The following is a 57,671-nucleotide window of genomic DNA, read 5'->3' on the forward strand; positions in this document are numbered from 1 at the left end:
CGCCCGGTTACATTCCGAACCCGGAAGCTAAGCCTTACAGCGCCGATGGTACTGCAGGGGGGACCCTGTGGGAGAGTAGGACGCCGCCGAACAATAATTGATGGAGCTGGTCCCCGAATTTCGGTTCGGGGACCAGCTCTTTTTTGTTGCGCTTTACTTGGAGTTCACGTTGCGCGACCAGGATCCGCACCATGGGTACCGTTGGAATGCTCAGGGCCGCGGGTGTCGGCGCAGGTGACGAGGTCGTCGTGCCAGCGTTCGGGAACCCGGAGGTCGCCCAGGCGGTGAGCCTGGCGGGGGCCGTGCCGGTGTTCGCCGACATAGATCCGGTCACGTACTGCCTGGACGCCTCGGCTGTCGAGGCCATGGTGACGTCGCGGACGGTGGCCGCCGTCGTCGTGCACCGCTTCGGCCGGGCCGCCGACATCGCGGCGCTTCGTCAAGTCGGCCGGCGCCATGGGCTGTTGGTGCTGGAACAGGGTGAGTCGGAGACGCCGTACAGCGAACTCGGAGAACGTCGGCGGCGGGCCGCGTATCTCAACGCCAAGTTGAAGGGCGTACGGACTCCCGAGGGCTGCGACGGGCACACCTTCCAGCAGTACGTCGTGCGCGTGCCCGGGAACGGGCGGCCGGACCGGGACGCCTTCGCGCGGGCCGTGCGGGCCAAGGGAGTCGAGTGCAGTGTGCCGGTGAAGACGCCGGTGCACCGGATGCCCGGGTTCAGGCGTGACGTCTGTCTGCCGGAGACCGAGCGGGCCGCCGACGAGACACTGGCACTGTCCATCGGCGGCGAGATGTCCCAGCGGCAGCTGCAGCGGCTGGTGTCGGCCTGCAATGCGCTCGGCGGGCTGCTGCAACCGGCCTTCTAGTTCCGGCGCTTGGAGCACTCGGGGGCACTTGTGCCCGGCCGGTGCGCTGCGGGTTCGAAGCATCCGCCGAATCGGGGTATGATCTATCTCGTTGCCGCGAGGGAAACCTCGAACAGGTGACAGGCCCCTATAGCTCAGTCGGCAGAGCGTCTCCATGGTAAGGAGAAGGTCAACGGTTCGATTCCGTTTGGGGGCTCGGAAAGAAAGGCCCCGCCCATTGGGCGGGGCCTTTTTCGTGCTCGCTCAGTCCCGCTGGAGACCCGGGACGCGCATCGCCAGAATCGCCATGTCGTCGGAGGGCGCGTCGGAGGCGAAGCGCTCGACCGCGCGCATCACTCGGGCCGCGACCGCGCCGGCCGTGAGGCCCGTGCAGGTGGTGAGGACCTCGGTGAGACCGTCGTCGCCCAACATGCGGGTGCCCTCGCGGCGTTCGGTGACGCCGTCCGTGACACAGAGCAGGACGTCCCCGGGGTCGAGGGTGACGGTCTGCTCGTACAGCTCCAGGTCCTCCATGACGCCGAGCAGGGCCTGCGGTTCGGCGGCCGGTTCCACCGTGCCGTCCTGGCGCAGGCGCAGCGGCAGCGGGTGGCCGGCGCAGACGACCTTCAGGACCGCGCTGCCGTCCTCCTGGGGCCACAACTCGCCGTACAGGAGCGTGAGGAAGCGGCTGCGGGCTCCCTCGTCGATGATCGCGGAGTTGAGGCGCTCCAGGACCGCCGGGCCGGCGTAGCCCTCGCGGGCGAGCAGACGCAGGGCGTGGCGGGCGAGGCCGGTGACCGCGGCGGCCTCCGGGCCCGTACCGCAGACGTCGCCGATGGCGAAGCCGTACGCGCCGTCACGGATGGGGAAGAGGTCGTAGAAGTCGCCGCCGACCTCGTTGCCCTCGCCGGCCGCGCGGTAGATGACCTCGACCTCGACGCCGTCGATCTGCGGGAGCTCGGGCGGCAGGAGGCTGCGCTGGAGGGACTGGCTGATGGCCACGCGCTCCGAGTACAGACGGGCGTTGTCCAGGGCGAGGGCGGCCCGGCGGGAGAGGTCCTCCGCCAGCTCCAGGATCTCCTGGCGGAAGTGCTCGTCGGTGGGTTTGCCGAGGGTCAGCATGCCGATCACGCGGTTGCGGGCCACGAGCGGGAGGACGACGGTCTCGCCGCCCACCGCAGAGGCCGTCGCCAGGGTGGTGCCGATGCCGGAGCTGACCGTGGCGGGTTCGCCCAGGCCGAGGCTGCGCATGGAGGTGCGCAGGGCCGCCTGGTGGGCCGCCTCGGCGGGGGCCGTCCAGACACGGGCGCCCGGGGTGGGGATCGGCTCCGGCGGGCGGATCTTGACGAGGAGGGCCTTGAGGCCGTCGATGAGGTCCTCGTCCTCGTGCAGGACGTAGCTGAGGTAGGGCTCCGAGGCCTGGTCGGCGATCGTGTAGACGGCGCACCACGTCGCGAGGGTCGGGATGGTCATCTGGGCCATGAGGGCCAGGGTCTGGTCGCGGTCCAGGGTGCCCGCGAGGAGGTCGGAGGCCTCCACCAGGAAGCTCAACGAGCCGCGGCGCAGGCGTTCCAGCTCGCCCAGGCGGGCCGACTCGACGGCCAGTGCGATGCGGTCGGCGGCGAACTGAAGGCGCAGGGCCTCCTCGTTGGAGTACCGGCCCTGGGCCTCGGCGGCGACACCCAGCGAGCCCGTGAGGCGGCCCTCGACCTTGAGGGGGACCGTGACGACCGAGCGCATGCCCGTGCCGTTGAGGAGGGGGACGGCGCCGGGGACGGCCGTGAGGTCGTCATGGACGGCCGGCATACGGGCCGAGCTGTAGCGGCCCGGGCCGGCCTCCACGGGGACGCGGGCGAAGCGCTGGCGGGCCGAGGGCAGGCCCGTGGAGGCACGTACCTCCAGCTCCGTCTCGTCGTCGGTGGCCAGCAGCAGGAAGGCGGAGTCGCCGTCGAGCATGTCGCGGGCGCGTTCGACCGTGCGCTGGAGGAGGCCGTCGAGGTCGTCCGGGGCGGGGGAGCCGATGAAGACCTCGAAGGGGTCCGTCGCCTGGCCCTCGCCGGAACCGGAGCTGTCGCCGGACGGCATGCGGATCGGGGTCTGGAGGACGGCGCGCTCGTGGTCGCGCACCAGGAGGCAGACGGTGGAGGGGTCGCCGGCCGTGTCGCGGACCCGGAGGTGGGAGGCGTAGACCGGAATCACGCGGCCGTTGGCGTCGCGGATGCCGTAGCTGCCCTCCCAGCGGGAGAGTTGGAGGGCCTCGGCGACGCCGGTGCTGGTGCCCGGTGTGTGCGGCCAGGCGGCGAGGTCGGTGAGGGGCTTGCCGACGACCTGGTCGGGGGCGTAGCCGAAGAGTTCCTCGGCGTCCTCGTTCCAGGCGCCGATGGCGCCCGTGCGGTCGATCTGGACGACCGCGACGCGGACCCGGCCGTCGGCGAGCGGGAGCAGGTCGGCGGGCAGGGACGGGCCGGCCGAGCGGGTGCCCACGGGGCGGTCGGGGAGGTCGAGTTGGAACCAGACCTGCTTGTGCGTGGACGTGTACTCGACGCCCCAGCGGGTGGCCATCGCCGCGCACAGCTGGAGGCCGCGGCCGCCCTCGCGGTCCGGGCTGCCCATGTTGATGTGGCTGCCCTGGAGGGGGATCTCACGTTCGGGGTATCTGTCGGCGACCTCAATGCGTACGCCGTCGTCGGCGCGCAGACAGAGGACGTCGGCGGAGGTGCCGGCGTGGATGACCGCGTTGGTGACGAGTTCGCTGGTGAGGACCACCGCGTCGTCGACGATGTCGGCGAAGCCCCAGCCCTGGAGGGTGTCGCGGACGAACGAGCGGGCGGTCGCGACGGATCGTGAGACGGCAGCGAAGCTGGCGGCCGCGCGCGCGGTGATCACAGAACTCCTTGTCCGGTTCTCTACGTGCGGGGGTGCGTGGACGGCCTCCTGCCGGGGCAGAGGCTGGTTCTCCGTCGGCCTGGGGTCCTGGGGGGTCTCCCCGGGATGCAGTCCGGTGGTCATGGTGAGGCCGCCCCTCCGATGCCTGCCCGCTCGTGCTCGTGCGCCACCGCCCAGGCCGGGTCGGAACCGGCGTGGCTGGACAGCCGCATGCAAGGTTACTTACCTTCGCCGTCCATGCGGATGCCGGTCGTCTGTGTTTCCGTCCGGAGGTGTGCGGACCGTGTGCGAAGCTGCCGAACTGTTATGGCCTGGTTCAGCCATGGTGAAACACTGGGCAGGCTTCCAGGAGAAGGTCGGGCGACTCCGAGTACGAAGCGGCACGAGTGGTACGAGCAGTGTGAGTAGTGCAAAGCGTCCGAATGTGGCGAAGTACGCCCAGCAGGAACGGTCGACCCTTGCGGGAGGGACACAGTGGAGTCTGGCGCAGCGACGCGGGGCACTAAAGCGCGCGCGAAAGGCGGACAGTCCCTGAGCGACCAGCGCAAGGCGCGCAAACCGCGCAATGGAACCACGACCGTGGACACGGCCGCCCTGACCCGGCTGCTCACGGCTCTGGAGGCGATGCGGGACGGCAACTTCCGAAAGCGGCTGACCGTCTCGGGTGACGGTGTCATGGCCGAGATCGCCGCGGTCTTCAACGAGGTGGCGGACCGGAATCTGCATCTGACCGGCGAGTTGTCGCGGGTGCGGCGGGTCGTCGGGCGTGAGGGCAAGCTCACCGAGCGGCTGGAGACGGGGGCCACCGAGGGGTCGTGGGCGGCGGCGATCGACGCGTCGAACGCGCTGGTCGACGATCTCGTGCGACCGGTCTCCGAGGTCAGCCGGGTGCTGTCGGCCGTCGCGGACGGTGATCTGTCGCCGCGCATGGAGCTGCGGACGCAGGCGCCGGACGGGACCGGGCATCCGTTGCGCGGGGAGTTCCTGAAGGTCGGGCGCACGGTCAACAACTTGGTCGACCAGCTGTCGACGTTCACCGACGAGGTCACCCGGGTGGCCAGCGAGGTGGGCACCGAGGGCAAGCTGGGCGGTCAGGCCAAGGTGCGCGGCATGTCCGGTTCGTGGAAGGACCTGACGGAGTCCGTCAACACCATGGCGTACCGGCTCACCGCCCAGGTGAGGGACATCGCGCTGGTGACGACCGCGGTCGCTAAGGGTGATCTGTCCCGGAAGGTCACGGTTCACGTGGCCGGCGAGATGCTGGAGCTGAAGGAGACCGTCAACACGATGGTCGACCAGCTCTCCGCGTTCTCCTCCGAGGTGACGCGGGTCGCCCGTGAGGTGGGCACCGACGGGCAGCTCGGCGGTCAGGCAGAGGTGCCGGGTGTGGCGGGCGTGTGGAAGGAGCTCACCGATTCGGTGAACACCATGGCCGGCAATCTCACCGCGCAGGTGCGGGGGATCGCCCAGGTCACCACAGCGGTCGCCAACGGCGACCTGTCGCAGAAGGTGACCGTGCCCACACGGGGTGAGGTGGCCAAGCTCGCCGAGACCATCAACCAGATGACCGAGACGCTGAGGATCTTCGCCGACGAGGTCACGCGGGTGGCCAACGAGGTGGGGGCCGAGGGCCGGCTGGGCGGTCAGGCGCAGGTGCCGGGCGCGGCGGGAACGTGGAAGGACCTCACCGATTCGGTGAACACGGTGTTCCGGAACCTCACCATCCAGGTGCGGGACATCGCGGCGGTGACCACGGCGGTGGCCGACGGTGACCTCTCGCAGAAGGTCACGGTGGACGTGGCCGGCGAGATGCTGGAGCTGAAGAACACCGTCAACGGCATGGTCGACCAGCTCTCGTACTTCGGTGACGAGGTCACGCGGGTGGCCAACGAGGTGGGGGCCGAGGGCCGGCTGGGCGGTCAGGCGCAGGTGCCGGGCGCGGCCGGTACGTGGAAGGACCTGACGGACTCCGTCAACACGGCGTTCCGGAATCTCACCGGACAGGTGAGGAACATCGCGGCCGTGACGACGGCCGTGGCCAACGGCGATCTCTCGCAGAAGGTCACCGTCGATGTCGCGGGCGAGATGCTCGAACTGAAGAACACCGTCAACACGATGGTGGACCAGCTGTCGAGCTTCGCCGATCAGGTGACGCGGATGGCCCGGGACGTGGGCACCGAGGGCCGTCTCGGCGGTCAGGCCCGCGTCGACGGTGTGTCCGGCACCTGGAAGGAACTCACCGATTCCGTCAACTCGATGGCCGGCAACCTCACCTCGCAGGTGCGCAACATCGCGCAGGTGACGACGGCCGTGGCGCGCGGCGACCTGTCGCAGAAGATCGACGTGGACGCGCGCGGGGAGATCCTGGAGCTGAAGAACACCATCAACACGATGGTCGACCAGCTGTCGTCCTTCGCCGACCAGGTGACCCGGGTCGCCCGGGACGTGGGTACGGAGGGCCGTCTCGGCGGTCAGGCGCAGGTGCCCGGGGTGGCCGGTGTGTGGCGCGACCTCACCGAGTCCGTGAACGGCATGGCGGGCAACCTCACCGGTCAGGTGCGCAACATCGCCCAGGTCGCCACGGCGGTGGCCCGGGGCGACCTGTCCCAGAAGATCACCGTGGACGCGCGCGGGGAGATCCTGGAGCTGAAGAACACGCTGAACACGATGGTGGACCAGCTGTCGTCGTTCGCGGAGGAGGTCACCAGGGTCGCCCGCGAGGTGGGTACCGAGGGCCAGCTCGGCGGTCAGGCCGAGGTGCAGGGTGTCTCCGGCACCTGGAAGGACCTCACGCAGTCGGTGAACTTCATGGCGAACAACCTGACCATCCAGGTGCGCCAGATCGCCGAGGTCACGACCGCGGTCGCCAAGGGCGACCTGTCGAAGAAGATCACCGTGGACGCGAAGGGCGAGATCCTCGAACTCGTCACCACCGTCAACACGATGGTCGACCAGCTGTCGTCGTTCGCCGAGCAGGTGACCCGGGTGGCCCGCGAGGTGGGCACCGAGGGCATCCTCGGCGGCCAGGCGCACGTGCCGGGCGTCACCGGGATCTGGAAGGACCTCAGCGGCAATGTGAACCTGATGGCCAAGAACCTGACCATGCAGGTGCGGAACATCTCCCAGGTCGCGGCGGCCGTGGCCAACGGCGATCTGACCCGGACGGTGACGATCGAGGCGGCCGGTGAGGTCGCGCAGCTCGCCGACACCTTCAACAGCATGGTGAAGACGCTGAGTTCGTTCGCCGACCAGGTCACCAAGGTGGCCCGTGAGGTGGGCACGGACGGCATCCTGGGCGGCCAGGCGCACGTGCCGGGTGTGGCGGGTACCTGGAAGGACCTCACCGAGTCGGTGAACTCGATGGCGTCCAACCTCACCGGACAGGTGCGCAACATCGCGATGGTGACGACCGCCATCGCCAAGGGCGACCTGACCAAGAAGATCGACATCGACGCGCGCGGCGAGATCCTGGAGCTGAAGACCACCATCAACACGATGGTCGACCAGCTGTCGTCGTTCGCGGAGGAGGTCACCCGGGTGGCCCGCGAGGTGGGCACCGAGGGGCAGCTGGGCGGTCTCGCGCGCGTGCGCGACGTCGACGGCACCTGGCGGGACCTCACCGAGTCGGTGAACGAGATGGCCGGGAACCTGACCCGGCAGGTCCGCGCCATCGCGCGCGTGGCCACCGCGGTGACCCGGGGCGACCTGAACCTCAAGATCGACGTCGACGCGTCCGGCGAGATCAAGGAGCTGCAGGACTACATCAACAAGATGATCGCCAACCTGCGGGACACCACGATCGCGAACCAGGAGCAGGACTGGCTCAAGGGCAACCTGGCCCGGATCTCCGCCCTGATGCAGGGCCGGCGGGACCTCGACGACGTGGCCTCGCTGATCATGAGCGAGCTGACGCCGGTGGTGTCCGCGCAGCACGGCGCGTTCTTCCTGGCGCTGCCGTTCCTCGACGGCAAGGACCTGGCACCGGACAACGACGACCAGTACGAGCTGCGCATGCTCGGTTCGTACGGCTATTCGATGGGCTCCATGCCGACGTCGTTCCGGCCCGGTGAGGCGCTGGTCGGGACGGCGGCCAAGGAGAAGCGCACGATCCTGGTGGAGAACGCGCCCAGTGGTTATCTGAAGATCTCCTCCGGTCTCGGCGAGGCGCCCCCGGCGCAGGTCATCGTGTTGCCGGTGCTCTTCGAGGGGACCGTGCTCGGGGTGATCGAGCTGGCGTCGTTCACGCCGTTCACCCAGATCCAGAAGGACTTCCTGAGCCAGATCGCGGAGATGATCGCGACCAGCGTGAACACCATCTCCGTCAACACCAAGACCGAGGTGCTGCTGAAGCAGTCGCAGGAGCTGACCGAGCAACTGCGTGAGCGGTCCGACGAGTTGGAGAACCGGCAGAAGGCCCTCCAGGCGTCCAACGCCGAACTGGAGGAGAAGGCCGAGCTGCTGGCCCGGCAGAACCGCGACATCGAGGTGAAGAACACCGAGATCGAGGAGGCGCGGCAGGTCCTGGAGGAGCGTGCCGAGCAGCTCGCGGTGTCCATGCGCTACAAGAGCGAGTTCCTCGCGAACATGTCGCACGAGCTGCGCACGCCGCTGAACTCGCTGCTGATCCTCGCCAAGCTGCTCGCCGACAACGCCGAGTCGAACCTGACGCCCAAGCAGGTCGAGTTCGCCGAGACGATCCACGGGGCGGGCTCGGACCTGCTCCAGCTCATCAACGACATCCTGGACCTGTCCAAGGTCGAGGCGGGCAAGATGGACGTCTCACCGACCCGGATCGCCCTCGTCCAGCTCGTCGACTACGTGGAGGCCACCTTCCGGCCGCTGACCGCCGAGAAGGGCCTCGACTTCTCCGTACGGGTCTCGCCGGAGCTGCCCGCCACGCTGCACACGGACGAACAGCGGCTGTTGCAGGTGCTGCGGAACCTGCTGTCCAACGCGGTGAAGTTCACCGACTCGGGGGCCGTGGAGCTGGTCATCCGGCCGGCGGGCGCGGATGTGCCGGTGGCCATCCGGGAGCAGCTGCTGGAGGCGGGCTCGCTGCGGGACGCCGACGCGGACATGATCGCGTTCTCGGTGACGGACACGGGCATCGGCATCGCGGCCAGCAAGATGCGGGTCATCTTCGAGGCGTTCAAGCAGGCGGACGGCACCACGAGCCGCAAGTACGGCGGTACGGGTCTGGGGCTGTCCATCTCGCGGGAGATCGCCCGGCTGCTGGGCGGCGAGATCCACGCGCAGAGCGAGCCCGGACGCGGTTCCACCTTCACCCTGTATCTGCCGCTGCACCCCAGCGAACTGCCCCCGCAGGGCTACGCGCACAACACGCCGGCCGCGCTGGAGGCGGGCGAGCTGCTGGCGTCCGAGGAGGAGCTGGCGCGGCGCGCCGAGACGCCGGCCGAGGTGAAGTCGTACCGCGAGACCCAGAACGGGGCCGCCGCGCTCTTCAGGCGGCGGCGTCGGTCCGTGACGGCGGGCTCCCCGTCCGCCTCGCACGCGCAGGGCAACGGGCAGGCGCAGGAGCACTGGGCGCAGCAGGCGGCTCAGGAGGCGGCCTCGCAGGCGCGCCGGACGGCGGCCCGGTTCGACGGTGAGAAGGTGCTCATCGTCGACGACGACATCCGTAACGTCTTCGCGCTCACCAGCGTGCTGGAGCAGCACGGTCTGTCCGTGCTGTACGCCGAGAACGGCCGTGAGGGCATCGAGGTCCTGGAACAGCACGACGATGTGACGGTCGTACTGATGGACATCATGATGCCCGAGATGGACGGATACGCGACGACGACGGCGATCCGGCGGATGCCCCAGTTCGCGGGGCTGCCGATCATCGCGCTGACGGCCAAGGCGATGAAGGGCGACCGGGAGAAGGCGATCGACTCGGGCGCTTCCGACTATGTGACGAAGCCGGTCGATCCGGATCATCTGTTGGCGGTCATGGAGCAGTGGATGCGGAGTGAGTGACCGGAGGTGCGGCCCGTGGTCACAACGCGTTGGGGGGCGCGCGAAGTTGTTGACTCAGTGTGGCCGAGGCCGTGTAGAAACGCGGGATTCGGGGAACCTTCTGGTCCCCGCTTGCGTTTCTGCTACGAGCACAGTGACATCACGGTGACAGGGTGTGGCGACGGGCGGGGTGCGGCTACGATGACCGGCACAAGGACGGGTGGCGCGAGGGAGTCGTCCCCTGGGGTGACGCCGACCGGTGTCACGTCGAGTCCTGCGGACAGGGGAGGCCCCAAGCCGGGGCGAGGAGGGCGGGCCATGGTGCAGAAGGCCAAGATCCTCCTGGTCGATGACCGGCCGGAGAATCTGTTGGCGCTGGAGGCCATCCTCTCCGCGCTCGATCAGACACTGGTGCGGGCATCGTCCGGGGAGGAAGCGCTCAAGGCGCTGTTGACGGACGACTTCGCGGTCATTCTGCTGGACGTCCAGATGCCAGGAATGGACGGTTTCGAGACGGCCGCGCACATCAAGCGGCGCGAACGGACCCGGGACATCCCGATCATTTTTCTCACCGCCATCAACCACGGACCGCACCACACGTTCCGTGGGTACGCGGCGGGGGCGGTCGACTACATCTCGAAGCCGTTCGACCCCTGGGTGCTGCGCGCCAAGGTCTCGGTCTTCGTCGAGCTGTACATGAAGAACTGCCAGCTCAGGGAGCAGGCGGCGCTGCTGCGGCTCCAGTTGGAGGGCGGCGGCAAGGGCACGGCGGGCGGTTCCAAGGAGCCCTCCGGCGGCATCCTCGCCGAGCTCTCCGCGCGGCTCGCGGCCGTGGAGGAGCAGGCGGAGGCGCTCTCCAAACAGCTCGACGACGACTCCGCGGACGCCGCGGCGGTGGCCACCGCGGCCCATCTCGAACGCAAACTCACGGGCCTGCGCAGGGCGCTGGACGCGTTGGAGCCGGGCACGGGCGGACCCTCGCCGATGCCGTCGCAGAACTGAGCGCATGTCGGGAAGCGGGCCCGGTCACACAAGTGACCCGGGCCCGCGTCTCGTTGCGGGTGGCTCCGGCACGGTTGACGGGCTGTCAGCCGTGTCAGCTTCGGGGCGGCCCGGACGCGACACGAACGGGTGAAGCAGTAGGCACACGTGTCGGCTGTGGCCTCCACCGGTAACCTCACACTCATGGCCTCACGTCAGTCCGCAGCGAAGAAGCCGCCCGCGAAGAAGGCGGCCGCTCCGACGAAGGCTCCGGCGAAGAAGGCCCCCGCGAAGAAAGCCGCCGCCAAGAAGGCACCTGCCAAGAAGGCGACGGCGAAGAAGACGGCCCCTCCGAAGCCGGCGCCCAGTCCGACCGGAGGCGTGTACCGACTCGTACGCGCCGTCTGGCTCGGTGTCGCGCACGCCGTCGGCGCGGTCTTCCGCGGCATAGGGCAGGGCGCGAGGAATCTCGATCCGGCGCACCGTAAGGACGGGGTCGCGCTGCTGCTGCTCGCGCTCGCCCTGATCGTCGCCGCCGGCACCTGGTCGAACCTGCGCGGCCCGGTCGGCGATCTCGTCGAGATGCTGGTCACCGGTGCCTTCGGCCGACTGGACCTGCTGGTGCCGATACTGCTGGGGGTCATCGCCGTGCGGTTCATCCGGCACCCCGAGAAGCCCGAGGCCAACGGTCGGATCGTCATCGGCCTGTCCGCGCTCGTCATCGGCATCCTCGGCCAGGTCCACATCGCCTGCGGCTCGCCCGCGCGCAGCGTCGGCATGCAGGCGATAAGGGACGCCGGAGGACTCATCGGCTGGGGCACGGCCACCCCGCTGACGTACACCATGGGCGAGGCCCTCGCCGTGGCGATGCTCGTGCTGCTCACCGTCTTCGGGCTGCTCGTCGTCACCGCGACGCCGGTCAACGCGATCCCGCAACGACTGCGGCTGCTCGGCCAGAAGCTCGGCATCATCGCGGACGACGAGGACGACGACGAGTTCGCCGAGGACGACGCGCGCTACGAGGAGCAGTGGCGCGACGCCCTGCCCGCGCGCTCCCGCCGGCGCGGCTCCGCGCCCGAGCCGTACGACCCGGACGGCGCCGAGCAGGAGGCCCTCACCCGGCGCCGCCCGAGGCGCTCCGCGGTGCGGCAGCCCGACCCGGACCGGCCGATGGACGCCGTGGACGTCGCGGCGGCGGCCGCCGCCGCGCTCGACGGGGCCGTGCTGCACGGCATGCCCCCCTCGCCGGTGGTCGCCGACCTCACCCAGGGCGTCACCGCGGGGGACCGGGAGGAGACCACTCCCGTACCGGCCGCGCGCAGCAGGCCGACCCAGCAGGAGCCGCCGGCCGCCAAGCCGCCCAAGGGGGCCAGGCAGGACGCCCTGGTGCCGGACCTGACCAAGAAGGCCCCGGACACACCCCGCGAGCTGCCGGCGCGTGCCGAGCAGCTCCAGCTCTCCGGCGACATCACCTACGCGCTCCCCTCGCTCGACCTGCTGGTGCGGGGCGGCCCGGGCAAGACGCGCAGTGCCGCCAACGACGCCATAGTGGCCTCCCTGTCGAACGTGTTCTCCGAGTTCAAGGTCGACGCCTCGGTCACCGGCTTCACCCGTGGGCCGACGGTCACCCGCTACGAGGTCGAGCTGGGCCCCGCGGTCAAGGTCGAGCGGATCACCGCGCTCACCAAGAACATCGCCTATGCCGTCGCCAGCCCGGACGTGCGGATCATCAGCCCGATCCCCGGCAAGTCGGCCGTCGGCATCGAGATCCCCAACACCGACCGCGAGATGGTCAACCTCGGCGACGTCCTGCGCCTCGCGGACGCGGCGGAGGACGACCACCCGATGCTGGTCGCGCTCGGCAAGGACGTCGAGGGCGGCTATGTGATGGCCAATCTGGCGAAGATGCCGCATGTGCTCGTCGCGGGTGCGACCGGTTCGGGCAAGTCGTCGTGCATCAACTGCCTGATCACGTCGATCATGGTCCGCGCGACCCCCGAGGACGTCCGCATGGTCCTCGTCGACCCCAAGCGCGTGGAGCTGACGGCCTACGAGGGCATCCCGCACCTCATCACGCCGATCATCACCAACCCCAAGCGGGCCGCCGAGGCGCTCCAGTGGGTCGTGCGCGAGATGGACCTGCGCTACGACGACCTCGCCGCCTTCGGCTACCGGCACATCGACGACTTCAACGAGGCCATCAGGAACGGCAAGGTGAAGCTGCCGGAGGGCAGCGAGCGCGAGCTCCAGCCGTACCCGTACCTGCTGGTCATCGTGGACGAGCTGGCCGACCTGATGATGGTGGCGCCGAGGGACGTCGAGGACGCCATCGTGCGCATCACCCAGCTGGCGCGGGCGGCAGGCATCCATCTGGTGCTCGCCACCCAGCGGCCGTCCGTGGACGTGGTCACGGGTCTGATCAAGGCGAACGTGCCCTCGCGGCTCGCCTTCGCGACCTCCTCGCTCGCCGACTCGCGTGTCATCCTCGACCAGCCCGGCGCCGAGAAGCTGATCGGCAAGGGCGACGGACTGTTCCTGCCGATGGGGGCGAACAAACCGACCCGTATGCAGGGCGCGTTCGTGACCGAGGACGAGGTCGCGGCGATCGTCCAGCACTGCAAGGACCAGATGGCGCCCGTCTTCCGGGACGACGTCACCGTGGGTACCAAGCAGAAGAAGGAGATCGACGAGGAGATCGGCGACGACCTCGACCTGCTGTGCCAGGCGGCCGAACTGGTCGTCTCCACGCAGTTCGGCTCGACCTCCATGCTCCAGCGCAAGCTGCGCGTCGGCTTCGCCAAGGCCGGGCGGCTGATGGACCTCATGGAGTCCCGGGGGGTCGTCGGGCCGAGCGAGGGCTCGAAGGCTCGTGACGTTCTTGTGAAACCCGATGAGCTGGACGGCGTGCTCGCGGTGATCCGGGGGGAGACTGAGGCGTAAGGGCCGCAGCGGTATCGCGGAGGGGCGCGTCAGGGGCGCACAGCAGGAGAAAAGCGGTTGTCCGGCGGGCGGAACACGGATGGGATTACGTCATCCGGGTATTCGAACGTGACTCACCCGTAAGGAAATGGTGAGCAACCGTTTCCCTTCGTCGTACGTCAAGTTGGACGAGGGGACGGCCCCGCGCCCCACCCTCACCACCAGCAGGATGACCGGCCATTCTGATGGCGTACAAACTCGTACCGCCCGGTTGCCCCACCCTTTCGCACCCCCCCTAGACTGAACCTCCAGCACAGGTGGCTACACGCTCGAAAGGCGCCCCCGTGTCCATCGGCAACTCCCCTGACGGCAACTTCCCCGAAGACGAGCGTCCGTTCGAAGACGACCGTGACGAACGCTCGGCGGAACGCCCCTCGATCGGTCGTGCCCTCCAGCAGGCGCGCATCGCGGCCGGGCTGACCGTCGACGACGTCAGCAACGCCACCCGGGTCCGCATCGCCATCGTGCACGCGATCGAGCAGGACGACTTCGCCCCCTGCGGTGGCGACGTCTACGCGCGCGGTCACATCCGCTCCCTCGCGCGCGCGGTGCGCATCGACCCCGCCCCGCTCCTCGAACAGTTCGCGGAGGCGCACGGCGGGCGGCCCGCGCCCACCCCCGCGGCCCCGCTGTTCGAGGCGGAGCGGATCCGTCCCGAACGACGCGGCCCGAACTGGACCGCCGCCATGGTCGCCGCGATCGTCGCGGTGATCGGTTTCGTCGGCTTCACCGCGTTCAGCGGCGGGGACGACGACGGCGACACCACACAGGTCGCCGAGGGCTCCACGCCGACCACCGGCAAGTCCCCCTCGCCGACGCCCAAGGCCGACAAGCCCGACGCCGACCCGAAGCCCGACCCGACCGACAGCGCCATCGCCGCCGCGCCCCGCGACAAGGTGACCGTGCAGGTCAGCGCCTCCGACGGCCGTAGCTGGATCTCCGCCAAGGACCACAACGGCCGCTTCCTGTGGGACGGCCTCCTCAAGCAGGGCCAGTCCAAGACCTTCCAGGACAGCTCCAGGATCGACCTCGTCCTCGGGGACGCCGGAGCCGTCCAGCTCTACGTCAACGGCAAGAAGATCAAGGACGACTTCCAGCCCGGCCAGGTCGAACGTCTGACGTACACGAAGGGCGACCCCGAGGTCGGCTGAGCAGTCCGCGCGTCCGGGGCGGACGCACGGACGAGTCAGAGGGAAACGCGAGTACGGGGTTGGCCGTGATCGGCCAACCCCGTCGACGTGGGCTGTCACTGGGACGAAGTAGTCTTGAGCCCATGCCTGAACGCCGTACCGTCGCACTCGTCACTCTTGGCTGCGCCCGTAACGAGGTGGACTCGGAGGAGCTCGCAGGCCGCTTGGAGGCGGACGGCTGGGAGCTCGTCGAGGACGCCGAGGAAGCGGACGTCGCGGTCGTCAACACCTGTGGCTTCGTCGAGGCCGCCAAGAAGGACTCCGTCGACGCCCTGCTGGAGGCCAACGATCTCAAGGGGCACGGCAGAACCCAGGCCGTCGTGGCGGTCGGCTGCATGGCCGAGCGGTACGGCAAGGAACTGGCCGAGGCGCTGCCCGAGGCCGACGGCGTGCTCGGCTTCGACGACTACGCCGACATCTCCGACCGCCTCCAGACCATCCTGAACGGCGGCATCCACGCCTCGCACACCCCGCGCGACCGGCGCAAGCTGCTGCCCATCAGCCCGGCCCAGCGCCAGGAGTCCGCGGCCGAGGTCGCGCTTCCCGGACACGCCCCCGTCGATCTTCCGGAGGGTCTCGCTCCGGCTTCGGGGCCACGGTCCCCGCTGCGCCGCCGGCTGGACGGCTCACCTGTCGCCTCCGTGAAGCTCGCCTCCGGCTGTGACCGCCGCTGCTCCTTCTGCGCCATCCCCTCCTTCCGCGGCTCCTTCATCTCACGCCGCCCGTCGGACGTGCTGAACGAGACGCGCTGGCTGGCCGAGCAGGGCGTCAAGGAGGTCATGCTGGTCTCCGAGAACAACACCTCGTACGGCAAGGACCTGGGCGACATCCGGCTGCTGGAGTCCCTGCTGCCCGAGCTGGCCGAGGTCGACGGCATCGAGCGGGTGCGCGTCAGCTACCTCCAGCCCGCCGAGATGCGGCCCGGCCTCATCGACGTGCTCACCTCCACGCCCAAGGTCGTGCCCTACTTCGACCTCTCCTTCCAGCACTCCGCCCCGGCGGTGCTGCGGTCGATGCGCCGCTTCGGCGACACCGACCGGTTCCTGGAGCTGCTGGACACCATCCGCGGCAAGGCCCCCGAGGCCGGCGTCCGGTCCAACTTCATCGTGGGCTTCCCCGGCGAGACCGAGGACGACCTCGCGGAGCTGGAGCGGTTCCTCAACGGCGCGAGACTGGACGCCATCGGTGTCTTCGGCTACTCCGACGAGGAGGGCACCGAAGCGGCGACGTACGAGAACAAGCTGGCCGAGGACGTCGTCGCCGAGCGGCTCGCGCGGGTCTCGCGGCTGGCCGAGGAACTGGTCTCGCAGCGCGCCGAGGAGCGCGTCGGACAGACCGTGCGGGTGCTGGTCGAGTCGGTCGACGGCGACGAGGGCGCGTACGGCCGAGCCGCGCACCAGGCGCCCGAGACCGACGGCCAGGTGCTGTTCACGAACGGCGAGGAACTGAGCGTCGGCCTTATGGTCGAGGCGAAGGTGGTCGGCACGGAAGGCGTCGACCTGGTGGCCGAGGTGCTTCCGGGCTCGCTCGCCTCCCTCGCGTGTACTGAGGAGGCGGCCAGATGACGGGAGTCCCGGCATCCGCGGCGGGCGGCACCTCCGGCGCCAAGAGCGCGGCGAGCGCCTCCGGCGTTCCCGGCGCCCCGAGCGCCGCCGCCCCCAGCGATGCCGGGGAGGCACGGCCCGTCCGCGGCGGGAAGCTGGGAGCCGCCGCCGTCGACCAGGCCAGCCTCTGGAACATCGCGAACATCCTGACCATGGTCCGCCTGGTCCTCGTCCCGGGTTTCGTCGTGCTGATGCTCGTGGACGGCGGGTACGACCCGGTCTGGCGGGCCTGGGCCTGGGCCGCCTTCGCCGTCGCCATGATCACCGATGTCTTCGACGGCCATCTGGCCCGGACGTACGACCTCGTCACCGACTTCGGGAAGATCGCCGACCCGATCGCGGACAAGGCGATCATGGGCGCGGCCCTGATCTGTCTGTCCTACCTCGGCGATCTGCCGTGGTGGGTGACCGGCGTCATCCTGGGCCGTGAGCTCGGCATCACCCTCCTGCGCTTCGTCGTCATCCGGTACGGAGTCATCCCGGCGAGCCGCGGCGGCAAGCTGAAGACCCTGACGCAGGGCATCGCCGTCGGGATGTACGTGCTGGCACTGGAGGGTCCCCTGGCCACCCTGAGGTGGTGGGTGATGGCCGCGGCGGTCATTCTGACCGTGGTGACCGGACTCGACTATGTGAGACAGGCCATTGTGCTGCGCCGACGCGGAACCGCCGAGCGCGAAGCCGCGGCGGAGGGAGCGGAACGGTGACTTCCACGGCCGCCGAAGTGCTGCGACTACTGACCGTGAGGGGCGAGACGCTCGCCGTCGCGGAGTCGCTGACCGGTGGTCTGGTCGCGGCCGCGCTCACCGCGGCCCCCGGGTCCTCCCAGGCCTTCCGGGGCTCGGTCACCGCGTACGCCACCGAGCTGAAGCACCAGTTGCTCGATGTCGACGCCGCCCTGCTGGACCAGCGGGGAGCGGTGGATCCGCAGGTCGCGGTGGAGATGGCGCAGGGCGTGCGCTCGGCGCTCGGCGCCGACTGGGGGATTTCGACCACCGGCGTCGCGGGCCCGGAACCACAGGACGGCCGGCCCGTCGGCACGGTCTATGTGGCCGTCGCCGGACCGTCCGCAGCCGAATCCGGCGTATCAGGTGGCGGGAAAGTGTCGTCGTTGCGGTTGAACGGCGGCCGGACGGAAATCCGTATGGAGAGTGTACGGAGCGTACTCGCACTGCTCCTCGAGGAGCTTGCGGGCGAACAGACCGGGAATGAGCGGACACAGGATACGGAACAGAACGGGGGGACTTGATGTTTGCAGCCCTGAGTGAACACAACAGCGCTCCCCGCACGGCCGCAGCGCAAGGCGGTACGGTGGGGCGTGAAGGATGCGGCTACGCGGTCCGAGGAGGGAGCCACCGATGATTCTGCTCCGTCGCCTGCTGGGTGACGTGCTGCGTCGGCAGCGCCAGCGCCAGGGCCGTACTCTGCGCGAAGTCTCCTCGTCCGCCCGAGTCTCACTCGGCTATCTCTCCGAGGTGGAGCGGGGGCAGAAGGAGGCTTCCTCCGAGCTGCTCTCCGCCATTTGCGACGCGCTGGACGTACGGATGTCCGAGCTCATGCGGGAAGTGAGCGACGAGCTCGCCCTTGCCGAGCTGGCCCAGTCCGCAGCGGCCACCGAGCCGGTGCCAGCGCCAGTGCGTCGACCGATGCTCAACTCCGTCTCGGTGGCCGGTGTGCCGCCGGAGCGGGTCACGATCAAGGCGCCCGCCGAAGCGGTGGACGTCGTCGCGGCGTGACCTGCCGCGACCGAGTGCATGAGCACCGGCGCGCGCCGGTGAAGCGGTAGAACGAAGCGGAAGCCCCGGTCGGGGGCCGCCAGGGAGACCTGGGGGTGCCGGCCGGGGCTTTTGTGTTGCCTGGGGCTCCCGTTTGCCGGGGTGGCGGTGTGCGGTCATGGTGGTCGTACGGTCGTCTCAAGAATCCGGAGCGTGCTGATGTACGTGGTGAAGAGCCCGCTGTCCGAGGCCGATCTCAAGACCGTCTCCGAGGCGCTGCAAGGCGCCCTCGTCGATCTGGTCGACCTCTCCCTGGTGGCCAAGCAGATCCACTGGAACGTCGTCGGACCGCGATTCCGCTCGGTCCACCTCCAGCTCGACGAGGTCGTGGACACCGCCCGACTGCACTCCGACACCGTCGCCGAACGCGCCTCCACTCTTGGGGTCTCGCCGGACGGGCGGGCCGGGACGGTCGCCGAGAGCAGCGGTATCGGCCGGGTGCCGGACGGCTGGGTCAAGGACGCGGACGCGGTCGGGACCCTGGTGGACGCGCTCGGCGCGGTGATCACCCGGATGCGGGCGCGGGTCGAGAGCACCGCGGAGGCGGATCCGGTGAGCCAGGACATCTTCATCGGGATCACGGCGGATCTCGAGAAGCACCACTGGATGTTCCAGGCGGAGAACGGGTAGCGCGGCGCGGGCGGCCGGTGGGGGCGTGAGGACGGCGGTGAGGTGCTACGGGGCGCATCGGGTGTCGTGGGGGCGCGGTCCCCGTGAGGGGGCCGTGCGTCCCTGTGCCGGTGGTGCGCCCTCTCCGGCCGTGACGAGGGCCGTCTAGCGTCGTTCTGGGGGCCCGAAGGCCTTGGAGGTGGCGGCCATGCGAATAGCTCGCTGGGGGGCGTCTCTGGGGCTCGGTGCGCTGTGGTGGTGGGGTGTGCTGCGACTCGCGCTGGTGCCGGACGCCGGCGCGGTGGAGGGGGCGGTCGCGGCCGGGGGGTGGGGGCTGAGTCTCCTCCCTGTCCACTGTGCGCCGAAGGGTCGGGCAAGGGAACGGTCGGGGGGCGCGTCAGGGGGCGCGAGGGGTGGTCCTGTTCTGGGGGGCGCGGTGGGGGCCGCGGTCACCAGGGCATGGCCACCCCGCCGTTCGGGCGGAGGATCTGGCCCGTCGTGAACGCCGAGGCGTCGGAGGCGAGGTGCAGCACGGCGTGGGCGATGTCGCCGGGCTCGCCGACCCGGCTCAGCGGTGACAGCCGGGCCATGAGGGACTCGGTCCGTGCCTGGGCCTCGCGGTCGTGGCGGTCGGTCATGGGGGTGCGGATCCACCCCGGCGCCACGGCGTTGACGCGGATGCCGTGGGGGCCGACCTCGGTCGCCAGGGTCTTCGTCAGCTGGACCACCGCCGCCTTGGCCACGCCGTAGCAGAGGAGTCCGGGACCGCCGGTGTCGACGGCGCCGGAGGCCATGGTGACGATGCTGCCCCGCGTCTCGTCGGCGATCATCCGGCGGGCCGCTTCCTGGCAGGCGTACAACACCCCCTTGAAGTTGACGCTCCACACCCGCTCCAGATCCTCGTCACGGGTCTCCAGGACCGGGCTGCTGTGCATGATCCCGGCGATCGCCGCCATCACATCGAGCCGCTCGCAGGCGGCCACCGCCCGCGCGAGCCCGCCGCGGTCGGTGACGTCGAGCCGGTGGACGTGGGCGGTGCCGTTCCCGGCCTTGATCAGGGTCGCCGTCTCGTGCAGGCCCTGCGCGTCCCGGTCCGCGCAGTGCACGGCGGCGCCCGCCTCGGCGAGCAGGACCGCCGACGCGCGGCCGATACCGCTGCCGGCGCCGGTGACGAACGCGGTGCGGCCGGTGAGGTCGTACGCCGGGATGGGCATGAAGCGACGGTACGAGCGTTTCTGACGGTCCGTCAATTAGTACGTCAATCAGTCGTACGGCCTCGGGTTCCGCCGGAGATGCGGGGGCTCGGGCGGCGTGCTCCGGTGTCGCGGGCGGGCGGCACGGGGCCGGTCTGGCAGGTGGGGCACCAGTAGGTGGGGCGCTCCCGGGAACCGTCGCCCTGGTCGGCCACGCGGACGGGGGTCTGGCAGCGCAGGCACGGGCGGGGGGCCCGGCCGTACACGAACAGGTCGGGCCGGCGGAGGCCCGTCGTGCTGCGGATCGGACGCTCGCGGTTGGCTTCGAGGAGCTTCTTGGCGAGGCCCGGCAACCGGGCGGCGAGGTCCTCCGGGAGGGCGCCCACGGGGAGCCAGGGGGTGACCCGGAGCAGGAAGCACAGCTCGCTCTTGTAGACGTTGCCGATGCCGGCGAGATTGCGCTGGTCGAGCAAGGCCTCGCCGAGGGGGCGCGCGGGGTCGCTCAGAAGGTTGGTGAGGGCCAGATCGGGGTCCCAGTCCGGGCCGAGCAGGTCGGGGCCGAGGTGGCCGACGGCGCGGGATTCCTCGACGGTGCGGATCAGCTCCAGCACGGGGAGGCGGTAGCCGACGGCCGTGCGGTCCAGGGTGCCCAGGATGGCGCGGATCTGGTGCGCCGGGCCGCCGCGCCAGCGCTCGTCGTGGGCGTACACCTTCCAGGAGCCGTCCATCCGCAGATGGGAGTGGAGGGTGAGGCCGCCTTCGATACGGGTGAGGAGGTGCTTGCCCCGGGGGGTGACGTCCAGGACGGTACGGCCGGTGAGATCGGCCGTGGCGAACCTCGGGACCCGCAGGTCGGAGCGGGACAGGACCTTGCCGGCGAGGGCGGTGTGCAGCCGTCTCGCCGTCTGCCAGACGGTGTCACCTTCGGGCATGGGTCAAGAGTGGCATGTCGGGGAGAGCGGGTGCTCGGTGGCTGGACGGTCCTTCTCGTGACAGGGAGGCGCATGGCGGACCGGGTTCGTCCCTTTGACGGGGGTGCTCTTCGTGCACGGTGGACGCTCTTCGTTCACGCTCGGATGCGCAGGCCCCGGGGGGTCGCGATGAAGCCCGCTCCTTCCAGGAGGGGGCCGTGGGGGGAGGTGAGGGCGGAGGTGCCGTTCACGCGTTCCACCGTGACCGTGCCCAGGGAGCCCGCGCGTGCCGCCGCGGAGAGGGCTTCGGCGGCCGGACGCAGACGGGGGTCGTCCACGGGTCTGGCGTCGGGGTCGGCGGGCCAGGCCAGGAGGGTCTTGCCGCCCCGCTCCATGTAGAGGGTCAGCTCGCCGTCGACCAGGACGACCAGGGAGCCCGCCTTGCGGCCCGGCTTGTGTCCGGCCTCGGTGGGTGGCTCGGGCCAGGGGAGGGCGGCGCCGTAGGCGTTCGCGGGGTCGGCGGCGGCCAGGACGACGGCGCGCGGGGAAGGCGTGGTGCGGGGGTGGTGCGGGGGGCGGCCGGAGCGGTTGTACGGGCCGGTCCGGGTGGGCGTGTGGTGTCCGTCCGGGTTCGGGGTGCCGTCCGGGGCGTACGGGGAGTCGACGCCGGGGTGGAGGTCGGGGGAGCCGGAGTCGACAGAGGGGAACGGGGTGCCGGAGGTGTCGGAGAAGGTGTCCCACGGGGGCTCGGTCGTGGCTGCCGTGGGGTGGGCGTCGGCGGCGGCCGTGTACGGGGCGGGGCCCGGGACGGGCTCGTTCCGTTCGCGGGCGTTGGACACGGCGCGGAGGCGGTCCACGGCGCCGTCCATCGCGAACTGGGCGGCGCCCAGACCCTCGACGACGTAACCGCGGCGGGCCTGGCCGCTCTCCTCGAAGACGGAGAGGACGCGGTAGACCGCGGAGAAGCCGCCCTCGACCCCCTCGGCGCCGACCGCGCCCCGGGTCACGACGCCGTGGCGGTCGAGGAGGGTACGGGCCAGGGCGTGGGCGCGGACGGTGGTGTCGGGCTCATGGGCGGGGAGGAGGGACCAGCGGCCGGCGACCGTGGGCGGGCCCGTACGGGACTGGGGGCGCGCTGCGGCCGTCAGGGAGCCGTACCGGCCGCGCGGGACCGTGCGCTTGGCGCGGTGGGCGGTGGAGCCCGCGGTGCGGCCCGAGCCCAGGAGAGAGCGCATGGGGGCGAGCGTGTCGTTGGTGAGGCGGCCGGACCAGGCCAGGTCCCAGACGGCGTCCGCCAGTTGGGGATCGGTGGCGTCGGGGTGGGTGGTCGCGCGGACCTGGTCGGCGATCTGACGGAAGAAGAGACCGTAGCCGCCGGAGAGGGCGCTCAGGATCGACTCGTGGAGAGCGGTCGGCTCCAGGGGGTGGGGTGGTGGGAGGAGGAGCGGCGCCGCGTCCGCCAGGTACAGCGAGACCCAGCCGTCCTTGCCGGGGAGGGCTCCGGCCCCGGCCCAGACGACTTCTCCGGCCGCGGTGAGTTCGTCGAGCATCGCCGGGTTGTAGTTGGCCACCCGGGAGGGCAGGACCAGCTTCTCCAGGGCCGAGGCGGGCACGGAGGCGCCCTGCAACTGTTCGATCGCGCGGACCAGGCCGTCGACGCCGCGCAGGCCGTGGCCGCCGCCCACATGCTGCCACTGGGGCAGGAACTGGGCGAGCGCGGCGGGCGGCACGGGCTCCAGCTCATGGCGCAGGGCCGCCAGCGAGCGGCGGCGCAGGCGGCGCAGCACGGCCGCGTCGCACCACTCCTGGCCGATGCCCGCCGGGTGGAACTCGCCCTGTACGACACGGCCGTTCGCCGCCAGACGGTGCAGCGCGCCGTCCGTGACGGCCACACCCAGGCCGAAGCGGGCCGCTGCCATGGCCGAGGTGAACGGGCCGTGTGTGCGCGCGTACCGGGCGAGGAGGTCGCCGAGGGGGTCCTTGACCGGCTCGGTGAAGGCTTCCGGGACACCGACCGGCAGGGCTGTGCCGAGTGCGTCCCGCAGGCGGCCCGCGTCCTCGATCGCCGCCCAGTGGTCGGTGCCGGCGACACGGACCCGGATGGCGCGGCGGGATCCGGCCAGCTCCTGAGCCCACTGCGGCTCGGCGCCGCGCTCGGCCAGCTCGGCGTCGGTGAGGGGGCCGAGGAGGCGCAGCAGGTCCGCGACGCCCTCGGCGTCCTTGACCCGTCGGTCCTCGGTGAGCCACCGCAGCTCCCGCTCCAGCTCGGTCAGCACCTCGGCGTCGAGCAGCTCCCGCAGCTCCGCCTGGCCCAACAGCTCGGCGAGCAGCCGGGAGTCCAGCGACAGGGCGGCCGCGCGGCGCTCGGCGAGCGGGGAGTCGCCCTCGTACAGGAACTGGGCGACGTAGCCGAAGAGGAGGGAGCGGGCGAAGGGGGAGGGCTCCGGGGTGGTGACCTCGACGAGGCGGACCTTGCGGGACTCGATGTCGCCCATCAGCTCGGTGAGGCCGGGGACGTCGAAGACGTCCTGGAGGCATTCGCGGACCGCCTCCAGGACGATCGGGAACGAACCGAACTCGCTCGCCACCTGGAGCAGTTGGGCCGCGCGCTGGCGCTGCTGCCACAGGGGTGTGCGCCGGCCGGGATTGCGGCGGGGCAACAGGAGCGCGCGGGCGGCGCACTCCCGGAAGCGGGACGCGAACAGGGCCGAACCGCCGACCTGGTCGGTGACGATCTGGTCGACCTCGCCCTTGTCGAAGGCGACGTCCGCCGCGCCGAGCGGGGCCTGCTCCGCGTCGTACTCGGTGCCCGCCCTCGTCGGCTCCATGTCGAGCAGGTCCAGGCCCATGAGGTCGGCGTCGGGCAGGCGCAGCACGATGCCGTCGTCGGCGTGCATCACCTGGGCGTCCATGCCGTACCGCTCGGAGAGCTTGGCGCCCAGGGCGAGGGCCCAGGGGGCGTGGACCTGGGCGCCGAAGGGGGAGTGGACGACGACCCGCCAGTCGCCCAGCTCGTCGCGGAAGCGTTCGACGACGATGGTGCGGTCGTCCGGTACGTGGCCGCAGGCCTCGCGCTGCTCGGCCAGGTAGGAGAGCACGTTGTCCGCGGCCCAGGCGTCGAGACCGGCGGTCAGCAGACGCAGCCGGGCGTCCTCCTCGGACAGGGACCCCACCTCGCGCAGGAACGCGCCGACCGCGCGGCCCAGTTCGAGCGGACGGCCGAGCTGGTCGCCCTTCCAGAACGGCAGACGGCCCGGGACGCCCGGCGCGGGGGAGACCAGCACCCGGTCGCGCGTGATGTCCTCGATCCGCCAGGAACTGGTGCCGAGGGTGAAGACGTCCCCGACCCGGGACTCGTACACCATCTCCTCGTCCAGCTCACCGACCCGGCCGCCGCCCTTCTTGGGGTCGGAGCCCGCGAGGAAGACCCCGAAGAGGCCCCGGTCCGGGATCGTGCCCCCGGAGGTGACGGCGAGCCGCTGGGCGCCAGGGCGGCCCGTGATGGTGCCGGCGACCCGGTCCCACACCACACGCGGGCGCAACTCGGCGAAGGCGTCGGACGGATAGCGGCCCGCGAGCATGTCGAGGACGGCCGTGAACGCGGATTCCGGGAGCGAGGCGAAGGGGGCCGCCCGGCGGACGGTGGCGAGGAGGTCGTCGAACTGCCAGGTGTCCATCGAGGTCATGGCGACGATCTGCTGCGCCAGGACGTCCAGGGGGTTGCCCGGGATCCTCATGGACTCGATCGAGCCGCTGCGCATCCGCTCGGTGACCACGGCCGACTGGACCAGGTCGCCCCGGTACTTGGGGAAGACCACGCCCGTGGAGACCGCGCCCACCTGGTGCCCGGCGCGGCCCACGCGCTGCAGGCCCGAGGCGACCGACGGAGGCGACTCCACCTGGACGACGAGGTCCACCGCGCCCATGTCGATGCCCAGTTCGAGGCTGGAGGTCGCGACCACCGCCGGCAGCCGGCCCGCCTTCAGGTCCTCCTCGACCAGGGCCCGCTGCTCTTTGGAGACCGAGCCGTGGTGGGCGCGGGCGAGGACCGGGGGCGCTCCCTGGGCCGCGCCTGAGCCGCCCATCAGCTCCGCCGGGGCATGGTGCTCGTCCAGCGGTTCCCCGGTGGCCCGCTCGTACGCGATCTCGTTGAGCCGGTTGCACAGGCGCTCCGCGAGGCGACGGGAGTTGGCGAAGACGATCGTGGAGCGGTGCGCCTGGACGAGGTCGGCGATCCGCTCCTCCACATGCGGCCAGATCGACGGCCGCTCCGCGCCGCCGTCGGCGTCGGTGGCCGGGGAGCCGCCCAGCTCGCCTAGGTCCTCCACCGGCACGACCACCGACAGGTCGAACTCCTTGCCGGACGGCGGCTGGACGATCTCCACCCTGCGGCGGGGGGAGAGATAGCGCGCGACCTCGTCGACGGGACGCACGGTGGCGGACAGGCCGATGCGGCGGGCCGGCCGGGGCAGCAGCTCGTCGAGGCGCTCCAGGGTGAGGGCCAGGTGGGCGCCGCGTTTGGTGCCCGCGACCGCGTGCACCTCGTCCAGGATCACCGTCTCCACGCCCGTCAGCGCGTCGCGCGTGGCCGACGTCAGCATCAGGAACAGCGACTCGGGGGTGGTGATCAGGATGTCCGGCGGGCGGGTCGCCAGGGCCCGGCGCTCGGCGGCCGGGGTGTCCCCGGAGCGGATGCCCACCTTGACCTCTGGCTCGGGCAGTCCGAGGCGCACCGATTCCTGGCGGATGCCGGTCAGCGGACTGCGCAGGTTCCGCTCCACGTCCACCGCGAGTGCCTTCAGCGGTGACACGTACAGCACCCGGCAGCGCTTCTTCGGGTCGGCCGGGGGCGGGCTCGACGTCAGCTGGTCCAGCGCGGCGAGGAACGCGGCCAGCGTCTTGCCGGAGCCGGTCGGGGCGACCACCAGCACGTCCGAGCCCTCGCCGATCGCCCGCCACGCCCCGGCCTGGGCCGCGGTGGGTGCGGAGAAGGCCCCCGTGAACCAGCCGCGGGTCGCGGGGGAGAAGCCGTCGAGGGCTCGATCTGCGGAGCTGACCATGCCCCCATCCTGCACCCGACCACTGACAACGGCCCGGACCTGGGCAAACGGATCGAGTGGGGCGGGATGAGGGTGGCAGGGGGTGGATGCGGCGGGGCGGTGCCGGGCGGGGCTTGCGTGGTGCCGACGGGGGCGTGGGGTTCGCCGTTCGGGGCGGCCGCAGAATGGAGGTATGGCGGGTTCGGTGGAGCGGGCGAGGCACTGGCGGTACGCGGAGCTGCCCGGGGTCGACCTCCTGCGGGCGAGCTACGTCGAGAAGAAGTTCGTGCGGCACACCCACGAGAACTTCGTGATCGCGGCCATCGCCGACGGCGTCGAGGTGTTCCACCACGGTGGCGCCGATCAGTACGCGGGCCCGGGCACCCTGGCCCTCGTCAACCCGGACACTCCGCACACCGGTCGCGCCGGCGTGCCCGAGGGCTGGCGGTACGGCGCCGTCTACCCGTCGCCCGACGTGGTGGCCGAGATCGCCGCCGAGACCACCACGATCCGCGGTACCCCCGGCTTCGTACAGCCGGTGCTCGACGATCCGTACGCCGCCGGGCTCGTCCATCAGGTGCTGCGGGCCGTCGACGAGGGCAACGCGCTGGCCGCGGACACCCTGCTGCGGGTCGCGGTGACGAGGCTGCTGCGCCTGAACGGCGGGCCACTGCCCCAACGCCCCGTCCGTACCGCGGGCACCTCCGTCGCGGCACGCGCGCGTGCCGTGCTGTCGGAGCGGATGGCCGCCCCGCCGACGCTGGAGCGGCTCGCCTCCGACCTGGGCACCAGCCCCTTCGCGCTGCTGCGGGCCTTCCGCGCGGCCTACGGCATGCCGCCGCACGCCTGGCTGACCGACGCGCGCGTGCGGCGGGCGCGGAACCTGCTCGACGCGGGCACGGCTCCGGCCGACGCCGCCGTCGCCGTCGGCTTCACGGACCAGCCGCACCTCAACCGTCACTTCAGCCGGATCGTGGGCGTTCCTCCGGGGGCCTACCAGCGCGAACGCATCGGTGGTCCCGGTGGCGGGCGGGAGCGGGCGGAGGGCGCGCCCGGACGCACGGCCGGCCCGCGGGGGCGCAAGAACGTACAAGACCGCTAGCGCCGGCGGCTCGTACCGTCCGGTGCGTGGTGACGGAACAGACAGGTCTCGCGGAGACACAGGACGACGGTGGCGGCACGAAATCCGACGGGGCGGTCGTCCGGGACGCCCTGGGAGTGGGGGTGGCCGTCGGTCTGTCCGGGTTCGCCTTCGGGGTGACCTCGGCGGGCAGCGGACTCAGCCTGCTGCAGACCTGTGCGCTGAGCCTCCTGGTGTTCACCGGGGCCTCCCAGTTCGCGCTGGTGGGCGCGCTCGCGGCAGGCGGCAACCCCTTCACGGCAGCCGCCGGGGCCTTCTTCCTGGGCGTCCGCAACGCGTTCTACGGGCTGCGGCTGTCCCAGGTGCTCGCCCTCCCGCGCGCGGTGCGGCCGTTCGCCGCCCAGTGGGTCATCGACGAGACCACGGCCGTGGCCCTCGCCCAGCCCACGCGCCGCGCCTCCCGCATCGGCTTCACCGTCACCGGGCTCAGCCTCTACGTGCTGTGGAACCTCACCACGCTGCTCGGCGCGCTCGGCGCCGAGGCACTCGGCGACACGGACGCCTGGGGGCTCGACGCGGCCGGACCGGCCGTCTTCCTGGCCCTCCTCGCGCCGATGCTGAAGACGACCGGGGAGCGCGCCGTGGCGGGTATCGCCGTCGTCCTCGGGCTGGGGCTGCTGCCGGTGCTGCCCGCCGGAGTCCCGGTCCTGGTCGCCGCCACGGCCGCCCCGGTCGTCCTCTGGGCGGAGGGGCGCCGCCGCAGGACCGATGTCCCCAGGTCCGACGTCCCCAGGGGCGAGGCACGGGGTGAGGGCGGCGATGAGCAGCGCGCACGGGTCGAGGACGGCCGGCGCGATGACAGGCAGGGGGGCGCCCGGTGAACGTCTGGATCGCGGTCGTCGCCACCGCCGTCGGCTGCTACGCGGTCAAGCTGATCGGCCTGCTGGTGCCCGAGGGCGTCCTGGAACGCCCGCTCGTGCAGCGCCTCGCCGCGCTGCTGCCCGTGGCCCTTCTCGCCGCCCTCACGGCCCAGCAGACCTTCGCCGACGGCCACGACCTGGTGGTGGACGCGAGAGCCGCGGGGCTCGCCGCGGCCGCCGTGGCGCTCCTCCTGCGGGCCCCCTTCCTGGTCGTCGTGGCCGCGGCGGTACTCGTGACGGCGGGGATGCGGGCGATCACGGGCTGACGGGCGCGGGGGCTGTCGTACGGCGGCACGCGCGCGTGCCGGTCGCCGTTCCGACCGCCCCCAGCCGTACGCGCCTCAGCCGAGCGGCCGCCCGTACGCGCGCAACGTGCGCAGTGCCTCGATCGTCACGATCGGGCGGCTCTCCATGGCCGTGCCCGGGGCCCACTGACGCCAGCGGATCGGCCAGCCGCCGTCCTCCTCCTGCTCGCCCGCCAGGAAGTCGAGGGAACGGGACATCTCCTCGTCGGTGAACCACGCGCGCGCGAGGGACTCCGGGGTGCGCGCGAAGTCGTGCGGGTAGTGGTGCTCGCCCGGTGCGTAACCGGCCGGCACCGGGAAGTCGTGCGGTCGCTCCGGATCCAGCGCGGCGAGCCGGTGCTCGCGCACCAGGCGGCCGAGCCGGTCGGCTGCCGCGCGGGCGCGCGAGCGGTCCGGCACGGACTCCAGGAAGGCCACGGCGGCATGGATCTCGTAGGGGTGCGACTTCTCCAGGGACTCGACCGCCTGCCAGCAGAAGTCGGTGGCCCGGAACAACCACGCGTGCCACACCTGGTTGCGGTGCAGCAGGCCCACCACCGGCCCGGTGGCCAGCAGATCACTGGGCGGGTCGTCGACGATCGGCACGAACGGGGCCGCCGGATAGCCGCGCTGGCTGGGGTGCACCGCGGGGAGCGCGCCGTCCAGGGTCGACACCGAGGTCAGATAGCGGCACACGCGCTCCACCCGTTGTCCGCCGCAGCGCCCGATCGAGTCCAGGACACGCAGCGCGTGCCCGGTGTGCAGCGGCTGGCTCACGGGTCCGCGCAGATCGGGTTCGAGCGCGTGCCCGTACCCCTCGTCGGCATTGCGATAGGCGGCCAGCGCGGTCTCGACCGCGTCGGCGCTCCCCTCCAGGAAGTGGTAGGCGAAGCGGCGCTGCTCCAGCACGCGCGCGGTCAGCCAGACGAACTGCTCGGCGCGGGCCAGCGGGGTGCGCGCCGGGGACGACGAGGGGAGTGGGGATGCTCCGGTTTCGGACATGGATCCGACCGTAGGGCGGAAAGCGGTATCGGAAGGCCGTCCCGCGAAGGCCCACCCCCTGGGGCGGGATACTGGACTCATGCGGTTGACGGTCTTCTGGCAGCGGATGGCGGAGCACTTCGGTGCGGGGTACGCCGAAACCTTCGCGCGCGATCATGTGATGTCCGACCTCGGCGGACGCACGGTCCACGAGGCGCTGGACGCGGGCTGGGAGGCCAAGGACGTGTGGCGCGTGGTGTGCGCGACCATGGGCGTTCCGGCCGAAAACCGCTGAAAAGCCCAGGACTTCACCCCACGGACGTCACTCGTTGCCCCGGAGGATCCGGGGGCGGCGACCGATTGTCGGTGGCGTGGGCGAGACTTGGTGCGTGGCCCCCACAGACGAGACCGCGAGGTCGCAGCAGCAGGTACCCCCGTCCGGCACGACACCCCCCACCGGCCTTCCGGCCGACCCGGGACCCGGTGCCGCGCCGAGCGGCCGTATGCCGCGCTGGCTGCCGCGGGCGATGGTGCTCGCGCTCTCCCTCGTCGCCGTCTTCCAGCTGGGCAGCTGGGCGTTCCACCAGCTGATCGGGCTGCTGGTCAACATCCTCATCGCGTTCTTCCTGGCGCTCGCGATCGAGCCCGCGGTGAGCTGGATGGCCTCGAAGGGGCTGCGCAGGGGCTTCGCCACCTTCCTGGTCTTCCTGATCACGCTGATCGGGGTCGCGGGGTTCGTCACCCTGCTCGGCTCGATGCTCGCCGGACAGATCATCAAGATGGTCGAGGACTTCCCGGCGTACCTCGACTCCGTCATCAGCTGGATCAACACCACCTTCCACACCGAGCTCAAGCGCGTCGACATCCAGGAGGGGCTGCTCCGCTCCGACTGGCTGCAGAAGTACGTGCAGAACAGCGCCACAGGCGTCCTCGACGTCTCCGCGCAGGTCCTGGGCGGCCTCTTCCAGCTGCTGACGATCGCGCTGTTCTCGTTCTACTTCGCCGCCGACGGGCCGCGGCTGCGGCGGGCGCTGTGCTCCGTGCTGCCGCCCGCGAAGCAGGCCGAGGTGCTGCGCGCGTGGGAGATCGCCGTGGACAAGACCGGCGGTTATCTCTACTCGCGCGGGTTGATGGCGCTGATCTCCGGCGCGGCGCACTACGTCCTGCTGGAGTACCTCGACGTGCCCTACGCGCCCGCGCTCGCGGTCTGGGTCGGCCTGGTCTCGCAGTTCATCCCCACCATCGGCACCTATCTCGCGGGTGCCCTGCCGATGCTGATCGCCTTCACGGTCAACCCGTGGTACGCGCTGTGGGTCCTCGTCTTCGTGGTCATCTACCAGCAGTTCGAGAACTACGTGCTGCAGCCCAAGCTGACCGCCAAGACCGTGGACATCCACCCGGCCGTCGCCTTCGGGTCGGTCATCGCGGGCACCGCCCTCCTCGGTGCCGTCGGCGCGCTCATCGCCATTCCCGCCATCGCCACCCTGCAGGCCTTCCTCGGGGCGTACGTGAAGCGGTACGACGTCACGGACGACCCCCGGGTGCAGGGGCACCGCAGCCGTGGTTCCCGCAACCTCCTCGACCGCCTGCGGAGGGGGCTGGAGGAGAAGACGGACCGCCGGCGGTCGACGGGCGGACCGGCGGACGACGCCGGGGGCGATGGCGGCCCCGAGAGTGGTACTGGGCGGGAGGACCGCGCCGGGCCGGAGAGCGGCAGGACCGGGCCGGAAGGCCGCACTCCGTAGGGGCGCGGCCCACCGGCCCTCTGGCGCCGTTCCCGGTCCTCACCAGGTGCCGCCGGGCCGTCGCGACCGTGCACCGCGGCACGCCGTGAACGACATGCAGAAGTCCTCCGGACGGTTCGAGGTGTCGCTTGACACTAAAATCGAACATCCATTCTTATGGAGGCTCCGGCGCGGCTGTCGACGGGAGTTCGGCAGGGTTTTCGTGGAGAAGTGCCCGAGTTATCCACAGGCCGGGCGGGCGTCGGGGCCCATTGTCAGTGGCAGGCGTTAGCGTCTTTCACGTGAAGCGATCGACTCAAGCAAACCGGGTGGAACCCATGGCAGGAACCGACCGCGAGAAGGCGCTCGACGCCGCGCTCGCACAAATTGAACGGCAGTTCGGCAAGGGCGCGGTGATGCGCCTCGGCGAGCGGCCGAACGAGCCCATCGAGGTCATCCCCACCGGGTCGACCGCACTGGACGTCGCCCTCGGCGTCGGTGGTCTGCCGCGCGGCCGCGTGGTGGAGGTGTACGGCCCGGAGTCCTCCGGCAAGACGACCCTGACCCTGCACGCGGTGGCGAACGCGCAGAAGGCCGGCGGCCAGGTGGCCTTCGTGGACGCCGAGCACGCCCTCGACCCCGAGTACGCGAAGAAGCTCGGTGTCGACATCGACAACCTGATCCTGTCGCAGCCGGACAATGGCGAGCAGGCCCTGGAGATCGTGGACATGCTGGTCCGCTCCGGTGCCCTCGACCTCATCGTCATCGACTCCGTCGCCGCGCTCGTCCCGCGTGCGGAGATCGAGGGCGAGATGGGCGACAGCCACGTGGGTCTGCAGGCCCGTCTGATGAGCCAGGCCCTGCGGAAGATCACCAGCGCGCTCAACCAGTCCAAGACCACCGCCATCTTCATCAACCAGCTCCGCGAGAAGATCGGCGTGATGTTCGGCTCCCCGGAGACCACGACCGGTGGCCGGGCGCTGAAGTTCTACGCCTCGGTGCGTATCGACATCCGTCGCATCGAGACCCTGAAGGACGGCACGGAGGCGGTCGGCAACCGCACCCGCTGCAAGGTCGTCAAGAACAAGGTCGCGCCGCCCTTCAAGCAGGCCGAGTTCGACATCCTCTACGGCCAGGGCATCAGCCGTGAGGGCGGTCTGATCGACATGGGCGTGGAGCACGGCTTCGTCCGCAAGGCCGGCGCCTGGTACACGTACGAGGGCGACCAGCTCGGTCAGGGCAAGGAGAACGCCCGTAACTTCCTGAAGGACAACCCCGACCTCGCCAACGAGATCGAGAAGAAGATCAAGGAGAAGCTGGGCGTCGGCGTCCGGCCCGAGGAGCCCACCGCCGAACCGGGTGCGGACGCGGCGGTCTCGGACCCGGCCACCGCGGACGACGCCGCGAAGGCGGTGCCCGCTCCGGCTGCCAAGGCCACCAAGACCAAGGCCGCGGCGGCGAAGAGCTAGTCCGTGACGCGCAGAACGGACTGGGGCGAGCACGCGTATCCCAGTGCTTCCGACGACCGGGGGCGCGGGGGTACCGGCTGGGAGACCGAGGGATTCGGCGCGGACGGGCAGGAGGACGAGGGGTTCCGACCGTACGACGACGGCGGCGACGTCGCACAGCGGGAGGACGGCTCGCGCTCCGGCGCGGGCCCGGCCGTCGGCGGCCGTCGGCGTGGTGGCGGCTCCTCGCGCGGCGTGGGCGGCGAAGCGCGGGGCAGGCGCGGCGGTCGAAGCGGTCGGCGGCGCGGCTTCGGGGAAGCGGGCGACGGCCCGGACGACGGGGGAGCACAGGACGGGGGGCCGGAGGACGGGGGTTCGTCCTTCTCGTCGAGGGCCGAGAAGGGCGAGTCCTCAGGGGACCCGGCTGAGCGGGCGCGCGGGATCTGTCTGCGCCTGCTCACCGGAACCCCGCGCACTCGTAAGCAACTCGCGGACGCCCTGCACAAACGCGAGATCCCCGAGGACGTGGCGGAGGAGGTGCTGTCGAGGTTCGAGGAAGTGGGACTGATCAACGACAGCGCGTTCGCCGACGCCTGGGTGGAGTCCCGGCACCACGGCCGGGGCCTGGCACGGAGGGCCCTCGCCAGGGAGCTGCGCACCAAGGGCGTCGACTCGGCGCTGATCGACGAGGCCGTCTCCCAGCTCGACTCGGAGCAGGAGGAGAACACCGCGCGCGAACTCGTCGCCCGCAAGCTGCGCTCCACCCGCGGCCTCGAGCGCGACAAACGCCTCCGTCGCCTGGCCGGAATGCTCGCCCGCAAGGGCTACCCCGAGGGCATGGCCCTGCGTGTGGTCCGGCAGGCGTTGGAGGAGGAAGGGGAGGAGACGGACGGGTTGGAGGACGAGGGGTACTGACGGGGAACTGAGCGGAGGGGGCGGAGCGAGGGGGAGCAGCCGAGGCTGCTCGGCCACCCCCCAGGGGGGCTTACTGCCAGTCGGACGGGCGTTCGACGTGCTCCAGGCGCAGCACCTGTCCCGTGCGGCTGAAGCGGCGGATGCGGGGGAGCGGCGGGTAGTAGGCGTGGACGGAGATCGCGTGCTCCTCGGGGGACTCGTTGAGCACCTCGTGGACATGGTGGCGTCCGAAGGATCGGCCCTTGCCGGCGGTCAACCGCCGTTCGCGGTCGACGCCGTCGGTGAGTTCGAGGGTCTTCCAGCCGTCGGTGGGCAGCCGGGCGGCGAGCGAGTACTCCTTGAGTTCGCCGGCCGCGGTGACGAAGGCGCCCACCGAGTCGGCGTGGTCGTGCCAGCCGGTCCCGGTGCCGGGCGGCCAGCCGATCAGCCAGGCCTCGCTGCCGCCGGGACCTTCGAGACGCACCCAGGTGCGGCCCTCGGGGTCGAGCGGGAGGGACGCGATCAGCTCGGCGTCGGCGGCGGTCCGGCGGGCGAAGTCGAGCAGTTCCGCCTGCGTGGGGGCGGAGACGGCCGGAGCGGAGGTAGGGGGAACAACGGGGGACACAGACACGGGTACCGTCCTGAAGTGCGTTCGCGGGAGCGCGCGGCCGCACCATGGGTGGCGCGCGCGAAAGAAGAGGGATGCGAAGTCAGCAGGACGGACGACACACGCAGCCCGCGTAGCGGACGAGGTCCATATGGACCCTCCGCCATAGGCGCGTCGAGGTGTCGGTCACGGACCGGAGTAGACCATGACCGGGCAGGACGGTCAACTCACCGTCACTATGTGGACACACAGTGACGGCCGTCGACGAACAGGGCCGCTACCAGAGCCTCTCAACGTGCGCTCGGAGCGGCGTCGCTGGTCTCGGGCTGCTGCCTCGCCCCGCCCAGCGTGGCTTCCGCGGCCGCGTACAGGTCGGCGGGGCGTACGCCGCTCAGCGCGGTGACGAGATAGCCGTCGGGGCGGACGAGGAGGACGGTGTGGGCGGCCGCGCCCGGGTAGGCCTCGGCCACCAGCAACTCGGCGGGCCGCGGCAGGGCGGAGACGGCGGCGGCCAGACGGGGCATGATGCCGGCGCTCATCCAGTGCTTGCGCTCCCACACCCCGGTGCCCGGCGCGATCAGCACGACCAGCAGCGCCCCGCGCCCGAGCCGGTCCCGCAGGGGTACGAAGGAGCCGTCCTCCGCCGTCACCTCCACATCCACGACCTGGGTGCCCGGCAGGGTGTCGACCGGAGTCTCCGCAGCGGCGCGCGGAGGCATGAGCGGCGAGTCGGTGTACGCCCCCGGCGCGCCCAGTGCTCCGCGCCCCAGGTGGCCGTCGGCCAGCAGCGCGTCGTGGCCCCGGGCCGAGCCGGGGACGTACGACCGCAGCCCCTTGCCGCCGCGCAGCAGGGGCAGCACCTGGTCAGCGGCGCGCAGCCGGGCGGCGACGACCGCGCGCCGCTCCGTCTGGTAGCTGTCGAGCAGGGTGTCGTGCGGGCCGTGGTGCCAGGCCAGGGCCAGTTTCCAGGCGAGGTTGTCGGCGTCGCGCAGTCCCTCGTCGAGGCCCTGGGTGCCGAGCGCCCCGAGCAGGTGGGCGGCGTCGCCGGCGAGGAAGACCCGGCCGACCCGCCACCGCCGGGCGAGGCGGTGGTGCACGGTGTGGACGCCGGTGTCCAGCAGGTCGTACGGCGGTGTGGAGCCACCCGTCCAGCCGGCGAGGGTCTCGCGGACGCGGGCCACGAGGAGGTCGGGCGTCACGAGGTCCTTGCCCGGCGGCAGGAGCCAGTCGAGGCGCCAGAGACCGTCGTCGAGGGGGCGCGCGGTGATCTCGCCGCCGGACGGACCCGCCGTCCGCCAGGGTGGCATGCGGTGCAGCAACGCTTCGCCCGGCCAGGGGAGTTCGGCGCGCAGAGCCGCCACCGCGTGCCGTTCCACCGCCGTACGGCCGGGGAACCGGATGTCCTGGAGCTTGCGGACCGTCGAGCGGGGGCCGTCGCACCCCACCAGGTAACTGCCGCGCCACCAGGTGCTCTTGGGGCCACGTGTATGGGCCGTGACGCCGGACTTCTCCTGTTCGAGCGCGTCGAGCCGGCTCTCCACGGCGATCTTGACGAGCCGCTCACCGGCGATGGCGTCGCGCAGGGCGGCGGTCAGGACGTGCTGGGCGATGTGCAGCGGGGGGAGGTCGGCGGAACCGTCCACGACGGCGTCGTTGCCACTGCGGCCGCTCTTCGCGCCCTCCCGGGGAGGGAGGCCCGTGTCCTCGAGGTCGGCTTCACCGAAACGGACCTGACGCATCACCTGCTTGCGCCGCATGGACCGCCATCCGGCCCAGCGGAAGCCGAGCCGGGAGAGGGGGGTGCCGGACAACCGTTCCAGCAGTGCGGTGGTGTCCTCGTTCAGGACGACGGTGCGCGCGAGCCGCTGTTCGTCCTTGCCCGGTCCCTCGTCGAGGACCACGGACGGTACGTCCTGGCGCGCCAGCGCGAGGGCGAGCGTGAGCCCCACGGGCCCCGCACCCACGATGATCACCGGATCCACGGCGCGGGGCCCCCTGCCCGACGTGACGTCCCGGCGGACGTGGGTGAACAGGAAGTTGGAGCAGGGTGCACGATCACAGAACGTATGCAACCCATTGCCGGTGCTTGCGTCAAGTGACGGAGGGCAGTGGCGATCATGCCACTGCCCTCCGGGGAGCGAATCGGGGGACATCCTGGGCGGATGTCACCTGATCACGTGTCAGTTGCCGGAGTCTCCGCCTCCGCCTCCGCCGCCGGCCTCACCGACGCCGATGCCGCCGATGGCGCCTCCCGCGCCGGCCGCGGCGGTGCCCTCGATCGCCGCTGGGCCGAGGACCGCACCAGTCGACTTCTTGCCCCGCCGCAGCCGCTGCTCCAGCCAGCTCGCGAAGCTCGTGATGATGAAGTTCAGGATGATGTAGATGATCGCGACGACGACGAAGCTCTGGATGACATTGCCGTAGTTGGCAGCCACCGTGGTGCGCGCGTTGAGAAGGTCGGTGAACTGCAGCAGCACACCACCGAGCGCGGTGTCCTTCACGATGACCACGAGCTGGCTGACGATGGCCGGCAGCATCACGGTGACGGCCTGCGGCAGCAGGATGCTGCCCATCGTCTGGCCCTTGCGCAGACCGATCGCCTGGGCGGCCTCCGTCTGGCCCTTGGGCAGGGCGAGGATGCCGGCGCGTACGACCTCGGCGAGGACCGAGGCGTTGTAGAGCACCAGGCCGGTGACGACCGCGTACATCGGCCGGTCCTCGGTGCTGATGCCTGTCGAGCGGGCATAGACCTCGTTGGCGAACAGCATCAGCAACAGGACCGGGATCGCCCGGAAGAACTCCACCACGGTGCCGGCCGGAACCCGGACCCATCGGTGGTCGGAGAGACGCGCGATACCCAGGAGCGCGCCCAGCGGAAGGGCGATCACCATGGCGAGCCCCGCGGCCTTGAGCGTGTTGGCGAGGCCGGGCAGCAGATAGGTGGTCCAAGCCTGGGACGTGGTGAAGGGCTTCCAGAGACTCCACTCCAGCTGGCCCTTGTCGTCCATCTTCTGCCACACCCACCAGGCAAGGAGGGCCAGCAGGACCACGAAGGACACCGTGAGGATCACGTTGCGCCGTTTGGCCCGGGGGCCGGGGGCGTCGTAGAGGACGGAACTCATCGCTTCACCGCCAGTCGCTTGCTCAGCCAGCCGAGGAACAGGCCGGTGGGCAGGGTCAGTACCACGAACCCGAAGGCGAAGACCGCGCCGATGAGCAGCGTCTGTGCCTCCTTCTCGATCATGCCCTTCATGAGGTAGGCGGCCTCTGCCACACTGATGGCGGCCGCCACGGTCGTGTTCTTGGTCAGCGCGATCAGCACGTTGGCCAGCGGGCCGATGACCGCGCGGAACGCCTGCGGCAGCACGATGAGGCCGAGGACCTGGCCGAAGCTCAGTCCGATGGCGCGTGCCGCCTCGGCCTGGCCCACAGGCACCGTGTTGATGCCGGAGCGCAGTGCCTCGCAGACGAACGCCGCGGTGTAGGCGACGAAACCGAGAACGGCGAGCCGGAAGCCCTGGGCCTTGAAGTCGTCGGGCGCCCCCATGGTCATGCCGAAGATGTCGGCGAGGCCCAGCGAGGTGAAGACGATGATGACGGTCAGCGGGATGTTCCGCACGATGTTCACGTAAGCGGTGCCGAAGCCCCGCATCAGGGGGACGGGGCTGACCCGCATGGCGGCCAGCAGGGTCCCCCAGACCAGGGAGCCGATGGCCGAGGCGACGGTGAGCTTGACCGTCATCCAGAAGGCGCCCAACAGGCTCGGGTCGTCATAGTTTGAAAGGAAGTCGAACACTGTCTCCCGCGCTTCCGGGTGTGTGGCGTACGTGGCAGGCGCGGTGCGCCGCCGCCCTCACCGAGCCTTGCGGCGGGCGGCGGCGCGCCTGCGAGAACCGCGCTGGGCGCGGCTACCCGACTTACTTGATGTCGCCGATCTTCGGGGCGGGCTCGTTCTGGTAGTCGGCCGGGCCGAAGTTCTCCTTGACCGCGGTTTCCCAGGAACCGTCGCTGACCATCTTCTCCAGGGCGGCGTTGATCTTGTCCACGGTCGCGGTGTCGCCCTTCTTGACGCCGATGCCGTAGTTCTCGTTGCTGAGCTTCAGACCGGCGAGCTTGAACTTGCCCTTGTACTGGGCCTGAGCGGCGTAGCCGGCGAGGATCGAGTCGTCGGTGGTCAGGGCGTCCACGGCGCCACTCTGCAGGCCGGCGAGGCACTCGGAGTAACCGCTGTTCTCACGCAGCTGGGCCTTCGGAGCGATGGTGTCCTTGACGTTCTGCGCCGAGGTGGAGCCGGTCACCGAGCAGAGCTTCTTGCCGTTGAGGTCCGTGCCCTTGCTGATGTCCGAGTCCGCCTTCACCAGCAGGTCCTGGTGGGCCAGCAGGTACGGGCCGGCGAAGTCGACCTTCTTCTTGCGCTCGTCGTTGATCGAGTACGTCGCCGCGATGAACTTGACGTCGCCGCGGGCCAGGGCGTTCTCGCGGTCGGCGCTCTTGGTCTCGACGAACTCGATCTGCTTGGCGTCGTAGCCGAGCTCCTTGGCCACGTACGTCGCCACGTCGACGTCGAAGCCGGAGAAGGAACCGTCGGGCTCCTTCAGGCCGAGACCGGGCTGGTCGTACTTGATGCCGATCTTGATCTTGCCGCCGCCGCTGGAACCGGAGTCGGAGCCGCCGTCGTTGCCGTTGCCGTCGTCGCCGCCGCACGCGGTGGCGGTCAGGGCGAGAACGAGGGCGGCGGCTGCTGCGGCGGAGGCCTTGCGGAGCTTCATGGTGAACATCCTTTGAGTGGTGAAGAGATGCGGACCGTCATGGTGCGGGTGCCGGGGGCCGAAAGGGGCCTCGGCAGGGCCGTCAGTGGTGAAGGATCTTCGACAGGAAGTCCTTGGCCCGGTCGCTGCGGGGGTTGCTGAAGAACTGGTCCGGCACAGCCTCTTCGACGATGCGGCCGTCCGCCATGAACACCACCCGATTGGCGGCCGAACGGGCGAAGCCCATCTCATGGGTGACCACGACCATCGTCATGCCGTCCCGGGCCAGCTGCTGCATGACTTCCAGGACCTCGTTGATCATCTCGGGGTCCAGCGCCGAGGTCGGCTCGTCGAAGAGCATGACCTTGGGGTCCATGGCCAGCGCCCTCGCGATCGCGACACGTTGCTGCTGACCGCCGGAGAGCTGTGCGGGGTACTTGTCCGCCTGGGTGCCTACGCCCACCCGGTCGAGCAGGTTCCGTGCCTTCTCCTCGGCCTGCTTCTTGTCGGTCTTGCGGACCTTGAGCTGCCCCAGCATCACGTTCTCGAGCACGGTCTTGTGCGCGAAGAGATTGAACGACTGGAACACCATGCCGACGTCCGCCCGCAGTCGTGCGAGCGCCTTGCCCTCCGCGGGCAGCGGCTTGCCGTCGATCGTGATGTCGCCGGAGTCGATCGACTCCAGCCGGTTGATGGTGCGGCACAGGGTGGACTTACCGGACCCGGAGGGTCCGATCACCACGACGACCTCGCCCCTGGTGATTGTCAGATCGATGTCCTGGAGCACGTGCAACGCGCCGAAGTGCTTGTTGACGCTCTTCAGGACGACCAGGTCGTCGGCCGCGGGCACCGCGTCCTTGACCACCGAAACTTCGGTCATCGCTTTCTGGCTCCGTCCTCCTCGGTTTCGGAGGACAGTAGTGACCGGCGACGACCAGCGTCATTACATCTGAGCGAGAATTGAGCATAACGATCTGGTAGCCGGACGGACACTGCACGTGACGGGCCCGGGCGGGGTGTTTCGGCTGGATAACGGAACTCGTTCGGAACCCGTCCGGCCTTGACGGCGTCCTCACTCATCAGTGTGACTGCGGAAGGGCCGATACGCGCGTGCCCGGGATGCGAATCCGCGTAATGTGTGCCAGCCGAGACGCACAAATGACCGAAACGCATGACCCACCGAGCAGGAAGGGGCCGGAATGAGGCTGCTCCTCGTCGAGGACGACAACCACGTCGCCGCCGCCCTGTCCGCGGTCCTGGCCCGGCACGGCTTCGACGTCACCCACGCCCGCAGCGGCGAGGAGGCGCTCCAGGCGCTCGTCCCGGAGGGCAACGGCTTCGGAGTCGTCCTGCTCGACCTCGGTCTGCCCGACCAGGATGGCTACGAGGTCTGCGGCAAGATCCGCAAGCGCACCAGCACCCCGGTGATCATGGTGACGGCCCGCTCGGACGTACGGTCCCGGATCCACGGCCTCAACCTCGGCGCCGACGACTACGTGGTCAAGCCCTACGACACCGGCGAGCTGCTCGCCCGTATCCACGCCGTCGCCCGCCGCCGGGCCCCCGACGATGCCGCGGCCTCCGCCGACAGCGGGCTGCGGCTCGGGTCCGTGCTCATCGAGCTGCCCACCCGGCAGGTCAGCGTGGACGGCTCGGTCGTCCAGCTGACCCGCAAGGAGTTCGATCTGCTCGCGCTGCTGGCCCAGCGGCCCGGGGTCGTCTTCCGCCGGGAACAGATCATCAGCGAGGTGTGGCGGACCAGTTGGGAGGGGACGGGCCGCACCCTGGAGGTGCACGTCGCGTCCCTGCGGTCCAAGCTGCGGATGCCCACCCTGATCGAGACGGTGCGCGGGGTCGGCTACCGGCTGGTCGCCCCGACGCCGTAGCGTGCCCGCGTGCGCACTCGTCTTCTTCCGCTGCTCATCGTCCTGATGGCCGCCGTGCTGCTGGCCCTCGGCGTCCCGCTGGCGGTGAGCCTCGCGGCGGCGCGGCAGCAGGAGGTGGTCGTCGACCGCATCGACGACACGGCGCGCTTCGCGGCCCTCGCCCAGTTCGTCACCGAACGCCCGAGCGGATCCCGCGTGGACACCACGGACGGCCGCGGCGAGACCCTCCAGCGGGAGCTGGAGCAGTACTACCGGGTGTACGGCATCAAGGCCGGCGTCTTCTACCGCGAGAAGAGCCAGCCGTCCATGGCCAACGCCCCCGTGGAGTGGGGCCGGCCCACCGAGGGGGAGGGGCTCGCCGCCTTCGAGGAGGCGCTGCTGGGGCGCCGTCCGCACGACCCGAAACAGGTGTGGCCCTGGCAGGAGGGCCGGCTCGTCGTCGCGTCCCCCGTCATCCACGACGGGGACGTCGTCGCGGCCGTCGTCACCGACTCGCCCACCGACCAGATGCGCTCCAAGATCCTGCGCGGCTGGCTGATCATCGGCGTCGGCGAGATCGCCGCGATGCTCCTCGCCGTCGGCGCCGCGCTGCGGCTGACGGGCTGGGTCCTCAAGCCCGTACGCGTCCTCGACGTCACCACCCACGCCATCGCCTCCGGGCGACTGAAGTCACGGGTCGCGGTGGCCAGCGGTCCGCCCGAACTCCGGCGGCTGGCACGGTCGTTCAACGAGATGGCCGACAACGTCGAGGACGTGCTGGAGCAGCAGCGCGCCTTCGTCGCCGACGCCTCGCACCAACTCCGCAACCCGCTGGCCGCGTTGCTGCTCCGCATCGACCTGCTCGCGCTCGAACTGCCCGAGGGTAACGAGGAGATCGCCTCCGTGCGCACGGAGGGCAAACGGCTCGCCTCGGTCCTCGACGATCTGCTCGACCTGGCGCTCGCCGAGCACGCGGAGTCCGATCTGCGGCTCATCGACGTGGGGGAGCTGACGGCCGAGCGTGTCGCGTCCTGGTCGCCGCTGGCCGACGACAAGGGCGTGTCGCTGGTCGGCACCTGCCCGGCCACCACCGCCTGGGCCGATCCCATCGCCCTGTCCAGCGCCCTGGACGCGGTGATCGACAACGCGCTGAAGTTCACGCCCGCCGGGGAGCGCGTGGAGGTCCGGGTCACCTCGAACGGCGAGACCTCGCGGGTCGTCGTCACCGACGGCGGGCCCGGCCTCAGCGACGAGGAGCTGGAACGCGTCGGCGACCGCTTCTGGCGCAGCACCGCCCACCAGAACATCAAGGGCTCGGGCCTCGGGCTCTCCATCTCCCGGGCGCTCATCGCGGCGGGCGGCGGCTCCATCGCCTACGCCCACCACGAGCCGCACGGGCTGCGGGTCACGGTGACGGTGCCGCGCTCGCGTCCGCCGGTCTGAGCGGTCCGAGAGGGCTGAGGAGGGCCCTGCGAGAGGTTGTCGCGCCGGCCCTACGGCGGACTACGGCTTCACCGAGCGGTAGTACGCCCTCGCTCCCTGGTGCAGCCGCAGCGGGTCCGTGTAGATCGCGGTGCGCAGATCCACCACCTGGGCCGCGTGGACGTGCTGGCCGATGTTGTCCCGGCTCTTGAGGACGACGCGGGTGAGCCACTCGGTGAGGCGGGGGTCCATGTCCGCGCGGGTGATGAGCAGGTTCGCCACGGTGAGGGTGGGCACCGGGGCCGTGAGGATGGTCGGGTAGGCGTCGGCGGGCATCACCGACGCCCGGTAGTGGCTGAAGACCCCGCCCTGGTCGTGCAGCGCCGCCACCAGATCGCTGCGGATCGGGACGAACCGGAAGGCGTACTTCTCCTTCTCCGCGAGGTCCGTCAGCCCCTTCGTGGGCAGGCCGCCCGACCAGAAGAAGGCGTCGATCCTGCCCGTGCGCAGGGCGTCGGGGCTCGTGCCGATGGTGTCGCGCCGCGCGTCTATGTCCTTGTCGATGTCGAGCCCGTCCGCCGCCAGCAGGCGCTCGGCGATCAGCCGTACACCGGAGCCCTCGGGGCCGACGGCGACCCGCTTGCCCTTCAGCTCCGCCACGTTCTGGATGGTGGAGTCGGCCGGGACCACCAGCTGCACGTAGTCGTCGTAGAGCCGGGCCACGCCCCGCAGCTTGTCGGCGCCGGGCTGGTCCTCGTCGATATAGGTCTGGACGGCGTCGGCGGCGGCGATGGCGAAGTCGGCCTGCCCGGTGGCGACCCGGCGGACGTTCGTCTGGGAGCCGTTGCTCGGCATGAGCTGGACCCGCAGCTTCGGCATGTCCCCGGCGATCGCGTTCCGCAGCCGGCTGCCGTACTCCTGGTAGACGCCCCGCTCGGCTCCCGTGGTCACCGTGATCGTCCCGCTCGGGGGCTCCTCGCTCGGCCACAGCCACCACGCGAGCAGCCCGAGGACCACCAACGAAGCCACCGAGCCCAGCAGCGCGCGCCGCCTGCCGATGCGGGGGAGTACCTGGACCATGCGACGAGATCCTGCCAGGTCACCTCGCGGGCGGCCAGGGTCGACCCCATCCGGTGCGAGCTCGTGACCTCGGCGGCGCCGGGCCCCGCGGGGGTGGGGTCCGGCGGCCGGGGCGGGACCGGCGTGGTCAGCGGCCGGTGGCCACCGCCGTGCGCAGGCGCTCCAGCTCCCCGTACATGGCCTCGCCCGGGCACTCCGTCGCCATCCAGTCCCGGTGGCCGCTGATCTCCGCGACCTCCTTCTGGGTGCCGTTGACCGGGTTGGTGTAGGTCACGCGGGCCTGCGGGTCGACGCCGTGCTGGCGGACCAGGACCTTCACGAGCCGGGTCAGGGAGGCGCGGGCGGCCTCCTTGGGTCCCTGCTCGGTGAAGGTGCCCAGCAGGGCGATGCCGAGGTTGCCGGAGTTGAAGCCGCCCACGTGGAAGGCGGTGACCACCTTGCCGTCGGCGTCGTGCGCGGGCAGGCCGTCGTCGCCGGAGTAGCGGCCCTCGTAGATACGGCCCTCCTCGTCGATGAGGAAGTGGTAGCCGATGTCGCCCCAGTCGTTGGTGACGGCGTGCAGCTGGTAGATCGCGCGGACCGTGGCGGCCGGGTCCGGGTCGTCGTTGGCCATGGCCGTGTGGTGCACGGTGATCGTCTGGAACGGGTAGAACGCGGTCGGGGTGTTCTCCGTGCCGTCCGCCTTGAATCGCAGCGACTCGTCGGCGCCCCAGGCGGCGCGCGTCAGGTACTGGACACCTCTGACGCGCGTGGGGTCGCTCGGGACCTTCACCTTCCGGTCCGGTCCGTGCTTGCAGTCGAGCGCCAGCGAGCGCAGCCCGGTGGCGCCGTCGGGCGCCTTCAGCTCGTAGCCGGCGGCCTGGTCGGCGGCGATCAGTACACCGCCGCCGTTGGCCACCGAGCAGCCGCCGTCGCCGAGCGAGCGCCACTCGCCCTGGGTGCCGTCGGCGTCCCGCAGCCGGATGCCGCCGCCGGTGGTCTCGTCGGTGCCGCCCCAGCGCACGCCCACGTAGCCGATGGGGAAGGCCGCCTCGATGGGTGCCTCGCCGGTGGCGGCCTCGCTGCGGGTCTTCGGGAAGGTCTCGGTCGTCGTGCCGGCCGTCGAACCCCCGGCGCCGGGGTCCGAGGACGTCGTGGTGCCGGAATCGCCGGTCGTGGCCATCACGGTGGGCGTGATCACGGCGCCGGCGGCGACCGCGCCGGCCGCGCCGATCACCGCGCGGCGGGTCACCCGGGACGTGGCCCGGTGGCTGGGGGAGGTGGGGGGAACGCTCACGTTGGGTCCTCAATGCTCGGGGTGGTACGTGAAGACACAACGGAGCGTACGGAGTGGAGTCACCGGTTCCGGCATCGCCCCCCGTGTGCTGACACGGCGTCAACGGCCAGGGACGGCAGGGGACTTGGCGTCATGACCGTACGTGAAGGACAGAACTGTCGGAGCGGGGCACAGCAGGGCAGGGCGGAGCGGAGAAGGGCCGGGCGGAGCGGCCGGTCGGTAGGGTCGGCGGATGAGTTCTTCTCCCGCTCGCCTGGTCCGCGAGTTCCACCGGGCCTTCGGCCTCGACGCCCGAACCGCCCCCACCGAGGTCTCGCCCGAGCTGGCCGCCCACCGGGGGGAGCTGCTGGCCGAGGAGGCCGCCGAGGTCGCCGAGGTGGCGGTCGACGGGCCGCTCGACCGGCTGGCCCACGAACTGGCCGACGTGGTGTACGTGGCGTACGGCACCGCTCTCGTCCACGGCATCGACCTGGACGCGGTGATCGCCGAGATCCACCGCTCGAACATGACCAAGCTGGGCCCCGACGGGCGGGTCGCCCGCCGGGCCGACGGCAAGGTGCTCAAGGGGGACCACTACGAGGCGCCCGACGTGTCCTCGGTGCTGCGGAAACAGGGCTGGGCGGGCTGAGCGCTCAGAAGCGGCCGGACAGGGACTCGTCGTCCGAACCGTTCGCGACGGCGGTGACCGTGTAGAGGTCGCGGCCCGCGTCGCGCCGGCCCTGGGCGTGGTCGTACTGGACCTTGAAGACATAGGTGCCGGGGGCGAGGGTGACACCCGACTTCAGGGTGATGACGTACCCGATCTGGTCGCTGGTGGCGTTCTGGCCGACGGCTGCCCTGTCACCGAGGGAGGTCCAGGTCCCGGTGCTCTTCACGCCGCCGGTCTGGACGATCCGGACGACGACCTTGAGCGAGGTGATGGGCTCGGTGGACCTGACGGTGACCGTGCTCTCGTCCCAGAAGTCGTTCGTGTCGGCCTCCACGCTCCCGTCGGCCCACAGGTAGCCGGACGTCGACCCGGAATCGGTGTTCTGGGTGGTCGTGGACTTCTTCTCCTCGGTGCCGGTCGAGCCGGTCGTGCCGATCGAGCCGGAGGTGCCGCCCGTGGTGCCGCCCGAGTCGGACCGGTCGTCGGTGTCCGACGCCGACTTCTCCGTGCCGCCGGTGCCCGCTCCCGCTCCGCCGCTGACCGGCACGTAGACGACGTCGGGGTCGCCCTTGCCCTTTCCCTTGCCCCCGTCCTCCGCCCGGTCGGCCGGCGACGGGTCGACCGCCGCCTTCTTGGTGTCGCCGGGGACGGACTGCTCGCCGGCCGGTCTGTCGGCCGCCGTGGTCACCTTCTCGGACGCGTCGCCGCCCCAGTCGACGGCGGCCACGGCCGTGACGGTGCCGGCGATCACCAGGACCGCGGCGGCGGAGCCGCCGATCGCCTTCCATACCCGGCGGCCGGGCAGGAAGCCGCGGAGCGGGATGCGGGTCCTGCGGGCGAAGAGGTCGGCGAACTCGCCGTCTCTGCGGTCGCTTCGGTCGGGTGCGTGCGGCATGGGGGTGGTCCTTAGGTGGGTGGGTCCGCGCGGTGGGCGCGGGGACGGCGGGGTGGAAGGGGAGCGGACGGTGGGCGCTCAGGGCACCGGAACGGTCGGGCGCCGGTGACGGTCGGTGGGCCGGCTTCGGACGTGCGCCGGACTGCCCGGCTCACAGGGTCTGGGGGATGTCCTCCGGCCTGAGGGTCATCACGTCCGCCTCCGAGGCCTCCGGCAGCTCGGCGACCCGGTACGCCTGGCGTTCCGTCATGGCCTGGAACAGCTGGCGTGCCGTGCGGCCGTTGCCGAAGCCCCGGTCGCGGGGCATGGCGTCGAAGCGCGTGGTGAGCGCCGCGACGGCGTCCGGGGTCAGTTCGTACTGGTGCTGGGCGGCCTGGTGCTCGACGATGCTCACCAGTTCGGCACCGCTGTAGTCGTCGAAGAGCAGGGTGCGGTTGAAGCGGGAGGCGAGGCCGGGGTTGGAGCGGACGAAGACCTCCATCTCCTTGAGGTATCCGGCGACGATGACCACCACGTCGTCGCGGTGGTCCTCCATCAGCTTCAGCAGCGTGGCGATGGCCTCCTGGCCGAAGTCGTTGGATCCGGCGTACTGGGTGAGGGAGTACGCCTCGTCGATGAACAGCACGCCGCCCCGGGCCTGTTGGAAGACCCGTGCGGTCTTCGGCCCGGTGTGGCCGACGTACTCGCCGACCAGGGCGGAGCGGTCTGCCTCGACCAGGTGGCCGCGCTCCAGCAGTCCGACGGCGGCGAGGATACGGCCGTAGAGGCGGGCGATGGTGGTCTTGCCGGTGCCCGGGTTGCCGGTGAAGACGAGGTGGCGACTGAGCGGGGGCGGTACCAGGCCCATCTCCTCCCGGCGGCGGACCATCTGCATCAGCTTGACCAGGGACGAGACGTCGTTCTTGACGCGCTCCAGACCAGCGAGACCCTGGAGCTCGGCGAGCAGGTTCTCCAGGGTGTCCTCGGCGGGGGCCTCGGTCTCCCGCGCGGTGGTCCCGGCACCCGCCGTCTCCGGGCCGCCGGCCGCCGACAGGGCCTGCTCGGCGCCGGTCGGCAGGGACGGGTTCCGCACGTCCCGCGAGACGCAGTCGTCGAACACCGGGCGGGCGCCCTTCTCCAGCGCCACGTCCTCCTCGCAGTCCCGGACCAGACAGCCGCGCAGGACGGGGGCCGCGCCCGTCGCGACGTGCAGGGCGGGGAAGGCAGAGCCCTCGGTGCCCGCGCCGCCGAAGACGCAGTCCTCGACGGTGCCGCGGGCCTTCTCGCCGACGAACAGGCTGTTCTTGCCGGTCCTGGCCACCGTCACGGCCCGGAGCCGGGGCTCGGCGCGCGGCCCCACCACGACGCCGGAGCCGGCCGCGTCCCGGACCGTGCAGCCCTCGACGCTCGGCGTGGCGCCCTCGCCGATGACCAGGCCCGCCGTACCGGTCCCGCTGATCCGGCAGTCCCGCAGCACCGGCGCGGTCTGCGTGCCGCAGGAGATCCCGGACCGTTCGGCGCCGACGACATCGCACTCCTCCAGGACCACGGTCCCGGACGACTCGGTGGTGATCCCGGCCCGGCCACGTACCACGGACAGCCCGCGCATCCGCGCCTCGGCGGCCCCGTCGATCCGCACCCCGGACAGCCCGCAGTCCGAGATCCGGCCGCCCTCCACGGTGAGTCCGGCCCGGTCGGTGGCCCGGACGCCGTGTTCGGCGGAGGAACCGATCCGGCAGGCGGTGAGCGTCACCCGGGAGTCGTCGCAGGCGTGCACCGCGCTGAACGAGCACGCCGTCAGGTCGCCGTTGTCCATCCGCACCTCGGAGCGGCCGCCCGCCAGCAGCCCGTTGGCCCGGCTGCCCGTCACGGAGGTGCCCTCGGCCGACAGCCGGGCCGTGCCCCGGGCCACCAGACCCGAGCCGTGCGCCCCGTCCACCTGGCAGTCGACCAGCTCGGCGCGGCCCTCGTCCTCCACGCTCACCCCGGGCCCCGAACCGTCCCGCAGCCGGCAGCCGAGCATCAGCACGTCACCGTCGCCGGAGACGGCGACCCCGTCCCCGCCCGCGCGTAGCACCTCGCAGCGGGTGAGGACCACCCCGCCCTCGCCGGGACCCCTGTCCCCGGCGGGCGGGGCGGACCGTGCCGCACTGCCCAGCACGCGGACGCCCTCGGCGGCCGTCTCCTCGACCCGGCAGTCCCGCGCGGTGAGGGAGGCGCCGTCCTCCACCAGCAGCCCGCTGCGCCCGGTGCCGGAGATCCGGCACTCCCGCAGGGTCACGCGGGCTCCGCCCCGGACCCGGACGCCGGACCCGGTGACCCGTCGTACCGTCAGCTCCTCGGCCTCGGCGGTGGCCCGGGAGCCGACGACGACACCGGTTCCCTCGACGTCCTCGACGACGACCCGGGTCAGCCGCGCCGATCCGGTGGTGTTCAGGTGCACAGCCGCCAGCTCGGCCCCCGCGACACGGCAGTCCGTCAGGGCGAGCGACGCCTCCCCGCCCGCCTCCACCCGGCCGCCGGACACGTCACAGCCGTCGAGCTCCAGATCCCCGGCGGCCACCAGAACGGCCGGCAGCCCCGGGTCCTGGCCGACCAGGACGAGATCCTCGACGCGTACGTCCCGCGCGGCGACCTCCAACACCGGGCGGCCGGGCGAGGCCGCCAGCAGCCGTACGGCGTGCCGCGCGCCTTCCTCCGGCACCAGGCGCACCGCACGGTCGATCAGCAGGTGTTCGACGTACTCGCCGGGCGAGACATGGATCTCGTCGCCGTCACGGGCGGCACGCAGGGCGGAGGCGATGCTGCGGTGGGCGCCGCGTCCCTTCGGGGCGACCCGGTGCACGGTGGCGGTGGGGGTCACAGGAGCTCCGTTCCGTCGGGCAGGGCGGCCGGGTCGATGGTGAGCGGCGGCTGCGGGGGTATGGGTGGGATCGGCGTGGTGAGGGCGGCACGGGTGGTGGTCGCGGGTGGGGTGCTCGGGGGCGGGAAGGCGCGCGACGGCTGGATGTCGGCGTTCTTGTTGTTGAGCCCGTAGTTGAGGGTGCCCGCGCCCAGTGCCTCGGCGATCTGCCAGATCAGCTCGCCGGGGCCGCCGCGGTGGAAGACCCGGGAGCCCGCTGTGGCGTGCCAGCTGTAGCGCAGCAGACCGCTGGTGACCCCCGCGAAGGCGCTCGCCGCCGCGCCCCACGCGCCCGCTTCGAGCGCGTCGACGCCGGTGCGCTTGTGGCCGTCGACCCCGAACACGGCCGCGTTGACGGCGCCGTTGACGAAACCGGTGAGGACACCGACGCCCAGGTTGTTGAAGAAGTCGTAGGAGCCGGAGCGCCAGCGGACGGGGTTCTCGAACACGGTCCACTCGCCGTCCCAGTCGTCGCTGGAGGCGAGCGGGTGGCGGTGCCAGTCCTGTCCCTGGTCGAGGTTGGTCAGGCCGTACTTGAGGTAGCCGAGGCGGGTGGTGTCGTAGGCGACGTTGACGCCGACGCGGATGCCGCCGCCGATCGCGCCGTTGAGCGCCGCCCGCTGTAGGGCCGTGGTCAGGTCGAACTTCTTGTTGTCGAGGTCGGCGACGATCGCGGACACGGCGAAGCTGGTGCCGAACTCGATGAGATAGCCCATGGTGAAGTCGGTGACGGCCTTGCGGAGCTGGTGCCGCCACATCGGCATGGCGGCCGAGGAGCCGTCCTCGACCCCGGTCCAGATCTCGTGGAACACATCGCGGAACTCACGGTTGTAGCCGCGCAGTTCGGTGGTGTACCCGCGGAAGTCGACCTCGCGTCCGACGAGCCGCCAGCTGTGGTGTCCGTCGAGGCCCACCTCGCCGCCGACCCTGGGCAGGCTGCTGATCTCGGGCAGCTTGGCGATGTCGAAGTTCGACCAGCGGCCGAAGGCGTCGGTGACCCAGACCCGCCCGGTGATGGTGCGCTGGGCCACCAGCCGCCCGTCCTGGTACTCGCGCCACTGGTTCCACAGCGACTCCGACTCCCGGAAGCGGCCCTCGAACCCCTCCACCGGGTCCCGGCGGCGGATCACCTTGCCCATGTCGAACTCCTGCCAGACCTCCCGGTTCACGGTGGCCGACACATCCGTCTCGAAGTGCCGCGCGGAGCGTGAGAGGAGGTCGGGCACGGAGATCCGCCCGGACTCCACGGGCGGCGGAGCGACCCGCTCGTTCACCGTGTACGCGTACTCGCGGACCCGGCCGCCGTTGCGGAACCGTACGGCGTCGGTGCCGATGTGGTCGGTCCAGCGTCCTCCCGCGAGGTCCTGGTAGGTGCGGATGCCCCGGGACTCGATCGTCCCGTCGGCGCCGATCTTCCGCCAGGACCAGGTGCCGTCGGAAGCGCGGGTGGCGTCGACCCAGAGGGAGCCGTCGCCGGTGGCGTTGCGCTCGCGGACGGCGTCGCCCCGGCCGCCGCCGGGCAGCCGCTCGAAGTCGATGAAGGAGTCGTCCCAGGTGCGGGTGTGCACCAGGGAGCCGCGATTCTGGATACGGACGCCCTCCGTGACCTGCCCGTCCGGCCCGGTGGCCGTCCAGGTCCAGTGGTCCTTGCGGGGGTCGCCGTGCGCCTCGACGTACAGCTCGCCCCAGTGGTCGCGGCGGCCGGTGATCTGGAGCTGGGTGTTCTTGTCGACCCACACCCCGGACACGTCGTCGGCGCCGATGCCGCGCGCCGGGTTCTCGGCGAGGTACTCGCGCACCCCGGTGCCCTGGGAACGCAGCGACAGCAGTTCGTCGCCGGCCGCGTTCCTGAAGACGTCCACGAAGCCGCCGTCGGCGGCGACGTACCGGGTGCCGGTCCTGCCGCTCTTCGTGTCCAGCCAGGGCAGCTCGTAGGCGTCCGCCGAGCCGCTCCACTTCGGGGCCGGGGCCCACTGCTTGGGGTCGGTGGCGCTGCGGCCCACCTCGACGACGCTGCCGTTCTCCAGGGTGCGGGTCTCGCGGACGACCCGGCCGAACTGGTCGATGTCCTGCCAGCCGCGGCCGGCGTGCGCGGTCAGCCGGACTCCGCGCAGCTTGGCGCCGTCGGCGGCGGTCTCCGTCCAGGTGGACACCTGGAACATGGAGTCGCCGGTGACGAAGTTGCGGAAGAACCCGTCGAACCGGCCGTGGCCGGCGCGCGGGTACCAGACGGCGGCCGGGAGGCGCTGGTCGGAGATCCGGGCGACGTGCAGGGTGCCGCCGTCCGCCAACTGCGCCATTTCCTCGGTGAGTTCGTCGATGAAGTCGATCGGCTTGTTGTTGGGGCCGACGGCGGTGTGCAGCACCGGGTTGGTCCGCATGCCGCCGGGCGCGGGGCCGGACAGCAGCGGATGCTCCAGGTACTGGCGGGAGCCGTGGTAGCCGTTCAACGGCCAGACGTCGCCCCGCCGCTGGGCCACGGCCCGCTCCCCGGTGGCCGGGTCGAGATAGGTGTCCTTGTAGCCGATCCGGGTCCAGGACCAGTCGCGGGTGCCGTGCAGCACCTCGGTGCCGTCCTTGTCGAACCGCGTCCAGGCCCAGCTGCCGTCGCTGTTCTTCTCCGCCCGGATCAGACCGCCGTCCAGGGCCTTGGTGTAGGTGCGCACGTCGAGGACGTCCACCGGGGCCCAGCGGTAGGGAAGCGTGTCGTGGTACGTGCGGCGGTCGCCGTCGAAGATCCGCTCCCCGGCCCGCAGCCGGTTGCCGGCCTCGTCGAACTCGGTCCAGCGGGCCCGCCCGAACCGGTCCAGGTCGAGGTGGAGGACATGTCCGTTGCCGAGCACCTCGCGCTCGAACAGCGTCACCTTGCCCTCGCCGATCAGCTTGTACTGACCGGTGGCGGACTTCTCCAGCTTCGCGGTGTCGAAGCGACCGGTGAGCGGGGCCCCCGTCTCGTCGAGCCGTACGGCCGTGCCGCCCGCGTGGTCGATCTTCCACAGCTGACCGTTGACCTTGCCGCCCTTGACCCGTACGGCGACGGTCTCCTCCAGCAGCGTGCCGGCCGGGTCGAGGACCGCTCGCTCCAGCGGCTGGGTGCCCTTGGCGGTGGGGACGAGGGCGACCTTGCCGTGGTCGAGCGCCTCCGCACGGAAACCGGGCCGGGGGTGGCCCGACGCGTCCAGCACCCGGGGTGCACCGCCGGCCTCGAAGCGCAGGACACCCCGGCTGCCGGGCAGGTCGACGTCACGGAAGGCGTGCACACCCTCGGGGCCGTAGTGCCAGCGGGTGCTGCCGGCCGCGTCGGTGAGGACGAGGCCGCCGCGTGGCTCGGTGCCGGGGGAGAGGGTGAAGAGGTCGTCGGCGGGGCGGGCGCCGACGAAGTCGGCCGCCGTCGGGGTCCAGGGCCCGCCGTCGACCGAGCGGCCGGTGATCCCCACCTTCAGCCCGTCGAGCTCGGCCGGGCCGCCCCGCAGGAAGACCTCCTGGTGGACCAGCGAGCGGTTCGCGTCGAAGCCCAGGGTCAGGTCGGACGGGTGGTGGCGCACGGTGTAGCGGCTGCCGCCGGGGCCGCCGTGCGGGGTCGGTGTGACCGTGAAGTCGCCGAGGACGCGGCCCGTCGGGGTGGTGGCCCGCAGGTCGTCGAGGCGGGTCGCGAGCGGCAGGTCGAGGTACTCGGCGAGGGCGCCCACGGCACCGCGCCGCAGGCCCAGCCGGGCCCGTTCGGTCAGCTCCCGCAGGTGCTCGCCGAGCAGGTCGGGGTGCAGCCCGAGCCGGTCGAGCGAGGCCGCCGCGTCGTCTGCCAGCCGCTGTACGCCGGGCAGGCCCAGCGCCTGCAACGCGTGCCCGTCGGGGGCGGTGTGCAGGAAGTCCAGGGCGCCGGCGATGCCGGACAGGTCGACCGGGTCGCCCTCCGGGACCGTGCGCAGGCCGGAGGCCTCGTCGAGCGTGCGCTCGAAGATGCGGGCGAGTTCGGCGTTGCCCAGCGCGTCGTCCAGGGTGTCGCCGAGGGCGCCGACGTCATCGAGCGCACCGAGTCCGCCGACTTCGTCCAGCCGTACGGGCGGGGTGTCCGGCCCGGCTCCCTCGGTGAAGCGGAGGAAGCCGGAGCCCTCCGGGTGGGGCAGGTCGCGGAAGGCGAGCCCGCCGGTGTTGTCGAAGTGGAAACGCGAGCCGGTGACGGTGTCGGTGAGGGTGAAGCCGCCGGGCAGCCGTGCCGACAGCGTGGCGTCGAGGTCGGTGAACCGGATCGAACCGGTGGCGCCGGTCACATCGACCCAGACCCGCCTGGTGCCGTCGCCCAAGGGGGTGTGTGTCACATGGAGGCGCAGGCCCTGCGGCAACCCGTCGTGGGGGAGCGCGGCCTGCCGCCCGAGGAAGGTGCCGTCCGGCCCGAACGTGAAGTGGGTGCCGCCGGCCGGATCGACGACGGCGAACCGGCCGCTGTCGTCCAGCAGTTCGACCGTGAAGTCGGACGCGCGCACCGGTCCGGTCCCGCCGGGGACACGGTCGGCGAGTTCGAGCCGGTACGTGCCCTGGGGCGCCTCGTCGGTCGCCGGGAGGCGCGACACCCGTACGTCGAAGTCCGCCAGGTCGTCCACGCCGGACAGCGGGATGCGGAACGGCTCGTCGGTGTCGGGCGGGCCGTCCATCCGTCGAACGCCGTCCAGGCGTGCCTGGAGGTTCGCCCACTCGGTGTCCGAGAGGTCGCTGATGTCCGACAGGTCGCTGACGTCCGAGAGGGCGTCGGTGCGGGGGGAGCCGACGTGCGAGGTGTCGAGACGCGGGGGGTCGACACGTGGTGAGTCGGGGCCGAGGACGCGGTTGAGTTCGTCGAGGGAGAGGGGTCGTACGTCCTGGGTCAGGTCGTTCCAGAGGTCGTCCACGAGCCCTTGTTCCCGCGGGCTCAGGTCGTCGCCGAGGCCGTGGGGGTCTTCGAGTTCGTCGAGGCGTACGGGCGTGGTGTCCGGCCCGGCTCCCTCCGTGATGCGGAGGAAGGCGGAGCCGTCCTGGGCGGGCCCGTCGCGCAGCGCGAGGCGGCCGTCGGCGTCGAAGTGGAAGCGGGCACCCGTGCTCGTGTCGGTGACCGTGAAGCCGTGCGGCAGCCGTCCGGCGAGCGTTCCGCCCACGGGGTCGAGCCGGAAGGAGGCGGCGAGGTCCGCCGGGCCGGTCAGCTCCAGCACCCTCGTCGTGGTGCCGCCTGCGCCGGGGGCGGTCGTCGTCCGGAGCCCCAGACCGGACGGACCGTCCGGGCCGGGCAGCGTGAGCGGCAGCTCCCGCGAGTGCGTCAGGCCTCCGGGTTCGAAGCGCCAGACCGCGGCGGGGCCGTCGGGCCCCGGCATCGGCACACGCACGGTCAGCTCGCTCGGCGTGCCGGACGCGTCCCGTACCAGTCTGACCGTGGCGCCGGGGACGGGGACCCCGTCCGGGCCGGTCACCTGGATCGGGCGGAGTGCGTCGTCGGAGAAGCGCAGCGAGAAGTCGGTGCCGGTCAGCGGCAGTTCCCGGTGCTCCAGACGCCCCGCGGCGTCGAACTGCCAGCGCACGCCGCCCTGCCGGCCGGTGGCGGTGAATCCTCCGCCCTCCCGGACGGTGACCGAGGCGTCCGGCAGCCGTGCCGGCGCGCCCTGGGCGGTGAGGTCCAGCACCTCGACGCGGACGGACGCCGGGGCGGCGTCGGTCGCAGGCACCTCCGTGACGCGCAGCCGCAGCCCGGCCACGTCGTCCAGCCCGGACAGCGGAACCTCGCGCACCGGGGGCACGGGTGAGAGCGGGGAGTCGAGCGACTGCCCTCGCAGGGGGGAGCCGCTCAGCTCGGGGGCGGCCGTGGGGTGGAGGGTGACGTCCTGCGCGGGGGCGGTCCGGAGGAGGGTGACGTCCGGTCCCTCGGTGATGCGCGGCAGGGCCGGCTCCGGGGCCTGGGTGGTCTGGGGCAGGTCGACGTCCGGCGTCCGGGTGGTCTGGGGCAGGTCGACGTCCGGTGTTCCTGTGATCCGGGGCAGGTCGACCCCCGCGGGCTGTGCGGGCCGGGGCACGTCGGCCGCGGGGATGTGCGGCTCGTCGAGGTTGGTCAGCGGACGGTTCGATCCGCCCGGAAGCGGCACCCCGTCGGCACGCGGGGGCGCCGGCGGGACGGAGGGTACGGCCGAGACCGGCGGCCTGACGGGTGCCACGGGCCTGGTGGTGATGTCCTGCCAGGCCTGTGGGTGCCGCAGGTTGATCCACTCGGCCTTGTGACGGGCCGCCGCCATCCTGAGGATCGCGTCGGTGCTCTTGTTCTGATGGATCCGCCCGGCGTCCGGATCCCTCGGGAACTCCGTGCGGTACCAGTCCGCGAAGGCGTCCCTGTTCTCCGGCCCGGAGACGAAGTCGTTGATCCTCTGGACGCCGACGGCCCGGTTCCCGCCCAGCTCCGCCAACGGGTCGGTCACCACGGAAACAGGCGCCTTCTCGTGCGGTACGGCGCCCTTCAGCTCGTCGGGGAGGGAGCGGAACTCGAACAACAGCGCTCGTTCTCCCCCGACCGTGGCGTTGTTGATGCCCCGTCCGGCCACCTCGTTGCCGTTCAGGATGTACTGCCGCGCGGCCTTCCACACCGGCTCGTCCCCGAGGGCGGGGGCCTCGCGCAGGAGTCTCAGCGTCACGGCGCGGTCACCGGGCGACAGGGAGTCCAGGACCAGGCTCGGCCTGGTCCTGGGCAGTACGGACCACTCGTTCTTCACCGCCGGGTGGGTCAGACCGAGGTAGGGCGGTGCGCCGGCCCAGTCCTCCATGGGGATGCCGTGCCTGCGGACCAGGTCGGAGGTGAAGTCGATGACGGACTTCACATAGGTGTACGCGTTCTCGACCTGCTCGGGCGCGTCGAGCGTCTCCCGGGTCAGCGCCGTCCGCAGGGCGTCGTCGTCGCGGAAGGCGGGCTTGTACCAGTGGGCGTGGTCCGCCAGCAGTCGCAGCTCGGGCGTGGCGCGGGAGCCGAAGTCCACGGCCCTGATGCCGATCGTGGCCTGCTGCTGGGTGGTCGGCATCGAGACGGAGGGGATGCCCTCGAGCTCCAGGCCCGTGCCCGCCGCGATGACGTGACGGTCGCTCGTCACCTGCAACCGGTAGAGCCCGTCGGGGCTGACCATCGACTCCAGCGGCCGGTGGTTGTGGATGCCGAGCCGCTCCTTGAAGACGTCGAGCAGCCACTGGGTCGCGCCGTTGCGGGCGCCGATCGCCCCCTGGTCGCCCAGGCGGGAGGGGTAGGTGATCAGCTCCACGGTGTGCGTCTGCCAGTTGCCGCGCTGTGCCATCGGGAGGTCCGCGGGGTTGGCGTACGCGCCCTTGCTCATGTCCTTGGTGACCATGAGCAGGGGTTCGTCGGTGTCGGCCTTCGACACGAAGGCGAAGGTCCGGTCCGCGCTGTTCGGGAGGGCGACGACGAACCCGCCGAGTTCGCTCTCGCTGCCGATGGAGGGGGCGGGGAAGGACGTGCCGAATCCCGGCGCCACGGCTCGCGGGGCCCGGGTGGCCCCCGGCGCCCCGGGCAGGTGCGCCGGGGGAGCGGCGGCGGGAACCGGTGGCGGAGCTGCGTGGGGCGGGGTGGGGGGTGGCGGAGCGACGTGGGGCGGGGTGGGGGTTGGCGGAGCGACGTGGGGCGGGGCCGCGACAGCCAGGTCCTCCAGGGACACGCGCTCGCCGGTCGGGAGCGGTCCCGTGACCTCGCCCGCCGCGTCGTCCAGGACTCCGGTCCCGGGGACGGACATCTGAGAAAGCTGCCCGGGCGGGGTGCCGCCGAGATCGTCGAGCCCGCCGAGCCCGCCGAGCCCGTCGAGCCCGTCGAGCCCGTCGAGCCCGTCGAGCCCGCCGAGCCCGCCGAGATCGTCGAGCCCGTCGAGGGCCGTCACCGGGCGCGCCGCCGTGTCCGGCACCGTCGTGCCGAACGTGTCCAGCCCGGTCGTCGGCGCCCCGTCCCCGGGAAGACCCACGAACCGGCCGCCCCGGTCGAACACGAACCGCGTCCCGGTCGCCGTGTCGGTCACCGCGAAGCCGCCCGGCAGCCGTCGCGCCAGATCGCCGTCGAGCCGTACGACGGTGAAGGCGCCGTCGCCCGGGCCGGGCACCGTCAGCCGGTACGTCGCCGACGGGGTGCCGTCCGGCAGCCGGGTGAACGTCGTGGTCAGCCGGGACCCGGGCAGCGGGCCGCCGGTGGGGCCGGACAGGGTCAGCTGTTCCGACAGCCGCGTGCCGTCGAGGTCGAAGCGGCCGATCCACGCGCCGTCGACCGACTGCACCCGCACCCCGGTGACCACGCCCAGCGCGCCCCTGACCGGTTCGACGGCCGCACCGCCGGGCAGCGCCACCCCGTCCTCGCCGACGATCCGCGGCAGCGATCCCGGCCTGGGGTCGGCGTCGAAGCGTACGAAGCCGTCGGCGCCCGGCAGCCGGATGTCGGTGAACCGCTGTACCTCGCTCGCGTCGAACTCCAGCCGGAGGTCACCGGCCGGGTCGGTGAAGCGGAACCCGCCGTCCTCCAGCGGGGTCCGCTGCCACTCCGCCCGGAAGCCGGTCACCCCCGTGACGTCGGCCGGGTCCACCAGCACGGTGTCGGTACGGGGCGTGGGCGCGTCGGAGCGGTCGAACCGGAGGTCGTCGGAGAGATGGCCGAGGTCGTCCAGCTGACTGCCCAGGTCGTTCAGCGAGTCGCCCCTGCTCAGCGAGTCGAGCCCGATCGAGTCGAGCCCGATCGGCGAGTCCAGGCCGTTGGGCGAGCCGAGGTCGTCGAGGGCGCCGGTCCCGCCCAGGTCGAGCTGGTCCAGCAGCCGGAGCTGGTCGTCGAGGGACAGCCCCTGGAAGTCGAGCGCGCTGGGGCCCGACGTCACTTCGCCGGTGATGCCCGAGGTGCCCTCGCCGGGCACGCGCAGATCCGCCGCCAGCGTCGGCAGGGGGTCGCTGCCCCGGAAGTGGGGGTTC

At 71.6% G+C, this 57,671-nt stretch carries 37 protein-coding genes, 1 tRNA gene and 1 rRNA gene (1 of these 39 running past the window's edge); 22 read left to right on the forward strand and 17 right to left on the reverse strand.

All coding sequences use genetic code 11. The features are described 5' to 3' along the window. The 3 genes from rrf to ACZ52C_RS21115 all read left to right on the forward strand — a co-directional run. A 5S ribosomal RNA gene (gene rrf / locus ACZ52C_RS21105) occupies window positions 1-92 on the forward strand; the annotation flags it as partial. 114 nt (window positions 93-206) lie between these two features. Continuing rightward, window positions 207-869 (forward strand): DegT/DnrJ/EryC1/StrS family aminotransferase, encoded by a 663-nt coding sequence (locus tag ACZ52C_RS21110; RefSeq protein WP_469076499.1) that lies wholly within the window; start codon window positions 207-209, stop codon window positions 867-869. 123 nt (window positions 870-992) lie between these two features. Beyond that, window positions 993-1,065 (forward strand) — tRNA-Thr (locus ACZ52C_RS21115). Between the two features lie 47 nt (window positions 1,066-1,112). On the opposite strand, the gene ACZ52C_RS21120 is transcribed toward ACZ52C_RS21115, so the two are convergent. Beyond that, on the reverse strand, window positions 1,113-3,857 hold the full coding sequence (locus ACZ52C_RS21120; RefSeq protein ID WP_469076169.1) for a SpoIIE family protein phosphatase: 2,745 nt from the start codon (window positions 3,855-3,857) through the stop codon (window positions 1,113-1,115). A gap of 456 nt (window positions 3,858-4,313) precedes the next feature. Here ACZ52C_RS21120 and ACZ52C_RS21125 point away from each other — a divergent pair, with 456 nt between their 5' ends. The 9 genes from ACZ52C_RS21125 (at window position 4,314) to ACZ52C_RS21165 (ending at window position 18,845) form a co-directional block, all read left to right on the forward strand. Continuing rightward, window positions 4,314-9,710, forward strand: coding sequence for a HAMP domain-containing protein (locus ACZ52C_RS21125; protein WP_469076170.1), 5,397 nt, complete (start codon window positions 4,314-4,316; stop codon window positions 9,708-9,710). Between the two features lie 297 nt (window positions 9,711-10,007). Next, on the forward strand, window positions 10,008-10,691 hold the full coding sequence (locus tag ACZ52C_RS21130; protein ID WP_086796453.1) for a response regulator: 684 nt from the start codon (window positions 10,008-10,010) through the stop codon (window positions 10,689-10,691). 183 nt (window positions 10,692-10,874) lie between these two features. Continuing rightward, the gene (locus ACZ52C_RS21135) at window positions 10,875-13,610 is read left to right on the forward strand and encodes an FtsK/SpoIIIE family DNA translocase (protein WP_469076171.1); all 2,736 of its coding nucleotides are present in this window, start codon (window positions 10,875-10,877) and stop codon (window positions 13,608-13,610) included. A 323-nt stretch (window positions 13,611-13,933) separates the two neighbouring features. Continuing rightward, entirely contained in the window at window positions 13,934-14,800 is an 867-nt protein-coding gene (locus ACZ52C_RS21140) for a helix-turn-helix domain-containing protein (RefSeq protein ID WP_469076172.1), read from the forward strand. A 122-nt stretch (window positions 14,801-14,922) separates the two neighbouring features. Continuing rightward, entirely contained in the window at window positions 14,923-16,404 is a 1,482-nt protein-coding gene (gene rimO, locus ACZ52C_RS21145; RefSeq protein WP_469076173.1) for a 30S ribosomal protein S12 methylthiotransferase RimO, read from the forward strand. Next, the gene (pgsA, locus tag ACZ52C_RS21150) at window positions 16,401-17,147 is read left to right on the forward strand and encodes a CDP-diacylglycerol--glycerol-3-phosphate 3-phosphatidyltransferase (RefSeq protein ID WP_469076174.1); all 747 of its coding nucleotides are present in this window, start codon (window positions 16,401-16,403) and stop codon (window positions 17,145-17,147) included. Before rimO ends, pgsA begins: the two co-directional genes overlap by 4 nt. After that, window positions 17,144-17,689 carry a CinA family protein gene (locus ACZ52C_RS21155; protein ID WP_469076175.1) on the forward strand — a complete coding sequence of 182 codons (546 nt, stop codon included), beginning with the start codon at window positions 17,144-17,146 and terminating at the stop codon, window positions 17,687-17,689. The genes pgsA and ACZ52C_RS21155 overlap by 4 nt, the downstream gene beginning before the upstream one ends. Before the next feature lie 109 nt (window positions 17,690-17,798). Then, window positions 17,799-18,176: a helix-turn-helix domain-containing protein gene (locus tag ACZ52C_RS21160; RefSeq protein WP_005481441.1), complete on the forward strand. Its 378-nt coding sequence runs from the start codon at window positions 17,799-17,801 to the stop codon at window positions 18,174-18,176. 198 nt (window positions 18,177-18,374) lie between these two features. Continuing rightward, a complete protein-coding gene (locus tag ACZ52C_RS21165) occupies window positions 18,375-18,845 on the forward strand; it encodes a Dps family protein (protein WP_469076500.1) in 471 nt (156 codons plus the stop codon). Between the two features lie 428 nt (window positions 18,846-19,273). Here ACZ52C_RS21165 and ACZ52C_RS21170 read toward each other — a convergent pair whose 3' ends face one another. The 3 genes from ACZ52C_RS21170 to ACZ52C_RS21180 all read right to left on the reverse strand — a co-directional run bounded on the left by ACZ52C_RS21170 (window position 19,274) and on the right by ACZ52C_RS21180 (window position 25,988). Next, window positions 19,274-20,038: an SDR family NAD(P)-dependent oxidoreductase gene (locus ACZ52C_RS21170; RefSeq protein WP_469076176.1), complete on the reverse strand. Its 765-nt coding sequence runs from the start codon at window positions 20,036-20,038 to the stop codon at window positions 19,274-19,276. A 44-nt stretch (window positions 20,039-20,082) separates the two neighbouring features. Then, on the reverse strand, window positions 20,083-20,949 hold the full coding sequence (locus ACZ52C_RS21175; protein WP_469076177.1) for an Fpg/Nei family DNA glycosylase: 867 nt from the start codon (window positions 20,947-20,949) through the stop codon (window positions 20,083-20,085). A 134-nt stretch (window positions 20,950-21,083) separates the two neighbouring features. Then, window positions 21,084-25,988: an ATP-dependent helicase gene (locus ACZ52C_RS21180; protein WP_469076178.1), complete on the reverse strand. Its 4,905-nt coding sequence runs from the start codon at window positions 25,986-25,988 to the stop codon at window positions 21,084-21,086. A 172-nt stretch (window positions 25,989-26,160) separates the two neighbouring features. Here ACZ52C_RS21180 and ACZ52C_RS21185 point away from each other — a divergent pair, with 172 nt between their 5' ends. Genes ACZ52C_RS21185 through ACZ52C_RS21195 form a run of 3 tightly spaced genes read left to right on the forward strand, consistent with a single transcriptional unit; the run spans window position 26,161 to window position 28,234 of the window. After that, window positions 26,161-27,069, forward strand: a complete 909-nt coding sequence (locus ACZ52C_RS21185) for an AraC family transcriptional regulator (protein WP_469076179.1) — start codon at window positions 26,161-26,163, stop codon at window positions 27,067-27,069. A 29-nt stretch (window positions 27,070-27,098) separates the two neighbouring features. Next, window positions 27,099-27,929, forward strand: a complete 831-nt coding sequence (locus tag ACZ52C_RS21190; RefSeq protein WP_469076180.1) for an AzlC family ABC transporter permease — start codon at window positions 27,099-27,101, stop codon at window positions 27,927-27,929. Next, window positions 27,926-28,234 (forward strand): AzlD domain-containing protein, encoded by a 309-nt coding sequence (locus tag ACZ52C_RS21195; protein WP_469076181.1) that lies wholly within the window; start codon window positions 27,926-27,928, stop codon window positions 28,232-28,234. Before ACZ52C_RS21190 ends, ACZ52C_RS21195 begins: the two co-directional genes overlap by 4 nt. Before the next feature lie 75 nt (window positions 28,235-28,309). Here the strand turns inward: ACZ52C_RS21195 and ACZ52C_RS21200 are convergent, their stop codons facing one another. Next, a complete protein-coding gene (locus tag ACZ52C_RS21200) occupies window positions 28,310-29,254 on the reverse strand; it encodes a hypothetical protein (RefSeq protein ID WP_469076182.1) in 945 nt (314 codons plus the stop codon). 79 nt (window positions 29,255-29,333) lie between these two features. Here ACZ52C_RS21200 and ACZ52C_RS21205 point away from each other — a divergent pair, with 79 nt between their 5' ends. From ACZ52C_RS21205 to recX, 4 genes are all read left to right on the forward strand, one after another. Continuing rightward, entirely contained in the window at window positions 29,334-29,528 is a 195-nt protein-coding gene (locus ACZ52C_RS21205) for a DUF3046 domain-containing protein (protein ID WP_045561144.1), read from the forward strand. 94 nt (window positions 29,529-29,622) lie between these two features. Continuing rightward, the gene (locus tag ACZ52C_RS21210; protein ID WP_469076183.1) at window positions 29,623-30,978 is read left to right on the forward strand and encodes an AI-2E family transporter; all 1,356 of its coding nucleotides are present in this window, start codon (window positions 29,623-29,625) and stop codon (window positions 30,976-30,978) included. Between the two features lie 317 nt (window positions 30,979-31,295). Continuing rightward, the gene (recA, locus tag ACZ52C_RS21215) at window positions 31,296-32,426 is read left to right on the forward strand and encodes a recombinase RecA (protein WP_469076184.1); all 1,131 of its coding nucleotides are present in this window, start codon (window positions 31,296-31,298) and stop codon (window positions 32,424-32,426) included. Between the two features lie 3 nt (window positions 32,427-32,429). Next, window positions 32,430-33,320 carry a recombination regulator RecX gene (recX, locus tag ACZ52C_RS21220; RefSeq protein WP_469076185.1) on the forward strand — a complete coding sequence of 297 codons (891 nt, stop codon included), beginning with the start codon at window positions 32,430-32,432 and terminating at the stop codon, window positions 33,318-33,320. A gap of 70 nt (window positions 33,321-33,390) precedes the next feature. Here the strand turns inward: recX and ACZ52C_RS21225 are convergent, their stop codons facing one another. From ACZ52C_RS21225 to ACZ52C_RS21255, 7 genes are all read right to left on the reverse strand, one after another. Beyond that, window positions 33,391-33,930 carry a cupin domain-containing protein gene (locus ACZ52C_RS21225; protein ID WP_469076186.1) on the reverse strand — a complete coding sequence of 180 codons (540 nt, stop codon included), beginning with the start codon at window positions 33,928-33,930 and terminating at the stop codon, window positions 33,391-33,393. Between the two features lie 79 nt (window positions 33,931-34,009). Continuing rightward, on the reverse strand, window positions 34,010-34,057 hold the full coding sequence (locus ACZ52C_RS21230) for a hypothetical protein (RefSeq protein ID WP_309506048.1): 48 nt from the start codon (window positions 34,055-34,057) through the stop codon (window positions 34,010-34,012). 139 nt (window positions 34,058-34,196) lie between these two features. Further along, on the reverse strand, window positions 34,197-35,888 hold the full coding sequence (locus tag ACZ52C_RS21235; RefSeq protein ID WP_469076187.1) for an FAD-dependent monooxygenase: 1,692 nt from the start codon (window positions 35,886-35,888) through the stop codon (window positions 34,197-34,199). Window positions 35,889-36,086: 198 nt separating this feature from the next. Further along, window positions 36,087-37,028, reverse strand: a complete 942-nt coding sequence (locus tag ACZ52C_RS21240) for an amino acid ABC transporter permease (RefSeq protein ID WP_469076188.1) — start codon at window positions 37,026-37,028, stop codon at window positions 36,087-36,089. Continuing rightward, complete coding sequence (locus ACZ52C_RS21245) at window positions 37,025-37,702, reverse strand: amino acid ABC transporter permease (RefSeq protein WP_329908720.1); 678 nt, start codon at window positions 37,700-37,702, stop codon at window positions 37,025-37,027. The genes ACZ52C_RS21240 and ACZ52C_RS21245 overlap by 4 nt, the downstream gene beginning before the upstream one ends. Before the next feature lie 121 nt (window positions 37,703-37,823). Further along, window positions 37,824-38,675 (reverse strand): glutamate ABC transporter substrate-binding protein, encoded by an 852-nt coding sequence (locus tag ACZ52C_RS21250; RefSeq protein WP_469076189.1) that lies wholly within the window; start codon window positions 38,673-38,675, stop codon window positions 37,824-37,826. 82 nt (window positions 38,676-38,757) lie between these two features. Next, window positions 38,758-39,534, reverse strand: coding sequence for an amino acid ABC transporter ATP-binding protein (locus ACZ52C_RS21255; RefSeq protein WP_239757615.1), 777 nt, complete (start codon window positions 39,532-39,534; stop codon window positions 38,758-38,760). 319 nt (window positions 39,535-39,853) lie between these two features. Here ACZ52C_RS21255 and ACZ52C_RS21260 point away from each other — a divergent pair, with 319 nt between their 5' ends. Both ACZ52C_RS21260 and ACZ52C_RS21265 read left to right on the forward strand, forming a co-directional pair. Next, entirely contained in the window at window positions 39,854-40,540 is a 687-nt protein-coding gene (locus ACZ52C_RS21260; RefSeq protein ID WP_469076190.1) for a response regulator transcription factor, read from the forward strand. 9 nt (window positions 40,541-40,549) lie between these two features. Next, a complete protein-coding gene (locus tag ACZ52C_RS21265) occupies window positions 40,550-41,962 on the forward strand; it encodes a sensor histidine kinase (protein ID WP_469076191.1) in 1,413 nt (470 codons plus the stop codon). A gap of 60 nt (window positions 41,963-42,022) precedes the next feature. Here the strand turns inward: ACZ52C_RS21265 and ACZ52C_RS21270 are convergent, their stop codons facing one another. Beyond that, window positions 42,023-43,021: a TAXI family TRAP transporter solute-binding subunit gene (locus ACZ52C_RS21270; RefSeq protein WP_469076192.1), complete on the reverse strand. Its 999-nt coding sequence runs from the start codon at window positions 43,019-43,021 to the stop codon at window positions 42,023-42,025. Between the two features lie 127 nt (window positions 43,022-43,148). Beyond that, entirely contained in the window at window positions 43,149-44,297 is a 1,149-nt protein-coding gene (locus tag ACZ52C_RS21275; RefSeq protein ID WP_469076193.1) for a peptidoglycan recognition protein family protein, read from the reverse strand. A 232-nt stretch (window positions 44,298-44,529) separates the two neighbouring features. Here ACZ52C_RS21275 and ACZ52C_RS21280 point away from each other — a divergent pair, with 232 nt between their 5' ends. Next, window positions 44,530-44,925, forward strand: a complete 396-nt coding sequence (locus tag ACZ52C_RS21280) for a pyrophosphohydrolase domain-containing protein (RefSeq protein WP_086805014.1) — start codon at window positions 44,530-44,532, stop codon at window positions 44,923-44,925. Between the two features lie 4 nt (window positions 44,926-44,929). Here ACZ52C_RS21280 and ACZ52C_RS21285 read toward each other — a convergent pair whose 3' ends face one another. The 3 genes from ACZ52C_RS21285 to ACZ52C_RS21295 all read right to left on the reverse strand — a co-directional run. Beyond that, window positions 44,930-45,841, reverse strand: a complete 912-nt coding sequence (locus ACZ52C_RS21285; protein WP_469076194.1) for a hypothetical protein — start codon at window positions 45,839-45,841, stop codon at window positions 44,930-44,932. Between the two features lie 151 nt (window positions 45,842-45,992). Then, window positions 45,993-48,683, reverse strand: a complete 2,691-nt coding sequence (locus ACZ52C_RS21290; RefSeq protein ID WP_469076195.1) for a right-handed parallel beta-helix repeat-containing protein — start codon at window positions 48,681-48,683, stop codon at window positions 45,993-45,995. Next, window positions 48,680-57,671, reverse strand: the 3' portion of a protein-coding gene (locus tag ACZ52C_RS21295; RefSeq protein ID WP_469076196.1) for an actin cross-linking domain-containing toxin. The gene runs 3,092 nt beyond the window's last position; the window shows 8,992 of its 12,084 coding nt (coding positions 3,093-12,084); its start codon lies beyond the right edge, outside the window — the gene reads right to left on this strand; the stop codon is at window positions 48,680-48,682. Before ACZ52C_RS21295 ends, ACZ52C_RS21290 begins: the two co-directional genes overlap by 4 nt.

This window comes from Streptomyces sp. NPDC034049, assembly GCF_055575575.1.

What these genes read in the sequence shown, in the direction of transcription:
- ACZ52C_RS21110 (WP_469076499.1), top strand. Translation starts at nt 207, where the DNA reads ATGCTCAGGGCCGCGGGTGTCGGCGCAGGTGACGAGGTCGTCGTGCCA.
- ACZ52C_RS21120 (WP_469076169.1), bottom strand. Translation starts at nt 3,857, where the DNA reads ATGACCACCGGACTGCATCCCGGGGAGACCCCCCAGGACCCCAGGCCG.
- ACZ52C_RS21130 (WP_086796453.1), top strand. Translation starts at nt 10,008, where the DNA reads ATGGTGCAGAAGGCCAAGATCCTCCTGGTCGATGACCGGCCGGAGAAT.
- ACZ52C_RS21135 (WP_469076171.1), top strand. Translation starts at nt 10,875, where the DNA reads ATGGCCTCACGTCAGTCCGCAGCGAAGAAGCCGCCCGCGAAGAAGGCG.
- rimO (WP_469076173.1), top strand. Translation starts at nt 14,923, where the DNA reads ATGCCTGAACGCCGTACCGTCGCACTCGTCACTCTTGGCTGCGCCCGT.
- pgsA (WP_469076174.1), top strand. Translation starts at nt 16,401, where the DNA reads ATGACGGGAGTCCCGGCATCCGCGGCGGGCGGCACCTCCGGCGCCAAG.
- ACZ52C_RS21160 (WP_005481441.1), top strand. Translation starts at nt 17,799, where the DNA reads ATGATTCTGCTCCGTCGCCTGCTGGGTGACGTGCTGCGTCGGCAGCGC.
- ACZ52C_RS21165 (WP_469076500.1), top strand. Translation starts at nt 18,375, where the DNA reads ATGTACGTGGTGAAGAGCCCGCTGTCCGAGGCCGATCTCAAGACCGTC.
- ACZ52C_RS21170 (WP_469076176.1), bottom strand. Translation starts at nt 20,038, where the DNA reads ATGCCCATCCCGGCGTACGACCTCACCGGCCGCACCGCGTTCGTCACC.
- ACZ52C_RS21175 (WP_469076177.1), bottom strand. Translation starts at nt 20,949, where the DNA reads ATGCCCGAAGGTGACACCGTCTGGCAGACGGCGAGACGGCTGCACACC.
- ACZ52C_RS21180 (WP_469076178.1), bottom strand. Translation starts at nt 25,988, where the DNA reads ATGGTCAGCTCCGCAGATCGAGCCCTCGACGGCTTCTCCCCCGCGACC.
- ACZ52C_RS21185 (WP_469076179.1), top strand. Translation starts at nt 26,161, where the DNA reads ATGGCGGGTTCGGTGGAGCGGGCGAGGCACTGGCGGTACGCGGAGCTG.
- ACZ52C_RS21200 (WP_469076182.1), bottom strand. Translation starts at nt 29,254, where the DNA reads ATGTCCGAAACCGGAGCATCCCCACTCCCCTCGTCGTCCCCGGCGCGC.
- ACZ52C_RS21205 (WP_045561144.1), top strand. Translation starts at nt 29,334, where the DNA reads ATGCGGTTGACGGTCTTCTGGCAGCGGATGGCGGAGCACTTCGGTGCG.
- recA (WP_469076184.1), top strand. Translation starts at nt 31,296, where the DNA reads ATGGCAGGAACCGACCGCGAGAAGGCGCTCGACGCCGCGCTCGCACAA.
- ACZ52C_RS21240 (WP_469076188.1), bottom strand. Translation starts at nt 37,028, where the DNA reads ATGAGTTCCGTCCTCTACGACGCCCCCGGCCCCCGGGCCAAACGGCGC.
- ACZ52C_RS21250 (WP_469076189.1), bottom strand. Translation starts at nt 38,675, where the DNA reads ATGAAGCTCCGCAAGGCCTCCGCCGCAGCAGCCGCCGCCCTCGTTCTC.
- ACZ52C_RS21255 (WP_239757615.1), bottom strand. Translation starts at nt 39,534, where the DNA reads ATGACCGAAGTTTCGGTGGTCAAGGACGCGGTGCCCGCGGCCGACGAC.
- ACZ52C_RS21260 (WP_469076190.1), top strand. Translation starts at nt 39,854, where the DNA reads ATGAGGCTGCTCCTCGTCGAGGACGACAACCACGTCGCCGCCGCCCTG.
- ACZ52C_RS21270 (WP_469076192.1), bottom strand. Translation starts at nt 43,021, where the DNA reads ATGGTCCAGGTACTCCCCCGCATCGGCAGGCGGCGCGCGCTGCTGGGC.
- ACZ52C_RS21280 (WP_086805014.1), top strand. Translation starts at nt 44,530, where the DNA reads ATGAGTTCTTCTCCCGCTCGCCTGGTCCGCGAGTTCCACCGGGCCTTC.
- ACZ52C_RS21285 (WP_469076194.1), bottom strand. Translation starts at nt 45,841, where the DNA reads ATGCCGCACGCACCCGACCGAAGCGACCGCAGAGACGGCGAGTTCGCC.